The organism is [Clostridium] aminophilum (assembly GCF_900101295.1).
GTDB lineage: Bacteria > Bacillota > Clostridia > Lachnospirales > Lachnospiraceae > Clostridium_R > Clostridium_R aminophilum_A.
In genome coordinates this window covers 1-42,726 of sequence record NZ_FOIL01000028.1, presented here as the reverse complement: position 1 = coordinate 42,726, position 42,726 = coordinate 1, and the positions used below count along the sequence as shown (strand labels likewise).

Below are 42,726 nucleotides of genomic sequence, written 5' to 3'. Positions count from 1 at the left end.
GGCTTCGCCACAGAATCCGGGCAGTGTATTGGAAACAATGGAAAAAGGTGCGAACGAGGTACAAGATGCTGAGGGCGCTACACTTGCCAGAATGGAAGGTACATGAACTGGCTAACTGTAGAAAAGGCACATGGAGAGCGGCGATGATGCTAAACACAGCGCTTACCAAAACGATAATAGTGGTCAGACTCGGATATCCATCCTTATCAGCCCACTATCTAAAAGTTCGTGTAAACTATTGAACCGCCGTATACCGAACGGTACGTACGGTGGTGTGGAAGGGGAGTGTCAAATCTCCCCTATCCGATCCTCTGTCCGTGTATAATAGAGAGCAGAATGAGTTGATTATTTTGGGAGGAAGTGTCTATGTCTCTGAGATTCATCATCGGTGGTTCCGGATCCGGCAAAACGACAGAACTTTACCGCGATCTGATCCGTGAATCCATGGAAAATCCGGAACGCCGGTATTACGCGATCGTGCCGGAACAGTTCACCATGCAGACCCAGAAGGAGATCGTGGATCTTCATCCGAATCACGCGGTGATGAACATCGACATTCTGAGTTTTGAGCGGCTGGCATACCGTGTGTTTGAGGAACTTGCTGTCCGGCAGCTCGCCGTGCTGGATGATATGGGAAAGGCCATGGTCATCCGTAAGACGGCGGCCGGGGTGAGAGATGAACTTCGGGTATTCGGCCGGCATCTGGATAAGCCAGGCTTTATCGATGAGATCAAGAGCCAGCTCTCCGAGTTCTTCCAGTACGGGATCCGGGAAGAACAGCTTGTGGAGATGCGCGATACGGTGTCCAGCGATCTTCTCCGGGCAAAACTCTCCGATATGCTGACCGTGACGAAGGCATATCATGAATACACGAAAGATAAAATGGCGTCCAGAGAAGAGATTCCGGAGATTTTCTGCTCCTGTCTTCCTCAGTCGGAGCTTCTGCAGGATGCGGTTGTCACACTGGACGGATTCACCGGATTCACACCGGTCCAGTATCATATTCTCGAAATCCTCCTGAAAATGTGTGCGAAGGTGACGGTGACGGTAACCATGGATGCGGGGGCGAATCCCTACCGGGAGGGCGCACCGGAGGAACTGTTCCATCTGAGCCGCCGTACGGTGTGCCGGCTGATCGATATCGCCGCGGCGGAGGGAGTCCGGCGCGAGGAGGATCTTCTGCTGGGAGCAGGCGGTTATCCGCGGTTTCAGGACAGTCCGGAACTTCAGGCAATCGAGAGATCCGTTTTCCGGAGGTGTGATCCGGCTGTGGCTGAGACATCGCGTGCCGTCGGCAAATCATCGCAGAACGGATTGTTTCTTGTGCGTGCCGCAAACCCGATTCAGGAGGTCAGCCTGATCACGGCGGAAATCAGCCGGCTTGTGCGGACGAAATCCTATCGTTACCGTGACATCGCCGTGATCACCGGGGCACTGGACTCGTACCGAGGCATTCTGGAACATGCTTTTGCGGAGGAGAAGATTCCGTGCTTTATCGACAGCAAAAAGAGTATTATGGAGAACCCGGCGACCGAGCTGATCCGTGCGGCGCTGGAGGTCATTTCGTCTGATTTTTCTTATGAGTCGGTGTTCCGGTATCTGAAGACCGGTCTGGTTCTGCCGTTTCCGGATGGAAGAGGAGACGCCGGCGAAGGTTCCGGCCAGTCCCTGTCCTCGGATGGATATTCGGACGAGGAGTGGATCCGCTTTCTGGAAAATTATGTCGCAGCGCTTGGCATCCGGGGCTTTCGCCGCTGGAATTCCGAGTGGAAGAAAACGTATCCCGGCGCGGATCTGATCAATCTAAATTATCTGAATTATGTGAGGAAGGCGGTGCTGACGCCGTTCCTTTCGCTGAAAGAGGCATGGGGAAAACGCGGTGTGACCGTGACGGAGCGCACGGCGGCGCTGACCCGGTTTCTGGAAGAACTAAAACTGGAGGAAAAACTCCGGAAAAAGGCAGAGACGTTCGGCACACAGGGAAACGTGGAATTCGAGCGGGAATACAGTCAGGTTTACGGGCTGATCATCGATCTGTTTGACCGCACGGCGGCGCTTCTCGGAGACGAGAAGGTGAGCCGGGATGAATACAGAGACATTCTGGATGCCGGATTTGCGGAGATCAAAGTGGGTCTCATTCCGGCGGCGGTCGACCGCGTTGTGGTGGGCGACATCACCCGAACCCGTCTTGCGCATATAAAGGTTCTGTTCTTTGCGGGAGTCAACGACGGTATCGTGCCGGCAGTGTCCCCGGGAACCGGAATTCTCTCGGAGTCGGAGCGCCGGCTTCTCCGCCGACAGAATATTGAAATTGCGCCGACCGCAAGGGAGGACGGATTCCTCCAGCGGTTCTACCTTTATCTGGCTTTGACGAAAGCATCGGAGAAACTGTATGTGACATTCAGCACATCCGACACAGAGGGAAAAGTAATCCGGCCGTCAACGCTGATAGCGCAGCTTCGGAAAATGTTCCCGGAAAAGAAAATCGCCGATGCGGATCCGAAAAACCTCGCCGTCTGGTCGCGGGCCGAAGGCATGCGCCGGCTTGCGGGCGGACTCAGGGACGGAAGAGATGCTACGGGCGATGTGCTGGAACTCTACCGGAAATACCGGGGCGGAGAGCAGACGGGTACCGGCGCGGAGGTGAGCCGGCTTGTCGACGCGGCATTTCTGACTTACACGGATAAGGGGATCGGAAAGGCGGCGGCGCGCCTTCTGTACAGCCCGATTCTGCGCGGTTCCATCAGCAGACTGGAAAAGTATGATCAGTGTGCCTATGCGCATTTTCTGCAGTATGGGCTGAACCTTTCCGAGCGAAGAGTGTATCAGCTGAAGCAGACAGACATCGGTTCCCTGTTTCACGCTTCCATCGAACTCTATTTCCGGGCGCTGATGGAAGAAAAGCGGGCAGCCGCGGAGGTTACCGAATCCGAGCGGATCGAGCGGGTCCGCGATGCCGTCTCGAAGGCGGCGGGGGACTATGGAAACAGCATCATGGACTCGAGTGCGCGGAACCGGTATCTGATCCGGCGCATGACGCGGATTGCGGACCGGACGGCGTGGGCGCTCACCGAACAGATCCGAAGAGGGGATTTTGTGCCGGAGGCGCTGGAGATGGCATTCACTCCGCGGGAAGGTCTCGAGACGATGCGGATTGCCCTCGGAGGAGACGAGTTCCTTGACCTTCACGGGAGAATTGACCGTGTGGATCTGTGCGAAGACGAAAATGATCTGTATCTGAAGATTATTGATTACAAGACCGGTCAGGTGAAATTTGATCTGAGAAGCATTTATTACGGCCTCTCGCTGCAACTTCCGGTTTATATGGAGGCGGCGCTGGAGAAATACCGCAGCCGTTATCCGGGAAAATCGGTACATCCGGCCGGTATGTTTTATTACCGGATTCAGGATCCTCTGATTGACCGGAACAAAGCCGTGGAGGAGGAAACGCGGAAACGGGCGCTTCTGGAGAAACTGAAAATGAACGGTGCGGTCAATGCCGACGGCAATTCCGTGCGTCATCTGGATCACGGAATCGCGGCGGAGGGAACGGAAAACTACAATTCTCCGGTGATCTCGGCGGCGAGATCGAAGGACGGCGCCGCAAAAGGGGCGCTTGTGTTCGACGAGGATCATTTCCGTGCGCTGGGAAAGTACTGCGGATTCATCATGCAGGATGCGGGCCGGAAGATTCTGGAGGGATCGATCGAAATCAATCCGTATAAGGACGGGATGAAGAATGCCTGCGAATGGTGTCCGTACCATGCGGTCTGCGGCTTTGATGCGCAGATGGACGGGTTTTCCTTCCGGAAGCTTCCGCCGCTGAAGGCAGAGGATATCTGGCCGAGAATCGGAAAGAAGGCTGGGATTGCATTTGCCGGAGAAGACCGGAAGGATGAAGTACAGGCGGAAGGTTCCGCAGACCGGCAGGAAAAGAACGCGATGCGGAAGAAGAAAGACGGGCATGAGGTACCGGAAGCGGAAAATGACGGGAAAGATCATGTTTGGAAAAAGGCGGCAGGGAATGAGACGCCTGCGAATGGGATTGAGCCGAAATCCGCAGAGAGGGAGACAGAATAATGGGCGTGAATTGGACAGCCGACCAGAAGGCCGTGATCGACGCGAGAGGGTCAAATCTTCTTGTGTCCGCCGCGGCAGGAAGCGGAAAAACCGCTGTTCTGGTCGAGAGAATCATTCAGAGAATCACGGAAGGAGACCATCCGCTGGACATTGACCGTATGCTGGTGATGACATTTACCCACAGCGCGGCCGCGGAGATCCGTGAGCGAATAGCGGAGGCGATCGAAAAGAAAATCGAGGAGAACCCCGGAGACCGTCACCTGGAACAGCAGGCGGTTCTGGTTCAGTACGCCCAGATCACAACCATCGACAGTTTCTGTCTGTATCTGATTCATCAGTATTCGGACCGGCTGGATATCGATCCGGCATTCCGGATCGCGGATGAGGGGGAGACAGAGCTGATCCGGGCGGATGCGCTGGAAGAGGTGATTGAGGAGTGCTATGCGGAATGGGGCGAGCGCTTCATGGAATTTGCCGAGGCATTCACCACCGGGAATACGGATAAAGGGATCGAGGATACGATTCTGAATGTGTGGAAGTTTTCACAGAGCAATCCCTGGCCGGAGGACTGGCTGGAACGCTGCCGCGGGGAACTTGAGGCAGCAGGACCGGAAGAACTGGAACAGACGGACTGGATGAAGTTTCTGATGACCGATGTGAGAATCATGGTCCGGGAATGGATCAGCGTGTTGGAATATGCCCTCGAAGTGTGCGGGGAGCCGGACGGGCCGGAACCTTACGGAAAAACGATTAACGATGATCTTGAACATCTGAACGGGATTCTGAATGCGGAAGACTATGCGGCCATGTCGCGGGCGGTCGCTTTTCAGTATGCCAGACTGGCTCCGATCGGTAAAAAAATCAGAGATCAGATTGACCCCGAAAAGCAGGAGCAGGTAAAGAAGATCCGGGATGACTGCAAAAAAAAGACAAAGGCCCTGATCGAACAGTATTTTTCGTCCTCACCGGAGGAAATGTTCCACGATCTGGAAGCGGGCAAGGACAATATTCTGACGCTGCTGGATGCGGTCCGGGCGTTTTCCGAGCGGTATGCCGAGAAGAAGCGGGAGAAAAATGTTGTCGATTTCGGTGATCTGGAGCATTTTGCGCTGGAAATCCTCGGAAGCGGGGAAAATCGCACTCCCGGACCGGAAGCGGATGAGATGGCGCAGGAGTTTGATGAGATTCTCGTCGATGAGTATCAGGATTCCAATCTGGTTCAGGAGCAGCTGGTTCAGTTTCTCTCCAAAGAGCGCTTCGGTGAGCCGAATGTGGTTATGGTCGGCGACGTCAAGCAGAGCATTTACAAGTTCCGCCTGGCAAGACCGGAGCTCTTTATGGAAAAATACGATACATACGGCGAGAGCGGCGTGAACCGGAAGATTGAGCTGCACCAGAATTTCCGGAGCCGGAATGAGGTGCTGGATGCGACCAACGATATCTTTTGCAGGATTATGACGAAAGAGGTCGGCACCATCGAGTACAACGAGGCCGCGGCGCTTCATCCGGGGGCGGTTTTCGAGGAGAAGCCGGAACCGGATTCCCATTCTCTTTCTGCGGAGCTTCTGATCATGGAGACAGATCTGGAGAACCTGCCGGAGATGGCGGAAGCGGCGGCAGAAGCCGCAGCGGAAACGGATGAGGAAGAGGATGTGGATTACACATCCCGGGAACTGGAAGCCGGGATGATTGCCGGGAAAATCCGTGAACTCACCGATCCGGACAGCGGTCTTCGGATCTGGGATAAGAATGAAAAATGCTACCGCAGAGCTTCATACGGTGACATCGTGATTCTTTTGCGCGCGACAAGTTCCTGGGCGGAGGATTTTTCCGAGGTTCTGACGCAGCACGGGATTCCGGTTTCGGCGGAGCAAAAGACGGGGTACTTCGATACGACGGAGATCAGCACAGTGGTCAATCTTCTCCGGGTGATTGATAACCCGGTGCAGGATATTCCGCTGGCCAGCGTTCTTCGAGCACCGTTTTCCGGGATTACCGACACCGAGCTTGCTCTCATTGCGGCAGAAAACGGAAAGCGGACGGAAGGCGGAAACCGGGGAGAGGGACTGTACGGAGCCGTTCGATACTTTGCTGAAGTGTACGGACCGGGAGAGAGGGCAGACGGAATAATGCCGCAGGATGATTCCATAAAAATGACGTCCTTCGGGACGGAATACCGGACGGAATCCGGCATCATTCTTCCCAAAAAGACACTGCCGGAACAGATTTCCGGCATAAGTCCGAAGGACACCGCAGCAAAATTAAAGAAAATTCTGCAGCTTATTCAGGGCTTTCGGGAGATTGCTCCGCAGGTTTCGCTGGATGTTCTGCTTCATAAGATTTATGACGAGACCGGATTTTACCTCTATGCTGCGGCAATGCCGGGCGGAGAGGTGCGCCGCGCCAATCTGGATCTGCTGATTGAGAAGGCGAAGGCATATGAGTCCTCCAGCTACCGCGGTGTGTTTCATTTCATCCGCTACATCGAGAAACTCAAGGAGAGAGAGGTTGATTTCGGAGATGCGGGCGGTGCCGATGTCACGAACTGCGTCCGGATTATGACCATCCATAAGAGCAAGGGACTGGAGTTCCCGATCGTGTTTGTCTCAGGCCTCAGCAAGCATTTCAATCAGATGGATCTGAGAAAAAATATCCTCATCGACGCGGAGATGGGAATCGGAACCGATTACACGGACACGAAAAAAAGGATCAAGGGAAGCACACTCAAAAAGAATGTGATGAAGCGCTGGCAGCTGCAGGAGTCCCAGGGAGAGGAACTCCGTGTCCTGTACGTTGCGCTGACCCGCGCAAAGGAGAAACTCATTCTGACCGGCTCCATGAAAAACGCGCGGGAAAAAGCAGAGGAACTGATGAATACGAGATTCCGGGACGGAAAGGTTCCGGCTTCGAAACTGCTGGAAAAGAAAACGTATCTGGAGTGGATTCTGATGTCCTGTTCGGAGGGACATCCTCATCTGGAGATTTCATTTGATACGCCGCGCGGTCAGCTCATGCGGGAGATGGACGAACAGCGGGACCGGGGAGAAGACCGGAGATATCTGGAACAGCTTCCGGCTGACGGTATCTGGGATCCGGCATACCGGCGCCTTCTGGATCTTGCAGGACAGGCGGATTATCCGCACAGGGCGGACACCGTTCTGAATGCGAAGTACTCGGTATCCGAGCTGCGGCAGAAAGAAACGGAAGACGAGATCGTTCCGACCGTGCCTCAGTTTATGATGAGTGTGGAAGAAACCGGAGGGCCGGTGCGCGGTACCGCATATCACCGGGTGCTCAGCCTGATCCGTTTCGAAAATATTGAGACGGAAGAGGATGTGAAAACGGAAATCCGGAGAATTCTTGATGACGGACGGATCGCGGCAGAAGAGGCGGAGCTGGTGTCTGCAGGAGATATCCGGAAATTCATTTCCTCTCCGCTGGGACAGCGCGCGAAAAAAGCGGCGGAGAGCGGAAAACTCTTCCGGGAGCGTCAGTTTGTCATGGGCGTTCCGGCCCGGGAGATCGGTACCGGTGAATCGGACGAGAGGGTTCTGATTCAGGGTATCATCGATGCGTATTTTGAAGAAGAGGGCGAATGGGTTCTTCTGGATTACAAGACGGACCGGTCGTCGGACGCGGAAGCGCTGAAGGAACATTACCGCGCGCAGCTGGAACTGTATGAGCGGGCGCTGACCATGTCATCCGGGAAAAAAGTGAAGGAGAAATACCTCTATTCGTTCCGGTTCGGCATGCTCGCGATTTCATAAAATTGTAAATGAAATCCGAACGGATCATAAGGATTTCACGATATAATCGGCGCAGGGAGATGTCCGGGCGGCCGCTCCGGAATGGGATGCGGCCGCCGGGGGTGCGAAGGAATGGGATGCGGCGCCCGGACTGCGAAGGCTGAAAACGGATCGGATGAGGAGACGTATTATGAGAAAAAAACATGAAAAAACATTGAGGGCGGCGGTCTTCGCGGCTCTGGCACTCTCGCTTGCGGCAGCGGCGGGATGTGCGAAAAAAACACCGGACGCGCCGACTGCCGATGCGTCCGAGCAGACCATGTTTGAGGGGCAGGCCACCGTGCCGGCAGGATTTCGGATGGCGAATGACCTTTCGGCTGATGACTGCGCAAAGAATCTCGGATATCTTCCGCTGGTCAGTGAGTCAACCGGCGTGATTGCGGTCTGCAATCCGGACGGCACAGAGGTGCGGGAGGCGGAAGGACTGACCAATGCCGGAATGGCGACATTTTTCCGAGAGCATTTTTACTATGTAACGATGGATGCTGCGGGGCGGTCCGTGTGCTGCGCATATGATCCGAGTACGCTTGAAAAAACGGAGGTGTTCCACGCGGACCGTTTTCCGATTGTCCGCGCGGAGAAGGACGGATATGTCTACTATGCGCTGTGCGGTGAAGCGGCGGACGAAAAGGCCGTGAGATTTTACCGGGCGGCGGCAAACGGAACGGACAATGCCGACGGATTTCCGGTGGAGATCGGTTTTGCGGCGCAGGGTGCCGGCATGGCCGAAATGAAGCAGGATCTGACAGAATTCGTGATCGATGGCAATCTCTGCCGCTACTATACGGCCAAAGACGGCGGAATTTACGCCGCGGCGGCGAAGCTGACGGCGGAGGGGGCGAGAGCACCGGAACTCTCAGAGACCCCGGTGGAAACGTCCGTCATGAATGCGGTGGGAAAGATGAGCGCCGAGATCGGGGAAGCGCGCGCGGCGGATCCGATCGCCTATCAGGAGCAACTGAATCAGGCGATAAAGGAACAGGCGGCCGAAGGAGAGACCGATTCCGGTTCTTCATCGTCGGCAAACCCGGATGCGGCTCTGCTTCAATATTATATTGAAACGATTGAATTCAGCGGAGACGGTGACGCGGCAAAGAGCATGACGGAAACCATGCGGAATGTTCAGCGGGAGATTATCGCGGAGGCGAAGGAACAGGGAGAAGAGATGGCAAAGATGCCGGTTTCCTTCAGCCATCCGGCGGTGATTACCTGGCGGTTCAGCGGAACCCGGGGCGTCTCTCTGAACAGGGAAAAAATCCTCTGCGTGGAAGGTGACCGGTATGAGTGGAATGCGGAAATGGTTTCACGGAGAAAGCGGTATTTCACCTTTGACAGAGAAAACGGAAAACTCCTTTCACTGGCCGACATCACCGGAACCCCGGTGGAACAGATTCAGCAGATGGTCGGCGAGGCGTTCCGGAAGAAAGCGGAACAGTCCAATTTTGCCTATGAGTCACCGGAGGCTCTGGAGCATAGCGTGGCCGATTCGATCGGGCTGGATTCCCCCTTCTTTCTGACGGATCAGGGAATCGGGTTCTTCTTTGAACCGGGGAGAATTGCGGCGGAGTCGGAGGGATTTCCGGAGGTTGTGATTCCATATGATAACTTTGAGATGAAGTATGAGATAAAATAAGGGTTTTATTATTTTTACCATTTGTTTCATAAATAACATAGAATTCAGTATTATTGTTTTTCGGGTTTCGTCGATGATGTCAGTAGAAAAGCCATTATGCCTGTTATTTTTGTGTCATTTACCCAAGGAATAGGAGAATAGTTTATGGAAAGACAATCGACAAAACTGGGAATTCACTCATTGAAAGTGACAATCATTCTGATTCTTCTGGCGACAGCGCTCATTACCGGAATCGGAACGGCTTCATTTTCACTTTTCAGGACAATTCAGAACAACAAAGATCAATCTGCAGCTTATCGCAGCCGTCTGGAAAAGGATGTAGAGGAGAAGCTGAAACAGGAGACAGAGATTGCGCTCAGTGTGATCAACAGCGTCTATGAACAGCAGAAAGCCGGGCTTCTGAGCGAGTATGAGGCGAAGGAGCAGGCGGCGAATCTGGTGCGTCAGATGCGTTACAATAACGGCAGCGGCTATTTCTGGATCGATACATATGACGGCACAAATGTGGTTCTTCTGGGACGTGATACCGAGGGTAAATCCCGCTGGGATTCAACGGATCCGAACGGCGTCAAATTCATTCAGCTGATGATCCAGAACGGAAAGCAGGCAGAGGGCGGATTTACCGATCTTTCCTTTGCAAAGCCGAATGAGACCACTCCGCTTCCGAAGCGGAATTATACCAAGGCTTTCGAGCCGTATCAGTGGGTTGTCGGAACCGGCGTATGGATCGATGACATCGATGCGGATCAGGCGGCATACGATGAGAAGGCAAATGCGGCAATTAAGAGTATCATTGGAATTATGATTGTCTTCCTTATCATTCTGTTTGTTGTGCTGACGGTTATCTCCATGGCGATCGGCAACATGATCGTAAATCCGATTCAGAGAGTGACCGCGGCGGCAGAGCGGATCGCAGACGGCGATTTCAATGTCAGTCTGAAGGATAATTCCAAAAATGAGGTTGGCGTTCTTACGAAGGCATTCTCCAGAACATTGGAGCAGCTTCAGAATTATCAGGGTTATATTGATGAGATTTCCGAGGTGCTTTCCAAGATCGCGCACGGCAATCTGGATGTGGAACTGGAGAAGGAATATACCGGTCAGTTTGCAAAACTGAAGGATAATACCGATGAGCTTCTGGATAATCTGAACAATGTCATCGGAGCCATCCGTGAGTCGGCTCACATGGTAGACAGCGGCGCTTCCCAGGTATCGGACGGCGCACAGAATCTGGCTCAGGGTGCAACCGAGCAGGCAAGCTCTATTGAAGAACTTTCCGCAGAGGTAACGGATGTCAATGATGCAACCAGCCGGACGGCGGACAGCGCAAGAGAGGCTCGCAGCAGAGCGAAGACAGCAGAAAAGCAGATTCTTGTCAGCAATGAGCAGATGCAGGATCTCCGTGATGCAATGACGGAGATTACCGATAAATCCAGAAAGATCAACGGAATCATCAAGACGATCGATGACATCGCATTCCAGACCAACATTCTGGCACTTAACGCGGCGGTTGAGGCGGCACGTGCCGGTGAGGCAGGAAAGGGCTTTGCGGTTGTTGCAGGTGAGGTAAGAAATCTGGCCGGCAAATCTGCCGATGCGGCAGCGGATACGTCCAACCTGATCAATCAGACGATTGAGGCGGTGGAAAGAGGTTCCGAGATGACAGAAAAGACCGCACAGTATCTGATGGAGACCAAGGAAGCGACCGAGAAGGTTGTGGAACTGATCGAGGCAATCAGCGCGGCCAGCGACAAACAGCAGGAGTCCATCAATGGAATCAAGACCGGTATCGATCAGATCTCTTCCGTTGTACAGACGAATGCGGCGACCGCGGAGGAGAGTGCGGCAGCCAGCGAGCAGCTGACCAGACAGGCGCAGGCGCTGGATCAGGAAGTAAGCAAGTTCGCACTGAGATAAAAAACAGTGAGACGGATACCGGAACAGACCTGTTCCGGTATCCGGTGAGATATACGAAACTCTTCCGGATCAACATAAAATCTCAACATTTAAAACCCAAAAGAGACGAAAACCGTGTTCGGATTTCGTCTCTTTTTTGTGCGTGACAGGTGATGTCTCCGAAATCTCCTGTCACGCACAAAAACGCTCTGCGAGGATGCGCACGCGGACTTTGTTCTGCCGGTGAGCACAGGAACGGTTCAAGTCTGCAGAAACCATGTCAGTGCTCCGGCTGCGGCATATGAAAATGCCGCCAGCCGATTGCACGGCTGACGGCACAAATCATAGTATGATCGATAGTCCCTTTGACGGGCGGCAAATCACTTCCATCGTCTGCCCGCTTCGGGAAATTATCACTTTTCTTCGGGGGCTTCCTTGTCTGCTTCGTTATTCTGGCGAAGAGTGGAGATTCTCCGGATCATCTGATCGACAGAAGTGGCATTGGAAGAAATTGCCTCTCGATTGATCGCCTCAGCGTTCGACAACTCCTCACGGATGATGGAGACCTGCCGCGGAGCGTCAATCGCCAGACGCACACCATCCGCTGCTGATTCAACAACGGTGATACGAATATCTTTGCCAATCAGGATACTTTCATTCTTTTTGCGTCTTAAAATGAGCATTTTCTTATACCTCGAAGCCTTTCTGCGTTATTTGTTCTCCAGAAGAGCGGAGAAATCGCCGACACGGTGGCGGAACTCATACGGTGAGTCGCTCAGGATAACCTGCATGCCGGTGCGGGTTGCCGGGTTCAGGATGATCGGACATTTCAGATTGACGGTATTGTCCAGATAATCCTCATGAAGAACACAGATGACATAAAAGCTAAGCTCATTCTCGGAAGAAACCTGAAGATAGTTGAGTTCCTCGTGGCGAAGAACCGGTGCGTAATCCGGCTCAAGGACGAAGGGATTGATCACCACAAAGGCAATTTCCGGCATCTCAATCGACTGCAGAAGAAGGATGGAATTGTCTTCGCCTTCTTCCAGACACAGAGGAATGAAATGTTTGCACTCTGTGAATCCGAACAGGCCGTCCGGAAAACTCAGCACATCACTCTCTTCATATTCAACAGTTCCGTAGTCTCTGGTTTTAAGTGTAAGCATTCTGTGTACCTCGCATCATAAGCATTGAAAAATCAAACGTTACAAAGTTTCATTTATCAGCTTTTACTTTACAAAATCAAACAGAGAGTTCTGCATGATCTTGGAACCGACCTGCATGGCTGCGTTGTATGCATACTGGTCAGAGTACATTTTCGCAATGGCTTCGTACGGATCGATTCCCATACGATCGTCGTACTCGTCCTGATAGGTATCCATCTTCAGCTGCAGACGTTTCTGTGTGTTTTCCAGGAGGGCGTAGCGGACACCGGATTCGCGGTAGGTATTGCTGACACGGTTTTCGGATTCCTGCCATTTTCCGATGACATTGCCGAGAGCGTGATGCATATCGGTGCGCGCATCGTTGGAATCACCGTGTTCTTCCAGTTTGGCGCAATAGTCGGAAGTCGTGTAAACCGCCTTCGCCGTCAGGAAGACCGGAGAATCCATCAGATATTTGTCCAGGTTGTCATATGCGGCGTCCTGGAAGCCGGTGATGTGACCGGTGTCAGCGTCGATGTTTGCCAGCTTGCGCACCTGATTGGAGGTGATGCCGGTCAGCATGTTGAGACCGCCGCTGTTGGTGTCAAGGAGCGTATCGCGCACGCGAATGTCGCCGTAACCGAGATCCACGTGACCCTGTTCTGACATGGCACGGAGAATTGTGGTCATGGCGTCGCGGCCGGTGGCCTCTGAACCGTCCGCGTAGGTTACCTTGTATTCCAGACTGTAGATGTATCCGCCGTCGGTCTTCTCATATGCCGCATTATAGGCAGCTTCGTCCAGTACCATGCCGCCGTTTCCGTCCGAAATCATGTAGTCGTCTTTGTTGATATGATCCCCGCGAACCAACGTCATCTCCATCTTGGAAGCTGCGGTGTCGCCCGGGAAAATGTGGTTGAACGTAAATGTGTTTCCGGAAGCATCCAGCTGGAACGGATAGGTGGTCAGATCATTGCCGCCGAATACATAATAGTTCTCGTAGGTCGCGTTCATGTCGTTGACAATGGTCTGGGATCTCGTCTTGAACTCGTTGATGACCGTGTTGACGGCAGAGGGGTCCGTGTTGCCGGAATCGTTATTGATGAAGGAGAGCTTGGTGTTGATGTTGCGCATCTCCTCCTGAATCGCGCGGGCGCCGGATTCCTGCTGGTAAAGGCGGTTCTTTACGGATTCGGAGACCGTATCCTTTGCGTCCGCATCCATATACAGATTGTCGAGTTTCATGCCAGCATAGTAGGAGAGCGGATCGTCCTGGGCACTGGCAAATTTCTGACCGCTGGAAACCTGCTCCATGGAGTGATTGTACTCCGCTTTCAGTTTCTGAACGGTCTGAGCGTACTGTTTATAAAAAGTTCCGCTGGTAACTCTGATTCCCATAATTTAACCTCTTTTCGATTTAGCCTTTGATTGCAAGCAGAGTCTGGAGCATTTCATCCAGTGTGGTCATCAGCTTTGCGGCTGCATTGTAGGATGAAACGTAGGTCATCATGTTTGCGGCTTCCTCATCCATGCTGACACCGGAGATCTGATCTCTGGAAGAGGAGATCGCGTCCAGAACAGCCTGGTTTGTGGCGGTCGCGTTTGCATTGGCTCTTGCATCATTTGCCAGGGTGGTGGAAATGTTGTTCATGTAATCCGAATAGCACTTGCCCTGAAGAACGGAGTGCGGATCGGTCATGGACTGAAGAATATCCAGAATCGTGTCAGTGGTATTGTCACCCTGCGTTCCGATGTGGGTATATCCGTTGCTCCAGTTGTCGCTGACGGTAATGTTTTTCGCTGTGATGTTTCTGCCGGTCTGCCGGTCGGAACCGGAATCAGTGCCGCGGTTGACCAGAAGAAGATATTTGTTGACCACCGGATTGCCGCTTCCGTCGACCGCATTGTCATCACTCGCATCGACCGCTGCACTGGAGGAATTGCGGTAATTCGCAAGAGCCTGCGCGTCGCTCGGTCTCGTGTAGGAGTGATCCGCATTCTGCACGGCGTTGGTACCCTGATAGTTTGCAACATTCAGCTTCTCGGCAAAGGTATTTGCCAGAAGATCCAGACGCTTCATATAGTAATCATATCCGAAGTAAGTGCCTTCTTTCAGGCCGGTCGGATCTCTCAGCGGATCTCCGCCGTCTGCAAGCGCGTCAGCAGTCAGATTGCGGGCCTCGGCGAGCATATCCATGCTTGCCTGAAGGGAACCGGAATCGAGGCGCATCCGTACCGCTTCTCCCTTTTCGGAACTTCCGGAATCCGGAACCGCAGCCTTCTCGGCATCGGTCATATTGTTGAAGTGATGGTTCGACGCATTCTGGACGCCGGTGAAGCGAACTGCCGTATTCAGCGGATTGTCCTCGGTATAGGCATCGCTGGCAAGACCGACGCTTCCGTAGTTTTTACCGTCGGTTCCCTTCAGAGAACCGTTGACCAGCGTCATGTAGCGGGTTTCCTGTGTAACCGTTCCGTTCGAATCCGTAACCTGAGCGGTGTAGACCAGCTCGACACGGATGTCCTCCGGATAGTTGGACTTGCCGACGGTGCGTCCTTCCTTATCATAGGCAAGTCCGAGATTGCGTCCGTCCGGATACTGTGCCAGAAGCTCCGGATCGGTCGGAACCTCATCATGCTCATAGAAGGAGGAAACCCGGATCGGAATGATCTTGGAAAGCTCATCGAGCTTCACATTCCGCTGATCCATCATCTCCAGCGCACTGTTGTTCAGAATCTGGTTTTCTTTGATCTTGACGTTCAGATCACCGATTTCCTGAAGAAGACGATTGATATTCTGGATGGCGCCGTTCTCGCTGGTGCCGGTGCCGTCAATGCGGTGAAATTCGTTCGCTTCGGCGAGTTCGATCTCCCGTGCGGCGTTGTTCAGAAGATTGGTTGTGGCTTCTACGCTGGAACGAAGCTGCGCTTCATAGACAGAGTCATTGACCTTGGACGGATCCTGCATGCTGGTGAGAGCCGTCTGAATGCCGTCGAATGCTTTGCGGATACCATCCACGTTGGTCTCATCAAGCAGGGTCGCGATGGATTTCTCCGCTGTCGCAATACTGTTGTTGTACTCCGTGATGGCGTTTTGCGTGCGGTATTGTTTATCAAGGAACTGATCACGCATCTGGGTTACTCCGTCCATGGAGACACCGAAGCCTACGTTGATATCGTTCTCGTTCATGTAAAAGGAAGTCGGGTTTTCGTAGTTCAAGCTCGAAGTCTGCAGTTTCTGACGTGTATAACCGTCCACGTTCATGTTTGCAAGGTTCTGGCTTGTTACATCTAATTTCTTGGAATTCGACTGCATTGCACTCAGTGCAGAGGTGAATCCCGCAAAAGTGGCTCTGATCATGAAAAAACCCCCATTGTTGGAATCTCTTTTTCTACTGTATGTTTATCGACGTTAATTAGGAAAACATTAGAAAATAACGAAAAAACCGCCCGTAGGAAAGGGCGGTTCACGCGCGGAATACCGAATCATCCTGAAAAGACCCGAATCCGCTGAGTTATAACCTTTATCACCGGCAGCGCTGTCCGGCCGTTGCATGTCCCGAAGTGTTTTGACGAAAATATAATATCACAAAATGGACACACTGAATGAAAAAGGTATGTCGGTTTCTATGATTTTTCATGACATATTGTCACTGAAAGGGGCAGGGGGTCCTCTTTGAGTGAGTAAAATGTCATCCTGTAATGACATTATAACAGATGACAATCAAAAAAACAATCATAATTTTAAATTTTTTTGATTTGACACTGCAGGCAATCAAACCGGATGAATTCTTTGGCTCTGATGGAGTTTACAGGCTTTTTTGAGCGCAAAAAACAGACCGATCAACGAAGTGCTCAGTCTGATTGATTTTGGAACTTAAAAATGAGGCGCTTACGCCAGTGTGTTTGTGTGTATCCGATCCTGCTTAACCGGAGCGTCGGCGTTATGAAGCATCTCCTGAATCTCGCTCAGACGAACCTGCATAATACGGTCCGAGGATTCCTGAGATTTCTGCAGACGATCGAGAACATCGCTCAGATCGGAGAGAACCGGTGCAAGAAGCGCTTTCTCATCCGCATTCACAGAGGAAAGAATCTGCGAAGCGGTCTTTCCGGTATATCCGAGAGAAGAGGCCAGACGTGCACGCTTCATCTCCAGTCCGCGGAAGTTCATCAGCTGCGGCTGAGAATCCTTTACGAGACGATCCAGCGTCTCCGGATCCTTTTTGGAAGCAGCAGAAGAAAGTGCCTCTTCCAACTGGATCAGTTCAGAGGCACAACTGCACTGTTCTTTTAAGACATTACAGAATTCCTTCAGTAAACTCATATCACTCATTATTCGCCCTCAATATGTACGGCATGCGGTTTTGACCGGAATGCCGGAATCCTGCACAATCAGCCGAAATATCCGAGAAGTTTCTCGGCAATCCGTCTGCTGTCCGGCTCATACTGGCCGCTCTGATAGAGTTCTTTCAGTTCAGCAACGCGATCGGATGATACCGGACGGCTGATCTGCTCTTTAACCTGACGAACGAGGCCGTTTACGAAATCGCTGTCAGATGCTTTGGCTTTTTTGGAAATGGTAACAGTATCATATGCGCCGGAAACCGGAGTATCCTTCTCGCGAACGGTTTCGGATGCAGCTTTTGATACGGGTTTCAAAGTTACGGAATGACTGGCCGCTCTCGCGACCTGCGCTGTTCTTAAATTGATATCCATAGGATACCTCCCCCTGATAAGTAAAACACTCGAGACTGAAAAATTAGTCTCTGCATACTATCTATCGACTCATTTTACCACGATATAAGAATCATAAAAATAAATATTAAAAAATAACTGGGATTTTTCGAAAAAACATTACAAAGAAAAAATGACATTATATAATAGTATAAAATATCGACGTGGAAAAGCTAATAATTTCTCTAATAAATGTCGATAATAAAACAGATAAGACGAAATGTATCAGTTTACATTTTTTATGGAGTGGATATGCCGAACATCTTACAAGTGACCGAGCCTGGCGTCAGCAAAACGCAGCAGATAAAAAACGATCTTAATATCAAATCGCCTAACGTCATACTTCCGCAGGGGCCCGACGCGGTCACCGGCGTTGCCGGAAAGGAAAACGGAGCTCAAAACGGTGCTTCCGGCGGTGGAGTCGATTTTGCGAGCAATTACCAGAACTTCCTGACGAAACTGGGCGAGAGCGCGGAGATTTCGAAGCAGCTGGCCAATCTTCTGTTCGGAGCGGATACACAGCTTCAGGCATCGGAGATCACTCCGCAGTTTGCGGAGCTGATGGATACGCTCTATTCAGAGCTGACGATGAACAGCGCGGATGAGATTGCGAAATACATCGACGATCAGCAGAAGACGCAGGTGATGTTCAAGGGCGGTTTTTTTGATGCGATCCGGAAGATGATGAAAGACGATATGTCTCCGGTCATGCGAAGCAATATTCTGCGTTTTATTCAGCAGTACAGCAGTATGGCGGAAGGACCGCATCATCTGGAACAGATGAAGAATCTCGGTGAGGATATCCGCAATCTGATGCTTCCCTCTGTCCGCGGCGATCTGGAAGACGTTCTGGAACAGATGGACTGGGACGCACCGGCGGGCGATACGAAGAAGAATACGGAGATTCTGAACAGTCAGGTTATTCCGTTCCTGTCAAAATATATTTCCAGAACCCACAATTACGGACCGATCCGGACGGCAAGCGTTCTTTTTTCGCTCTATGCCGTGAAATACGAGAACGGAGACAGTGATGATCTGGACGCACTGTTCAAGAGACTGATGCGGTACGGTGATTTCGGACTGTTTTTTGAAGATGAGCCGGAGGCAGAATACGCAAAGCTAAAGGAAGAACTGCAGAAGCAGCAAGGACAGCCCATATCAAAACTGATCGCCGATGTCCTCGAGAGGGGTGCCAGAGGCGAGGGCGGAGCTGACAGCGCCGACCGTGCGCAGCAGGTTATGAAGCATCTTCTGATGAATCAGAGCGTCTATATGCCGCTGCTTCATATGCTGGTGCCGTTTCGATATCAGGATAAGAATGTCGTTTCTGAGATGTGGATTGATCCGGACGCGCACCGCGACAGGAATTCGGAAGGATCCGGAAAGAAGATATTTGTCAAATTCACCATCCAGAAAGTTGGAAGTTTTGAACTGGTTGCGTATATGGAAAAGGGCGCTCTCGATATGCAGCTCTTTGTTCCGGGCACACTGGAAGAACAGTACAGCAATGTCAACCGGCAGGTGAGTGAGATTGTCAAGAGAAACGGCCTGCGAATCAACAGTCTGCAGGTGGCGGAAAAAGTCAGAGATCTCAGAGTAGATCAGGTATTCCCGGAGATCCGGGAGAAAGAAAGAGGAATCAATGTCACAGTTTGAGTCGGTTCAGAAGCAGAGAGCCGCAGCGCTGAAATACGATCCGGAAAAAAACGGAGCACCGGTTATTGTCGCTTCCGGCATGGGATATACCGCGGAGCGGATCACCGAGGCCGCCATGCGCGCCGGCGTTCCGGTCTATGAAGACGATTCTCTTGCATCCCTTCTCACCCAGCTGAAGATGGGGGCTGAGATACCGCGAGAACTTTTCCAGGCGATCGTCGAGATCTATGTTTATTTTCTGGGCTTTGGAGCATCCAAAGACGCAAACGGGAATCCGGTCAAGGCAGAAACAGCTGAGAATGCGGAAAACGGCGGTGTTGCCGGTGAGAATGGTTTCGCTTCCGTCGGTACCGCTCTGGCAGAGGGACAGATCCTGGCAGAACAGGCGGCGGCAAAGGGCAATGAGCGGGCGATGCGGACCGGTGACAGGCCGGTCAATCCGGCAAAGAGCGGCCTTTCGTCGGAGGAAGCGGCGGTAGAGATCGCAGCAGCGGCCGCGGCATCCGTGATTCAGAAAGTGCCGGCAGAACGGAATGAGAAAAAAGAGAAGGAACCTTCGGAAGTGGCATGGAAGCCGCAGCGCTATCGCGCGGACGGCACGAAAGTGGAAGACGGAGGAAGATAATCGATGGGACTCATGGAATCCATTACGGAACTGAATAACACCGGAAAAGGAAGAAGTCTGGACACGAGGATTCTGAACGAGAATACCAGGGTGATCCGCAATACCGGCGGGGGGACCCGGAATGAAGCTGCGGTTTCGTCCGGAAGCTCGTCTGCGACCTTTCAGCAGATGGTCAGTGCGGTGAAGAAGACGGATTCCGCAACAAAGGCGGTGAAGACATCTCTTCCGCTGGAAGGACAGAAGAAGACATCGGGGACGTCAGCATCACAGAAACAATATCTTTCGGCCGGAACTTCCGTCCGAAAGAACAATTCTACCGGGCTTACCGGAACGATGACGCAGGATCTCTTCCGTTCGGCGAGCCATATTGACCGGACCACTTCGATGGATGAGATGTTCGAGCGCGCCGCATCCGCGACGGGACTTTCCACCAAGCTTCTGAAAGCGGTGGCGAATCAGGAATCCAGTTTCAATCCGACGGCAGTATCCAAGGCCGGCGCAATGGGCGTCATGCAGCTCATGCCGGCAACCGCGAGAAGCCTTGGCGTCCGGGACCCGTTTGATGCAGAACAGAATATCATGGGAGGAGCAAAGTATCTTGCACAGCAGCTTCAGCGATTCGGCGGAAACATTGAAAAGGCGCTTGCGGCCTATAATGCCGGACCGAATGCGGTGGAAAAATACAATGGAATTCCTCCATATAAAGAGACACAGAACTATGTCCGCACAATCATGTCCAAGCTGAACGGCGGCGAGATCTCTGCCGGATATGTGAAGGGATCGTCCTCATATTCCGCGGCGAGTGCCGATATGCTCGGCATCGGATCAAGCTTCGGTGATGTTCAGTCCATGCTGTTGTCCTCCGGACTCGGCGGAAATGATATCAATGCGTCGCTGATGTCTCTTTTTGCCATGTCAGCGCAGAACGGTACGGGGGACGGATCGACACAGAAACTGGATGCAAAAGCATATTCCAGTATGGTGGAGATTCTTCGAATGCAGATGCTGATGAAGGCAAGCGGAAGTATCGGCGATTTCGGAGACAGCGACAGTGGATTCAGTGCGATCTGAAATCACGGGATGCAGTAGGCGAATCGGGAAAAATCTGATATGATGGTGGGGAGATCCGACGGAATTCTACTGACATTCGAATGGTGGGGAAAAAAGGCTAAATATCGGTGCATTACCGAAGACAAGAAAGGCAGGACCGATCGATATGGGGTTTTTTAAGAAGTTTTTAAATGGGGCAACCGAGTACGAGGCAGACATCATGGAGGACGAGCCGGACGAGGAGCCGGAGGAAGACAGCAAGCTCACCCTGCAGTCCATATCGGGAAAGGTTATTGCGGAACTGGGGCGATCTGATCAGGTCGAATACCGCAACCGGAAAAATGAAGACGAAGTATCCATTCTTGTACGCAGGAAAGACGGGGAAAACATCAAACTGATCTCCTGTGGGATTCCCGACAGCGTATCGGATCAGAATGAACTGTTTCATATGATGAAGATGGTCACCGACGATATCGGAAGAGCCAGAAGAAACGGCGCGGAGACCATTAAGATTCCAACCAATGAATACGATCTGTATGCGTATATCCGAAACCGTCCGTCCATCGATGTTGATCTGGACAGTCTCGAGGAGTCGATTGGAACGGATACGAAATCCTCTGTTCTGTCGGATTTTAATTCCGATATGCACAGCGGAAAGAGAGTGGATATCTATTTCACCCTGAGTTCTATTTATAATGAAGAAGCGGTCCGCATTCTGCGTGACGCGTATGCAAAGTATAAGAACATTCATTTTAAAGAGATCCATCTGAAGGATAATAATTATGCCTTCTGGAACAATGCCGAGATCCAGAATCAGATCCGCCAGGATCCGAGCGCTGCGCTGATCGGTGTCGGCATCATTGGCGCAAAGCCGTCGCACTGTCTGGCTCTGATCAACGATGACCGGTCTTCTGTGATTCACAAGGCGTCGGTTCTGGCCAATCATCAGATGACGACGAGGGAGCAGCTTCTTGAGGCACAGTGGCTGGAGCATGCGGCCGGAGTAAACCGGGTCGGCAATAAGCGCCGCATGAGTCGGGATGTTATCCGCAAAGCGATCATCGAGCTGGCCATTGATGAGGCAAAATACCGTATGCCGCAGAGCAAGATCGATGTCTACGCGGATGCTGTCCGCGCGCTGCCGCAGCAGAATGCCGGAATCAATCTCCTGAAGGTTCCGTTTATGGATAAGACGCTTCTGAAAAACATGGTGCCGGAGATGGAAACCGGCATTGTCGTTGAGGTTGCGCAGAGGGATCTCTATTATTACGGAAAAGAACATGCGATTGAGATGCTGAAGCAGCAGTATCACTGGAAAGACGGAGAGAGCGGTGAAGCCATCTGTGACGTCGTCTTCCCGGAGAGACTTCGCGAATACGAACTTCAGGCGCTGGCCATCAGTCTCCGCCAGGAGTATGTCACCGAGATGAATGCGCTGCTTGCGAGCAACAAGAATCTGTCCGTTGCCAAGGCATACGGAAATGTGAAAGAACTCGTGAATAAGTACAGCACGAAGTCACTGCAGATGGAAGATCAGATCGCGCTTCTCGATCTCGTGGACAACCTGAAGAATGAGAATGCGAAGACGTCGATTGAGAATATCATCCGTGAGACATTGACCACAGAGTCCCCGTTCCGTTCCTTCGGAGAGCTGTTCCATAAGAGAGGAAGATAAGATTTCAAAAAGCTCACGAAAAAAAGCTTATATATATTTTCCAAGAGCCGATGATAATAAAGTAAAATAAAACAAGTATTACACCGCCGGGTTCCATGCTTTACGGGATCCGGGATCGGGACAGGGAGGTTCCGGTAGAAGGTAAATTTAGGAGGTAATCTATGGTTATTCAGCACAATATGGCAGCTACCAACTCTTACAGACAGCTCAACACCAACAACACTTCTCTGAACAAGAACCTTGAGAAGCTGTCTTCCGGTTTCCGTATCAACCGTGCAGCGGATGATGCAGCTGGCCTTGCTATTTCCGAGGCAATGAGATCCAAGATCAACGGCCTTGATCAGGCACAGGCAAACGCAAACGATGCAATCGGTCTGATCCAGACAGAGGAAGGTGCTCTTACTGAGACTCACAGCATGCTGCAGCGTATGACAACCCTTGCAACTCAGGCTGCAAACGGCACATACAACACAACATCCCGTGATTCCATCCAGAAGGAGCTTGATGAGCTCGGCAACGAGATCAACCGTATCGCAAACAACACCGATTACAATGATATCAAGCCGCTGGCACAGAGCCGTGAGGAAGGTCAGGTAGATTCCATGACCATGCAGATCGGTGCGACCAAGGGTGAGACACTGAAGCTGAAGGGTCAGGATATGACTGTATCCGGTATCTTCAAGGATCTTGACAAGATCAAGGTTGCAGACGACGGTACTGCAAACGCAGCAAAGGGTCAGATCTCTACCGCTTCTGCTCTTGCAAAGGTTAAGGAGATGGCAGGAACTTCCACCACTGCACAGAACAACGCAGTTGAGAAGATCCAGGTTAAGGCTCTCGAGAGCGCCGGCTATGTAAAGGTAACTGCAAACGTTTCCGGCATGGCTTCCGCAGGAACCTACGTTAAGGCAGAGAACCTGAATGCAGACGGTTCTGCAAGCACATCCACTTCGGTTACCCCGAAGACAGACGGTACTGCAGCAGCAGAGTTTGGTTCCAACACCGCTCTTAAGACCGCATACAACAGACAGCTTGACGCATACGACGGCGTTCGTGCAACTGATATGAGCGCGAAGGATAAGTATGACGGTGCAGAGTACCTGCAGATCGGTGCAGAGACCGATGCAGATCCGACCGAGAGAGCAAATCAGGTTGTAAGCAACATCCAGAAGGCAATCAACCACGTTTCTGACTACCGTGCAGAGCTCGGTGCAAAGCAGAACAGACTTGAGCACACCATCAACAACCTTGCAGTAACTTCTGAGAACACCACAGCTGCTGAGTCCAGAATCCGTGACACAGACATGGCGAAGGAGATCGCAGCTTACCAGAAGAACAACATCCTTTCCCAGGCTGCACAGTCCATGCTTTCTCAGGCAAACCAGTCCGGACAGGGCGTTCTCAGCCTTCTCAGATAATTTTCAGAGAAAACGCTGGAACACAATACGATTTTTCGGGGACGCATTCCATATGGGGTGCGCCCCTTTTTTTATAGGAAATTTCTCCGAAATTCCCTATGAAAAAAACGCTCCGCGGACTTTGTTCTTCTGTGAGTGAGATGGTTTTTCGGTTTTTTCTATGACATTATCATCTTACGATATTTATAAAAGCCGTCACCCTTTGATTTTTATGATGGTTAACTTATAATCAGCTTAAAAAATGTCGAAGATAATTAGAGGTCGATTTTCGTTATTATCGCAAAAAGGGGATGTTTCAATGGGAAGAAAACTGGCATTACGGCTTTCGCAGGTCATGATTACGAAAAATGAAGAAAAAAACATTGAGCGCGCTCTGACCTGGGGAAAAGATTTTTTATATGAGCAGATTGTCGTCGATACGGGAAGCACCGATCGGACGGTGGAGATTGCAAAGAAGATGGGGGCTACGGTCCTCCATTTTGATTGGATCAACGACTTTGCGGCGGCAAAGAATTTTGCCATAAAGCACGCTTCCGGTGACTGGATCGCGATCCTGGATGCGGATGAGTATTTCGATGAAGTGACGGCGAAACGGGTCATGGATGAAATCCGGCAGGCAGAGAAAATGAAGGTGAACTGCATTGTCGGCTATATTCTGAATCTGAACAGTGACGGAGGGATTCGGGAGGAGATTCCGCAGACCCGCCTGTTTAAAAACCACTGCGGCATCCGTTATGAAGGCGCAATTCATGAGCAGCTTCACTGTCCGGCCGGACTGAAGGGCTATTATCCGGAAGAACGTATGAATATCTTCCATACGGGATATATGGCGGAAGTGCTTCAGGAAAAAATCGATGCCAACCGTAACCTCGATATTATCAAAAAAACACTGGAAAAAGATCCGGACAATGCCGATATGTACGGTTACCTTGGCGACGAACTGATGATTCGGGGAAAGAAAGAAGAGGCGAGCGACGCCTACCGAAAATCCATTGAACTGTATGGAGAGCCGGTTCCGTTTGGCGACCGGCCGATATGGACCCTCGAAACGCTGATCGGAAACCTGATTGACAAGCGCGATTATGAGGAAGCGGAGAAGTATTATCATTTTGCAGTCAAAAACTGCCCTCGGGATGCAGATTTTGATTATCTTTTTGGGAAAGATTATTTCCGGAAATGCGAGTTTGACAAGGCGATTCCTTATCTCGAAAGGGTATTGAATCTTTTGAACGGAGATCAGAATGCGACGGGACGGGATGCCATATCACATCTTGAACTGGTCTATGAAATGCTTTCCTTCTCGTGCTTTAAGGCAGAGGGAAGAATGAAGGATGCGGTACGCTACGCGTCGATCCTTCTGCATGCAAACAAAAAGAAAGATAATGTGCTGTCCACATTCCTCATGTCGTTTTCTATGCTGGACGGAGACCGCAATGCGAATGCGGACGTGGCGATGCAGGGCGTTCAGAAGATTTACGATCTGAATGATGTGGATGACTGCGTGATCGTCTGCAAAGCAGCGGTTCGTGCAGAGTATAAAGAGTTCATTGCCCTTCTGGATCGGGTTATTTCTCCGGAAAATATGCGCAGGATGGCAGAGATTGTCGCCGAAGCTTCGGAATCATAACGGTTTTCAAACAGTGCGAGGTGCTGCGAATGAAGGTTGTTCTTTTGGCAGGCGGACGGGGAACCCGCATCATGGAGGAATCCGAGATGCGGCCGAAGCCGATGATTGAGATTGGCGGCATGCCGATTATCTGGCATATCATGAAAGAGTATTCCCACTATGGCTTCCATGACTTTGTGATCTGCGCGGGATATAAGCATTATATGATCAAAAAATGGTTTGCTGATTATGCGTTTTACACATCGGATATGCTGTTTGATTTTTCGGCGAACAGCAGAAACGGCGGTGAAAATGGAGTGAAAATCACCGCATTGGGCAAGCCGGAAGCCGGCATAGACAGCTGGACGGTATCCGGTGACAGTACGGGGGACAATCCCGGCAACAATCCGGAACAGTGGAGAGTCATGGTCATCAATACCGGTCAGGACACGAATACCGGCGGCCGAATCAAAAAAATACAACCTTACATCGGCAATGAGCCGTTTCTGATGACGTACGGGGACGGCGTCTGCGATGTCGATATTTCGGAAATTGTAAAATTCCATAAACAGCATGGAAAACTTGCCACCTTGACGTCCGTTGTCCGAAAGCAGTCCAAGGGAAGACTGGACGTCGGGATGGATAATACGGTGAAAGCGTTCCGGGAAAAAAACAGCAAAGACGATGAACTGATCAATGCCGGATATATGGTTCTGGAACCGGAAATCTTCGATTATCTTGACGATCATTCGGTATTTGAATCGGATGCGCTCTCAAAACTGGCAGACGAGGGGCAGCTCATGAGTTACCGGCACGAAGGTTTCTGGCAGTGCATGGATACCCTTCAGGAAAAAACGATGCTGGAATCTCTGATCCGGGAGGGGAATGCACCCTGGATAAAATGGGAATAGGATCCGCTGACGGGCATAGAAAAAGAACGGATGAATGACCGAAAAGGCATAAGCCCTGTATTATGGTTAAGAAGACAGTTTGATCGCAGACACAAAGAACTTTGGCAGAGAGAACGTGGAGAACGGGATGAAGCATATCCTTCATATAACGGCGCATCTTGGCGGCGGAGTCGGCAAGGCCATCAGCGGACTGATCAGGCATTGCCGCGATTACCGGAATTCCGTCATTATGCTGGAGGAACCGGCGGACAGACAGTGGTATGAGGAATGTGAGAAGGCCGGTGCCGGGATTTCCATTGCCCCGTCGGAGGAAGAACTGATCCGTGCGATTGAGAACGCGGATGCGGTGATTTTGGACTGGTGGGCCCACCCGCTGATGGTGGGGCTGCTTTCTTTGCTTGACCGGATTCCCGCTCGTTACGTCTTGTGGTCGCATATAAACGGCCTGTCTTTTCCGGTGCTGAAACCGGAATTTCTCGAAGAATTTGATTTTGTTTTGTTTACGTCGCCCTGTTCCTTTGAACGGGTGAAGGAAAATACCGGGATTGCGGGAGAACTCATGAAACGCACAGAATTGCTTTACGGGATGGGAGATTTCCAACCGCAGAGTGTTCCGCACAAAAAGGAGTATTCCTCCGGGAATCCCATTCGCATCGGATATATCGGAACGCTGGATTTTGCCAAGATGAGTCCGGATTATCCGGATGTCTGCGAGCTTATCCATGAGTTAATCCCCAATGCGAAGTTTCATCTTTTCGGAAAATATACGGAGGATTTTGAACGGGAGTTCTTTTCCAAAAAGGAGATCCGGAAATATGTGACGCTGGAAGGATTTGCGTCGGATCCCGGAGAGTGGTATCCCACCTTTGACCTTTTTCTCTATCTTCTGACGAAAAATAATTATGCGACGACAGAAAACGCCATTCTTGAAGCGATGGCCGCGGGACTTCCGGTTGTCGTATATGATAATCCGCCGGAAAAGGCGATCATCAAAGACGGAGTGACGGGGATTGTGGCGGGATCCGGGAACGAAGCCGCGGATGCGGTAAAGCGGCTTTTCCTTCATGCGGAAGAGCGGAAACGGATCGGAACGGCCGCCAGAGAATATGTCATTGAGAATTATCGCGCAGACGTCAATGCAAAGCGGTTTCGGGATGCAATCGAGAGGACTGTGAAACGGCCGAAACGGCTGCATCATTTTGCGGATATCGTCGGCAGAAGTCTGTGGGAACGTTTTCTTTATATCTGCGGCGAAGACCGGCAGAATGCAGAAGTGCTCGCGGCGGGAAAGAGCGGATCGGTACCGGATTGTTTTAAAAGCGGGAGCAAGAGTTCACCGGCTCATTTTCTGAAGTACTATGATGACCGTAATCTGACCGCATTGGCAGAAAGAATATGTGCAGAGGAACGCAACGGATCGGAGACCGGAATGAAGATAACGGAGACAAAGATAAAAGGATGTTTTGTCATAGAGAGAGATGTCTTTCAGGATGAGCGGGGGTATTTTTCCAGAGCGTTTGACAAAAAGACACTGGAGGAAGCCGGGATGTGTGCGGACTTTGTGCAGTCCAGCATTTCACAGAATCTCAGAAAACACACGCTCCGGGGACTTCATTCTCTGAAAGCGCCGTACTGCGAGGATAAGCTTGTGATGTGCACGAGGGGAAGACTTCGGGATGTCTGTGTGGATGTGAGACCGGAGTCGCCGACGTACAGGCAGTATGTCTGTTTGGAACTGAGTGAGGAGAACCGGCGGGCCTTTTATATCCCGAAGGGATGCGCGCATGGCTTTCTGACCCTGGAGGATGATACGCAGATTCTGTACTATATGACGCATGAATTCGTCCCGGACAGTGAGATGAATTATCGGTTTGACGATCCGGCATTCCATATTGACTGGGGAGAGGACCTTTCAAATATTACGATTTCTGAAAAAGACAGAAATTATCAATGGATGGAGTGACAGGCCGAAGGATCGGGAGAGAGAGGAAAACGATGATAGCAGTAGTTACCGGGGCGTCCGGTTATCTTGGATTTCATCTGGTATCGGAGCTTCTTGCGGCGGGACACACGGTTTATGCGGTATGCAACCGGTCGCGAGGATTTCTTGATCAAATAGAGGACAAATGCGGTCTCACGGTGATGGAGGCGGAGATACCGAAGCTGGAAGAAAAGATGAATGGAGTGGTTCCGGATGTCTTTTATCATCTGGCCTGGCAGGGAGCCCTCGGTGAACAGCGGGCGGATGCGTCTCTTCAGATCAGCAATGAGATTCTTGCCATCGAAGCGATGAAGGTGTGCAGCAGAATGGGATGCCCCAAAATCATTTTTACCGGGACCGTATATGAAAAACTGGCGGAAGAGATGCTGGCGGCACACGGTTTTTCCGGAAATTCCTTTTACTGTATCGCGAAAAAACATGCTCATGACATGATACGGCAGTTATCGAAAAAATTGGATCTGAGATGTATCTGGGTGCAGTTTTGTCATCCGGTAGGGAAATTCATGAATCAGAATCAGCTCTTTCCCTATGCGGTCAATGCGTTTCGGAACAACCAACCCGCGGAGTTTGGCAGCTGCAGAAACTATTTTGACATTGTCTCCGTAAGGTATCTGTCCAGAGGTCTGCGGACTCTCGGAGAAAAGGATGTCCCGCAGAAGACGTACTATATCGGCAGCGGCAGGGCAAGAATCTTAAGAGAGTATCTGCAGACGGCGGCAGAACATTTTGAATACAGACTGCCGATCGGATTTGACATTCGCCCGGAGGATGGGCTGACACTTCGGGAGGAATGGCTGGATTCATCGGAGTTTGAGCGGGATACCGGAATGAGGTGTGAAGAAAGCTTTGAAGAGCTGTTGGATGCTTTTGCAGATGCCGGCAAAGGTTGGAATTAAGAAAAAGATCGTGAGGATATCATTCGGCATGCATGAGAAAGCAGGGATTTCCGGCTGAATGTAAGGGTAGTATGGGAGGAATCCGGTCGTGATAATAGAAGGCAAACAATATGATGATAACCGCCAGAAGCTGTCGGATGTGCTGCCGATCGCCTCGCCCTATGTTGTGGAAATATTTCCGTGGGATGTTTGCAATTTCAAGTGCTTTTACTGTGTTCAGTCTCAGGGGGCGGTAGACAGGACCAGACTTGCACTGGACAGTTTTCGGAAAATTATTGATGATCTGGCAGGGTTAGGCCATTATAAGCAGATCTATCTGTGCGGCTCCGGTGAGCCGCTGCTGCATCCGGATATCGTAAAAATGGTGTCCTATGTCAGCAATGCAAAGATAGCGGACAGTGTCGATATCGTCTCAAACGGAAGTCTTTTGAACAAGGAGTTATCCGACAGTTTGCTGGATGCCGGACTTGACAGACTCCGCATTTCTCTGCAGGGAATTACGGATGAAGATTATCAGAAATCCTGCGGGGTTAAGCTCAGCGTGGACTCCCTGATTGAGAATATCCGGTATTTCCGAAGACGGAGAGATCAGGGACATTATCCATGCAAGGTTCAGATTAAGATCATGGAGGAAATGATCCGCGGCCGGGAAGCGTTATTCTATGAACGGTTTACTGATACCGCGGACGACATCAGACTGGAACATTTGAGTCCGTATAATGCTCTGGAAAACGAGAATCTGGATGACTACCAGTCGTCCAAGTACGGAATGGATCTGGGCCGGATGGAAATATGCCCGATGGCATTTTACAGAATGCACATTAAAGCGAACGGGGATGTGTTCCCCTGCTGCACATCGACATATTATGACGATTGTCTTGGAAATGCGATCGATGACGATATCCGGACGATATGGCACGGAGAAAAACATAAAAAACTGCTTCTCCAGCTGTTGAAAAAGGAGAAGGTTACCGATATCAGACACTGCAACGGATGTCATGATTTCAAGTATTTAAGTACACCTGCGGATTGCCTCGATAACCATATTGATAAACTGATCGAAAAGTATGAGCAATTATCGATGAGATAAGACAGGAAGCCCGGGACTGCTCCAAAAAACGGAAGGAGAGAGAAGGGAAGGCCCCTTCGAAGATTCGCTATGAAGGCAAAATTCAAACCAAGGATCGATAAAGAAAACAGAACAAAGCTTGAAACCGTAATTCCCCTGAGAACACCGTTTATTGTCAACATCGATCCCTCTGATGCATGTAATTTTCAGTGCAAATTCTGTCCTACCGGAGACCGGGAGCTGATGCGGAGAACGGAGGGACGAAGCCTCCGGCTGATGGATTTTGATCTATACAAAAAAATCATCGATGATATCGGCGAGTTTGAAGATAAGGTGAAAGTCATCCGGCTGTACAAGGACGGGGAACCTCTCCTGAATCCTCATTTTGCGGATATGGTCCGGTATGCAAAGCAAAGCGGATGCTGTGAGAGAGTGGATACAACGACGAATGCCTCGCTGCTGACAAGAGAAAAAAGTGATCAGATTATAGCCGCCGGGCTCGACCGGATCAATATCTCCATCGAGGGCGTTCATGAACGCCATTATGAAGAGTTTTCGGGATACAAAATCAATTATCGGGAATTGGTTGATAATATCCGGTATTTCTACGAGCACAAGACGAATACGGAAATGATCGTAAAGACCAATGGAGACGTGCTGACCGGGGAAGAACGAAAGCAGTTTTTGGAGACCTTCGGCGATATCACGGACGGCATCTTTATTGAGAGCATTATGGACTGCTGGCCCACATTCGAGCAGACAAAGGTTCAAATCAATGAAACGAGAGGAATATACGGACAGGAAATCAGAGAAGTAAGCGTCTGTCCGTATGTGTTTTACTCCATTGCGGTGAATTCGGACGGGACGGCAAGTCTCTGTTTTTTGGACTGGTCGAGAAAACTGGTGATCGGGGACTGCAGAAAAGAAAAAATCAGAGATATCTGGTTGGGAGATGCGCTGAAGGAGTATCAGCTGATGTTCTTAAAAGGCGAGAGAAAGACACATCCGATCTGCGCGGAGTGCGGTCAGCTCAGACAGGGCCAGCCGGATGACATTGACCGTTTTTCGGATGAACTGATCAGGCGGATTGAGGGGACATCATTATGAAGGCGAAGGTTCAGACGAGACTGGCAAAGGACAGACCTGATTTAGGGGACAGACTTCCCCTCAATACCCCGTTGGTATTGGTATTGGATCCCAGCAGCATATGCAATCTGCGGTGCGGATTTTGTCCGACGGGAGATGAGAAACTGATCGGGCAATGCTCCAACCGTTCCCAGAAGATCATGAGCCTGGACCTGTTTCAACGCATCATGAACGATGCGGAGAACGGATTTGACGGCAAAATCCGGGTTCTGAGATTATACAAAGAGGGGGAACCTCTTGTGAATCCGGGTTTTGAAGACATGGTCCGTTATGCGAAAAAGAATAATCAAAAGATCGGGCGCATTGACACGACAACAAACGGATTGCTTCTGAATCCGGAACGAAACCGGAAGCTGATTGAAGCCGGGATCGATCAGATCAATATCTCCGTGAATGGCGTCAGCGCGGAACAGTACCGGAAATATACCCGAAAGAGTGTGGATTTTGACCGGTACGTTTCGAATATCAAAGATCTGTATGCCAATCGGGGAAACTGTGAGATCTACATCAAAGCAATTAAAGACAATCTGACGGAGGAAGAGCAGAAAAGATTCTTTGATATCTTCGGCGAATGTGCGGATCGGATTTTTCTGGAACGGATTGCGGAACCATGGCCGCACTTTAAGTCGGAATTTATTCCGGAAGAAGTCACCTGGGGGAATTATGATCAGGCCGGCGATTTCAAGACGGTGTGCCCGTATCTGTTTTACACGATGGTGGTCAATTCAGACGGGACGGTGTCCTCGTGCATTGGCGACTGGAAACATGAGCAGATTTTGGGAAACTGTGCAGAGGAGTCCGTCGCAGCGATATGGAATGGAGAAAAATGTCGTAAAATGTGGGTGGACCACCTGAGGGGAGAACGGGGAAAGTATCCTATGTGCAGCGCCTGCAACGTGATAACCTATGGGTGCTACGATAACATTGACATGTATGCGGACAGGATTCTGGAGAAACTGAAAGCATGATCGGAGTCCGGAAGAGAGGATTAAAGTGAACGTTCTTTTTATCGGCGGAAATGGAAATATCAGTTGGTGGTGTGTTCAGGAAGCATTGGAAGCGGGATGGGAAGTGTATGAACTCAACCGCGGACAGACCAGAAAAACACGAAGAGCAGTTCAGCCGCAGGTTCATCAGATTATCGCAGATATCCACGATACCGATGCTTCGGAGAAAGCGCTGGGAGATCTGACTTTTGACTGTGTCTGTGATTTCATCTGTTTCAACGGAGAACAGGCAAGAGAGCGCATCGGACTGTTCAAAGACCGGACCAGCCAGTATATTGTCATATCATCTGAGGCGGTTTATCAGAGAAAAAGCGAATACCTTCCGTTTACGGAAACAACGCCGAAGTATGAACCGGACATAAGCGATGGATATATCAGCGGAAAGCTGGAAGTTGAGAAGGTTTTTCAGGATGAATTCACGGGATCGGGGTTTCCGGTGACGATCGTCCGGCCTGGTTTTACCTATGATACGATCATACAGGTCCCGGTCGGCCAGAACTGTTTTACCGCTCCGCAGTTGTTTCGGGAGGGGTATCCGCTGCTCATGCCGGGAGATGGTGAAAATCTCGTGGCACCCCTGCACTCCAAAGATTTTGCCCGGGCATTTTGGAGACTGATCGGGAACCGGGAGACGATCGGTGAGTCCTATCACATCGTAGCCGATAAGCTGATCACCTGGAACGAGATGGCAAGGGAGATCCTGAAGGCTCTCGGGACGGACGACAAGAATATTCTGCATATTTCCAGAGAGAATGCCCTGCGATGGAATTCTCTCGGCAGCGAAGTGCTGAACCGGCAGCATATGTGGCATTACATCTTTGACAACTCCAAAATCCGGGAAATCGCACCGGACTGGAAACAGGAGATACCGTTTTCCGAAGGAATCCGCATGACGGTGGACTGGCTCATGGAGAATGAGGTGAGAAGACGGATTAACCCGAACTGTAAAGAAGCATTGCTGCGGATTTATCGGGAAGCCGGGGTGGCAGATGAGAACGGAGAGGCATTATGAGATGTCCGATTTGCGGGAAAAGCGAAAGCAGACGAATATACAGACTGTGTGATAATCTGAAAATACTTGGCAAAACGTTCTCCGATGAACCGGCATATCTGGTTTCCTGCGATTCATGCGGAATGGTCTATATGGAAACCGCTGCGAGTCAGGAAGATTTTCTGGACTATTATAAAAACGGTGCAGTGGCAGCAAAGTATTGTGATCTGTTCGGCGCGGAGAACACCGAAAACTATTACCGGCATATTTTGGACATTCTGGAGCGTTACATGACTCCGGACTCCAGAATACTGGATGTTGCGGGGGCATGGGGAGAACTTGAGAAATACCTCTGCGATCACGGTTATCCAAATGTGACGAATGTGGATCCGAACGAGGATTGCGCAGCGGAATCGATACAGAAGGGAATCCGGACGGTGGTCTGCAGTTCGTCGGATATGGCGCAGATGATCTCTGAAAAGTATGACATGATCATTCTGAACCATGCCCTGGAACATATTGTGGATGTGGAAGCTCTGATGCGCGGAGTGGAGCAGCTCCTTTCCGAACGCGGAACGGTCTTTATTGAGGTTCCGGATGCGGAGGGATACGAAACGGAAGAGATGGCTCCGTATAATTTTCTCACCTATGAGCATGTGCTTCATTTTTCAGAGAATGATCTTAAAAACCTTGCGGCCCGGTATGGATATGAGATCAGGGAGATGAAGAAGTACTACAAAGAAATCAGTTCCTATCCTTCGATCTATGCCGTGCTCCGGAAATGCAGCACGGTGAAAAGAACGATCCGGTATTCCGACTCCTCCCGAAAGAGTGTGGAGAGGTATCTGGCGAAGAGCAGAGCGGCACTGGATGGATTGATAAAACCGCTGGAAAAGAGTCAGGAGGAAGTGACTCTCTGGGGAATCGGTGCATCTACCACCATTTTGCTGGATGCATTTCAGAACTGCAATGTTGCGGCTCTGATTGACAAAAATCCGAATCGGCAGGGACTGGTGTTTCATATCGGCGACAGAAGACTGACGATAGAAGAACCGAAAACGGAGATTCGGGGAACGATTGTTGTTCTGTCGATTCCTTATGCGGACTCGATCCGCCGGCAGATCAGGAATATGGGAATCAGGAATACGGTTGTAACGCTTCATTCAATAGAAAAGGAGTAGATGGCGGATGGGAGAGTTTATTGAGATTAATACATCAAAATTAAAAGTCGGAGATGCAGATGCCACCCTCTGCGGAGAGCGGGAACGGATTGCGGCTCTCTCCATAAAAAATGAGCCGAGTGAGGTGACGATTCTGCTGTTGGCCTATAACAGACTGGACAAAACAAAAAGATGCGTGGAAAGTCTCCTGAAGTACACCGACAATGTTGATTTTGATCTCTGGCTGATTGACAATGGTTCAACCGATGGGACATTGGAATACTTCCGGTCAGTCCCGTATGCGAAAAAAAGTATTCTTCATATCACAGAAAACAAGGGGGCGTCGCTGCCGTACCAGTTTCTCAATATTGGAATGTTTTCCAAGTATGTGGTTCCGTTGGCGAATGACCTGGTTCTGACCAAAAACTGGTTAAAGAATCTTCTTGCCGTTGCAAAGTCCGATCCGAGAATCGGTATGGTCAATCCCCTGAGCTCCAATGTGTCGAATTATCAGGATCCCCATCTGCAGTTCGCCAATGAGGAAGAAATGCAGAAGAAAGCGGCGGAGTTCAATGTTTCGGATCCGAAGAAATGGTATGAGCGTCTTCGGCTGGTTACGCTGGGTGTTCTCTATACGAAGGAATGTCTGCTTGCGATCGGCTTCCCCCACATTGATGTCGGATTTGCGCACAATTTTGCGGATGATGATCTGGCTTTCCGGGTTCGCCGTGCCGGATACAAGGCGATTCTGGCGGGAGATACCTGGATCCATCATGATGATGTGAAGATCTTTCATACTCAGGAAGAGGCTGCGCATTTGGAACAGGATCTTCAGATCGGAAGACAGAATTTCAAAGAGAAATATAACGGAATTGATGCCTGGGATGACGTCAATAATTTTATCAATGAGTATATCCGGGAACTCAGGCCGGTGGGTGACAGCGGAAAAGAAAAACTTCTCGGAATCAATGTGAGATGCGGCACGCCGATTCTTGAAATCAAAAATAACCTGAAACAATTCAATGTGTTTGACACTGAGTGTTATGCACATACATCCGACAGCAAGTATTATCTGGACCTTCAGACGATCTGCGGGACAGATCATGTGACCGCAGGTCCGGTGGGGGATTTTTCCCGATACTATGGACAGGAAGTATTCGATCACATTGTGATCGGAGATCCGATCAACCGGTTTGAGGACTATATCCGGATTATTGAGGATGCGTATCGGTGTCTGAAACCGGGCGGACAGATTTTTCTCCGGGTGTACAATACCCAGAATGTTTTTGACCTGATGGTGTGTCTTGGACAGTACCATGTGCAGAATCCGGAGCACGCATACAATATTTCGATTGATGAATTGGCGGATGTGCTCGCCTCCAAGAAGATTTCGAGTCATTACATTATCGCGAAGCAATTCGGGAAGGTAGGACAGGCGGATAAACTGGAGGAACTGGCAGGACAGCTCATTCAGGCGTTGGACGTCGGTGATAAGGACACCTGCCTGTACCGGCTCTTTGCGCAGTATTATTACATTGTATTGACGAAATAAAAGCTGGTTTATGCAGAAAAAGAGGAGAGAACTATGAAGTATGCGTCATCGGCGTATTTTGAAGGACTTGGCGATGTGGTTGTTCAGTATACATTTGACAACTGGGATTATGTCTATCTGAAAGCCATGCACCGTAAGATCGCGGAACACGGCGTCCGGAATCTGTTTGTCGGATCGTCCCATGCGATGAACGGCATCATTGAACGGGATCTGGACGGCGGAACAGAGGACAATGTCAATCTGTCCATCTCGTCACAGGACATTTTCTATGATTATCAGCACATCAAAAAGGCGATTGAAGAGGCGAAGCAGGCCGGAAGACCGATCAAAAACTGCATTATCAATTTCGGATATTATATGATGTATCAGGATCTTTCCCGGTCAACGACGATGAATTACCTGATCCATCGGGTGTATCATCCGCTGTTCGGTGACAGCGGATGCCACCACTGGGAAAAGAAAGAACCCTATGACCGGCTGGCGGCGATGGATTATGACCGGGAGCGATTCCCGGAGGATGTGATCCGGCCGTTATGTGAGTACTGGAGTGAGCAGTTTGCGCTGGAACAGTCGTCCTATTACGGCCCCGTGATTACCCGGGAAAAGATCAATATCATGGGATTGAAGAAGATCATCTGGAATGAGTACCCGGAGGAGGCAAAGAGAGAGTATGCCCGCTACCGCACGGATGATCACAATTCCCTTGGAAAATACACGGAATCCCATGAAGAGAATATTAAGTGGATCCATGAGATGGTCAAGACCCTGGCGGACCATAAGATTAAACCGATTTTCCTGATCACGCCTTTTGCCGATCTGTATAAAGAGTATATCAATCCGGAGTATAAGAAGGATATCTATCGTGTCCTGAATGATCTGCCGTATCCGGTAGAGTTTTTTGATATGAATGATCTTCCGGAAGATGTTTTCACTGACAGGGATTTCATGGATACGGATCACCTGAATCTGGATGGTGCGCATAAGGCTTCGGCGATTGTGAATGCGCTGCTGAAGGATATCGGCTGAACGGATTCCGGCGGGACACCTTGTGATCCTGTTCCGGAAATCAGAAAGAAAAGAGAAGAGAAACTTATGACAGTACAGGAATACTATGAGGCCCTTCTCCCGGAAGTGCTGGAGGGAGAGGCCCGGGGAGATTTTGAGGGCGCGGCGGACACCGCAGAACGATATAAATATGAGCATCTTCAGGCCGTTTTCATGAACCTGGATAAAATCGAAAACGGGGATGCACTGTATAAGAAGATGTATCAGACCGCGATGGAGACCTGCGGGAAACATCTGAGAGAGAAGTTTGCCCGGCACGAAGTGATCAATGTTGCGTTTATGTCCTATTCGGCAGCGCAGTGGCCGGCAGAATTGCTGTATCGGGATATGGAGAAGGATCCGAGATTCAATCCGTATATCATCGTATCGCCGCTGATGAATCGGGATGAGAAAAACCGGGTGTCCGGATACAATCAGACGCTGCTCTGGTATTACAACAATGGATATAAGGTGTTTGGCGGCGTAGGGAACACGTATCTTTCCTTTGAAGAACTGGGGGGAATACCGGATATCGTCATTCATCTTTCTTCCTGGTATGAGTGTCTTCCGGAGCAGCAGGAGTATCTGAGACTTCCGTGGAAGTGCGCGAATATCTATATTCCGTATGGAATTGAAGTCGGAGATAACTGGAATCATACGTATGCTATCGACAATGTGTTTAACAAAGACATCATGAATATGCTTTGGCGTCTGTATACGGATTCAAAGATCACGCTGCAGAGTTATGAGAAATACGGCCTGATTCAGGGAGTCAACGTCCGGTATTCCGGTTATCTCAAAATGGATGAGCTGGTAAAGCCCAGAACATTTACAAAACAGGAGATTGCGGAATTGTGGAAGTGCCCCGGCGATATATCCAAATACCGGAAAATCATCATTGCGCCGCATTATTCCATCGGGAATGAGGGAGAGTTTATCTCATCCACATTTCGGCAGAATGTCTGGTTCTGGCTGTATCTGGCGGAAAAATACCGGGATTCGGTGAGCTTTCTTTTTAAGCCGCATCCGAATCTTCGCGGGGCGGCCGTGCAGTACGGACTGTTTTCTTCGTATGAAGAGTATGACCGTTATTTTGCGGCATGGAACGAGCTCCCGAATGCAAGAGCGATCGATGAATCCAAGTACATTGACTATTTTCTTACATCCGATGCGATGATTATGGATTCCAGTTCGTTCATCGGAGAGTATCTGTATGTCCAAAAACCGGTGCTTTACCTGACCCGTCCGGAACAGGGATTTACGGATCTGGGGGAGGCCATTGTCCGGACCTATTACCGGACTCCAGGATGGAACCTCATGGAAATCGAGGAATTCATTGAGGATGTTGTGATTGGCGGAAGAGATCCGATGAAACCGGAACGGGAAGCCGTGTTTGAAGAGTATCTGGATTACTATCGCCTGAACCGAAAACTGTCACATGAGATAATCTTTCACGATATTGTCTCTGCGATGGAATCTTAAGACCGGATCAAAGAAGAACGGCTGATACCGGAGAAACAGATTCGTCTGAGACGACGGGATGCGGCGGATTTCGTTTAAAGAGAAGAGAAAAAAGGAAAGAGAAAAGTAAAGAGAAACACATAAGAAAAGATAAAAAAAAAGATAAATAGAGAAGAACCGACAGATTGAGAAGAAAAGAAACGACAAATAGAGAAGAAAAGAGGAGACAATGTTATCGCTGGAACGAAGTATTGAATTGATGAAGGAAATCATCGCCGGTTCCGACCGGGGAGACTTCAATCACGGATCGGACATTCCGGATTATTACACCTATGAGCATCTGGCCGCGCTGTTTCAACTGAGAGATCAGCTGGACGGCGGTGCGGATCTCTATCGGCAGCTGTATCACCTCGCCATGGCGAGCGGTGAATCCCACATTCAGGCGAAGGCGGCAGCAGGTGAGGTGATTCAGGTCGCATTTATGTCCTATTCTGCCGCACAGTGGCCGGCAGAAAAGCTTTATCGCGATCTGGAACAGGATGAACGGTTCCATCCCTATATCATTGTTTCCCCGTTGGTGGATCGGGATGCCATGAGCAGCGTGACGGGATATAATCAGACGTTATCCTGGTATCGGGAAAACGGATATGAGGTCAGAGGCGGCCTTTCGGACCGGGTTCTCGGCTGGGATGACCTCGGCGGCGTGCCGGATATGGTGGTTCATCTCTCATCCTGGTACGAATGCATTCCGAATGAGCAGCAGTTTCTTCTTCTTCCCTGGAGATGTCTGAATCTTTATGTGCCTTATGGAATGCTTCTGGGCGACAACCAGGATCATACTTATGCCAAAGACCACGTCTTTAACAAAGATTTTGTAAATATGATGTGGCGGGTTTACACCGATTCTCTGATCGGCAGACAGCAATATGAAACCTACAGTGTTCTGCAGGGGGAGAATGCGGTCTTTTCGGGATATCTCAAAATGGATGAGTTTCTGGATCAGAGTGAGCTCAGTGAGGAGCAGAAGACAGCGCTTTGGAGCTATCCGTCCGGAGCGGACCGGAAGAAATACAGGAAGGTGATCATTGCCCCGCATTATGGGATTCTTCCGTCCGGAGCGGTGATCTCATCGACGTTTCAGGACAATTACACATTCTGGATTTACCTTGCGAAGAAATATCAGGATTCGGTGACGTTTCTCTTTAAGCCGCATCCGAATCTCCGGAGTACAGCGGTAGAGGCCGGAATTTTCAAGTCGAATGAAGAATACGATAAATATCTGGAGCTTTGGAACAGCCTTCCGAATGCAAAAGCGATCACGGAATCCAGCTATATCGATTATTTCCGGTCTTCGGATGCGATGATCATGGATTCCAATTCGTTCATTGGTGAGTATCTGTATGTTCAGAAGCCCCTGCTGTTTCTGACCAGACCGGAGCAGACCTTTAACGCAGTCGGCGAAAAGCTGGTGGAGGCCCATTACCGGACTCCGGGCAGCCGATATTCTGAAATTGAGGAATTCCTGAATAAGGTTGTTCTGAACGGCGAAGACAGCATGAAGGCCCGGAGAAGAGAAATTTTTGAAACGTATCTGGATTATCGAAAGCAGACCGGCCGGTATGCGCATGAAATCATTTATGCGGAGCTACGGACACTGATCGGGGGATGAGAGATTTTCCGGAAGGTCTCAGAAATGCAGGGATCGGAAATTACAGAGGAGACAGCATTATGAAAAAGGACATGGTGATCGGAGTTCTCGGAGGAATGGGAACGTATGCGACAATTCATCTTTTTGAGCAGTATGCGGAACTGTTTCCCGCGGAGAAAGAGTGGGAGCGGCCGCGCATCCTCATCGACAACCGGTGCACGATGCCGAGCCGGGTCCGCGCCTTCCTTTTTCACGAAAAGGTGGAGCAGCTCCGGGAGGAAATGACGGACTCGCTGATTCATCTGAGTGAGGCCGGGGCAAACCGGATTCTTCTGGCCTGCAACACGTCTCACCTGTTTCTACCGGATATTTGTGAAAAACATCCGGAACTGCGGGAGAAAATCGTTCATATTGTCGAGTGCTGCTGCGAGCGGATGAAAGCGGATGGAATCCAGGAGACCTATCTTCTCGGCTCGGAAGGAACCATCGATTCCGGAATCTATCAGGAAATACTGAAAAAACAGGGAATTGGATGCAGCTGTCCGGGAGAAGAGGAGTACGGAATGCTTCGGGACTGCATTGAGGCGGTGAAGCAGAAAAAATATTCCGATGACATAAAGAAAACTTTTCTGAATCTGATCAACCGTACCGATGCATGCATCCTCGGATGCACGGAACTGCCGATCCTGTATGAAATGTATCGGGACGAGGTTACATGCAGGAGCGTTTATGATCCGCTTCTTGAGGGCCTTCGCAGGATCAAAGAGGAGTATGAGAATGGCTAAAATACTGACGTTTGGAGTATATGACTATTTCCATCTGGGGCATCTTCGCCTGTTTGAGCAGTGCAGGAAGTATGCGGATTATGTGATCGTTGCAGTGCAGAACGGAGAGTATATCAAGGCGTTCAAGCCGGAAGCGGATGTCCTGTATTCGACGGAGGAGAGAGTGGAGATGATCTCGGCACTTCGCATTGTGGATGAGGTCGTTGTCTACAACACCGTGTGCCCGGCCGAGCTGGAAAAGATCGATTTCGATATTCTGGCACTGGGAGAAGACCATGTGGGAAAGCGGTTTGACGAGATCACCGTCTGGTGCGATGCACACGGAAAAAAGGTTGTACGGCTGAAGCGAACGCCGGGGATCGCGTCATCGCAGATCAAGAAGGAACTGAAGGGATAAGGCCGGCACGCAGCCATTTCGTAATTCGATTACATTCCGCAAAAAAAATTACAGATCATACCGTGAAGTTCGCGATATTTCAATATGTATTATGGAGTTTTGGCATTCACGCAGTAATCTATCCTGTGTTTTTTCCAAAAGATGAAAAGCGAAATGCATGGTTTGATTTTGGCATGAGAAAAACGTTTTTTTATAGGCGTATTATGATATAATATGTCTATAAAGAAGCGGAGGTGATTTTGATGTATGCATTACAAGAAACAATTCGCCCATCAGCGGATCTCAGAAACCATTATAACGAAGTATCAAAACAGTGCCGTGAGAATAATGAGGCTGTAATTATCACTGTGAATGGAAGAGGTGATACCGTTTCTCTTGGCTATGAAGAATACAAGCGGATGAAGGCCAGAATAGAACTGTTAGAGATTTTGGCAGAAGCCGATGAGGATGTTAAGTGCGGAAGAGTTGCTCCGATTAAGGATACATTCGATGATTTACGAAGGATGCTTAAGGAGGGCCAGGCTTGAAGTATAGAGTTGAAAGAACAGATACTGCCGATTCCCTCATTCGTAAAATTGTTCTTTTTATAGCGGAGAGCTTTGGAAATGATGTGGCACTTGAGAAACTGGACTATTTGGAAAAATCTATTATGAATCTGGGAGATAATCCATACGTCGGTGTTGAACCAAGATACAATGTATTAAAGCGCCAGGGATATTTGGTACTTATATTAGAAAAGGATCTTGTCTTTTATAAGGTTGATGACGATAAAAAGGTTGTAACGGTATATGCCGTGGTAGACCAGAGACAGGAATATTTGAGTATTATTCGAGGTCTTTAACACGCCGTGAGCAAGAAATCCCCCACCTCTATAGGTGGCGGGATGAATTGCTCACGGCGTTTCTTGACTTTTGTATCTGATGATATTATAATCTAATTATAAATCAGTCGTATGTATAATAAAGGTTATAAATATTGTGAAATTAGATAATAATAATCATTCAGTGTTCATGCTGCATTATCACCTTATCATGTGCGTAAAGTACCGCAACAAGGTGATAGATGACAAAATCTCAATCCGTCTCAAAGAAATATTCGAGAAGATTGCTCCTACATATAACATTACGTTAGAAGAATGGAATCACGACATTGACCATGTTCACATCCTGTTCCGAGGACAGCCTAACACAGAGATAAGTAAATTTATCAATGCGTATAAATCTGCAAGCAGCAGACTTATCAAGAAAGAGTTTCCTCAGATACGTAAATCTCTTTGGAAAGAGATGTTCTGGTCACAGAGTTTTTGTCTGCTGACCACAGGCGGTGCTAC

Annotated in this window: 32 protein-coding genes and 1 pseudogene; 27 read left to right on the top strand and 6 right to left on the bottom strand. The window is 50.0% G+C overall.

Features of this window, described 5'->3' with window-relative positions; all coding sequences use genetic code 11:
• Positions 1–366 precede the first annotated feature (366 nt).
• The 4 genes from BMW41_RS08655 (at position 367) to BMW41_RS08640 (ending at position 11,436) form a co-directional block, all read left to right on the top strand.
• Positions 367–4,080 carry a PD-(D/E)XK nuclease family protein gene (locus BMW41_RS08655; RefSeq protein ID WP_074649752.1) on the top strand — a complete coding sequence of 1,238 codons (3,714 nt, stop codon included), beginning with the start codon at positions 367–369 and terminating at the stop codon, positions 4,078–4,080.
• The gene (locus BMW41_RS08650) at positions 4,080–7,847 is read left to right on the top strand and encodes a UvrD-helicase domain-containing protein (protein ID WP_074649751.1); all 3,768 of its coding nucleotides are present in this window, start codon (positions 4,080–4,082) and stop codon (positions 7,845–7,847) included. Before BMW41_RS08655 ends, BMW41_RS08650 begins: the two co-directional genes overlap by 1 nt.
• A 169-nt stretch (positions 7,848–8,016) precedes the next feature.
• The gene (locus BMW41_RS08645; RefSeq protein ID WP_074649750.1) at positions 8,017–9,519 is read left to right on the top strand and encodes an RsiV family protein; all 1,503 of its coding nucleotides are present in this window, start codon (positions 8,017–8,019) and stop codon (positions 9,517–9,519) included.
• Between the two features lie 144 nt (positions 9,520–9,663).
• Positions 9,664–11,436, top strand: coding sequence for a methyl-accepting chemotaxis protein (locus BMW41_RS08640; RefSeq protein WP_074649749.1), 1,773 nt, complete (start codon positions 9,664–9,666; stop codon positions 11,434–11,436).
• Positions 11,437–11,828: 392 nt separating this feature from the next.
• Here BMW41_RS08640 and BMW41_RS08635 read toward each other — a convergent pair whose 3' ends face one another.
• The 6 genes from BMW41_RS08635 to flgM form a co-directional block, all read right to left on the bottom strand.
• Entirely contained in the window at positions 11,829–12,098 is a 270-nt protein-coding gene (locus BMW41_RS08635) for a carbon storage regulator (protein ID WP_074649748.1), read from the bottom strand.
• A gap of 27 nt (positions 12,099–12,125) precedes the next feature.
• Complete coding sequence (gene fliW, locus BMW41_RS08630) at positions 12,126–12,581, bottom strand: flagellar assembly protein FliW (RefSeq protein WP_074649747.1); 456 nt, start codon at positions 12,579–12,581, stop codon at positions 12,126–12,128.
• 63 nt (positions 12,582–12,644) lie between these two features.
• The gene (locus BMW41_RS08625; RefSeq protein ID WP_083378860.1) at positions 12,645–13,958 is read right to left on the bottom strand and encodes a flagellin N-terminal helical domain-containing protein; all 1,314 of its coding nucleotides are present in this window, start codon (positions 13,956–13,958) and stop codon (positions 12,645–12,647) included.
• A 19-nt stretch (positions 13,959–13,977) separates the two neighbouring features.
• Positions 13,978–15,921 (bottom strand): flagellar hook-associated protein FlgK, encoded by a 1,944-nt coding sequence (locus BMW41_RS08620; RefSeq protein WP_074649746.1) that lies wholly within the window; start codon positions 15,919–15,921, stop codon positions 13,978–13,980.
• A 531-nt stretch (positions 15,922–16,452) separates the two neighbouring features.
• Positions 16,453–16,896 (bottom strand): flagellar export chaperone FlgN, encoded by a 444-nt coding sequence (gene flgN, locus BMW41_RS08615; protein ID WP_074649745.1) that lies wholly within the window; start codon positions 16,894–16,896, stop codon positions 16,453–16,455.
• A 59-nt stretch (positions 16,897–16,955) separates the two neighbouring features.
• Positions 16,956–17,279, bottom strand: a complete 324-nt coding sequence (gene flgM / locus BMW41_RS08610) for a flagellar biosynthesis anti-sigma factor FlgM (protein ID WP_074649744.1) — start codon at positions 17,277–17,279, stop codon at positions 16,956–16,958.
• Positions 17,280–17,549: 270 nt separating this feature from the next.
• On the opposite strand from flgM, the gene BMW41_RS08605 reads away from it, so the two are divergent.
• The 23 genes and pseudogenes from BMW41_RS08605 to tnpA form a co-directional block, all read left to right on the top strand.
• Positions 17,550–18,953, top strand: coding sequence for a hypothetical protein (locus BMW41_RS08605; protein WP_074649743.1), 1,404 nt, complete (start codon positions 17,550–17,552; stop codon positions 18,951–18,953).
• Positions 18,940–19,224: pseudogene (locus tag BMW41_RS15325) on the top strand (EscU/YscU/HrcU family type III secretion system export apparatus switch protein); the annotation flags it as partial. The gene BMW41_RS08605 and the pseudogene BMW41_RS15325, both read left to right, overlap by 14 nt.
• A 357-nt stretch (positions 19,225–19,581) precedes the next feature.
• Positions 19,582–20,649 carry a lytic transglycosylase domain-containing protein gene (locus BMW41_RS08595; protein WP_083378858.1) on the top strand — a complete coding sequence of 356 codons (1,068 nt, stop codon included), beginning with the start codon at positions 19,582–19,584 and terminating at the stop codon, positions 20,647–20,649.
• A gap of 145 nt (positions 20,650–20,794) precedes the next feature.
• Entirely contained in the window at positions 20,795–22,303 is a 1,509-nt protein-coding gene (locus BMW41_RS08590) for a hypothetical protein (RefSeq protein ID WP_074649742.1), read from the top strand.
• A gap of 161 nt (positions 22,304–22,464) precedes the next feature.
• Entirely contained in the window at positions 22,465–23,721 is a 1,257-nt protein-coding gene (locus BMW41_RS08585; protein ID WP_074649741.1) for a flagellin N-terminal helical domain-containing protein, read from the top strand.
• 298 nt (positions 23,722–24,019) lie between these two features.
• Entirely contained in the window at positions 24,020–25,348 is a 1,329-nt protein-coding gene (locus BMW41_RS08580) for a glycosyltransferase family 2 protein (RefSeq protein WP_074649740.1), read from the top strand.
• A 29-nt stretch (positions 25,349–25,377) separates the two neighbouring features.
• Positions 25,378–26,238 carry a glucose-1-phosphate cytidylyltransferase gene (locus BMW41_RS08575; protein WP_074649739.1) on the top strand — a complete coding sequence of 287 codons (861 nt, stop codon included), beginning with the start codon at positions 25,378–25,380 and terminating at the stop codon, positions 26,236–26,238.
• 79 nt (positions 26,239–26,317) lie between these two features.
• Complete coding sequence (gene rfbC / locus BMW41_RS14170; protein WP_083378856.1) at positions 26,318–28,201, top strand: dTDP-4-dehydrorhamnose 3,5-epimerase; 1,884 nt, start codon at positions 26,318–26,320, stop codon at positions 28,199–28,201.
• A gap of 32 nt (positions 28,202–28,233) precedes the next feature.
• Positions 28,234–29,136 (top strand): NAD-dependent epimerase/dehydratase family protein, encoded by a 903-nt coding sequence (locus BMW41_RS08560; protein ID WP_074649738.1) that lies wholly within the window; start codon positions 28,234–28,236, stop codon positions 29,134–29,136.
• Between the two features lie 88 nt (positions 29,137–29,224).
• The gene (locus BMW41_RS08555; RefSeq protein ID WP_074649737.1) at positions 29,225–30,226 is read left to right on the top strand and encodes a radical SAM/SPASM domain-containing protein; all 1,002 of its coding nucleotides are present in this window, start codon (positions 29,225–29,227) and stop codon (positions 30,224–30,226) included.
• A 69-nt stretch (positions 30,227–30,295) separates the two neighbouring features.
• On the top strand, positions 30,296–31,312 hold the full coding sequence (locus tag BMW41_RS08550; protein WP_074649736.1) for a radical SAM/SPASM domain-containing protein: 1,017 nt from the start codon (positions 30,296–30,298) through the stop codon (positions 31,310–31,312).
• A complete protein-coding gene (locus BMW41_RS08545; RefSeq protein WP_074649735.1) occupies positions 31,309–32,319 on the top strand; it encodes a radical SAM/SPASM domain-containing protein in 1,011 nt (336 codons plus the stop codon). Before BMW41_RS08550 ends, BMW41_RS08545 begins: the two co-directional genes overlap by 4 nt.
• Before the next feature lie 25 nt (positions 32,320–32,344).
• Positions 32,345–33,370: an NAD-dependent epimerase/dehydratase family protein gene (locus BMW41_RS08540; protein WP_074649734.1), complete on the top strand. Its 1,026-nt coding sequence runs from the start codon at positions 32,345–32,347 to the stop codon at positions 33,368–33,370.
• Positions 33,367–34,530, top strand: a complete 1,164-nt coding sequence (locus BMW41_RS08535) for a class I SAM-dependent methyltransferase (RefSeq protein WP_074649733.1) — start codon at positions 33,367–33,369, stop codon at positions 34,528–34,530. Before BMW41_RS08540 ends, BMW41_RS08535 begins: the two co-directional genes overlap by 4 nt.
• 7 nt (positions 34,531–34,537) lie before the next feature.
• Positions 34,538–36,061, top strand: a complete 1,524-nt coding sequence (locus BMW41_RS08530) for a glycosyltransferase (protein ID WP_074649732.1) — start codon at positions 34,538–34,540, stop codon at positions 36,059–36,061.
• A 33-nt stretch (positions 36,062–36,094) separates the two neighbouring features.
• On the top strand, positions 36,095–37,087 hold the full coding sequence (locus tag BMW41_RS08525) for a hypothetical protein (protein ID WP_074649731.1): 993 nt from the start codon (positions 36,095–36,097) through the stop codon (positions 37,085–37,087).
• A gap of 66 nt (positions 37,088–37,153) precedes the next feature.
• Positions 37,154–38,587: a CDP-glycerol glycerophosphotransferase family protein gene (locus BMW41_RS08520; RefSeq protein WP_074649730.1), complete on the top strand. Its 1,434-nt coding sequence runs from the start codon at positions 37,154–37,156 to the stop codon at positions 38,585–38,587.
• A gap of 208 nt (positions 38,588–38,795) precedes the next feature.
• Positions 38,796–40,235, top strand: coding sequence for a CDP-glycerol glycerophosphotransferase family protein (locus tag BMW41_RS08515; RefSeq protein WP_074649729.1), 1,440 nt, complete (start codon positions 38,796–38,798; stop codon positions 40,233–40,235).
• A 59-nt stretch (positions 40,236–40,294) separates the two neighbouring features.
• Complete coding sequence (locus BMW41_RS08510) at positions 40,295–40,999, top strand: aspartate/glutamate racemase family protein (RefSeq protein ID WP_177171204.1); 705 nt, start codon at positions 40,295–40,297, stop codon at positions 40,997–40,999.
• Positions 40,992–41,396, top strand: coding sequence for an FAD synthase family protein (locus BMW41_RS08505; protein WP_074649727.1), 405 nt, complete (start codon positions 40,992–40,994; stop codon positions 41,394–41,396). The genes BMW41_RS08510 and BMW41_RS08505 overlap by 8 nt, the downstream gene beginning before the upstream one ends.
• Positions 41,397–41,638: 242 nt before the next feature.
• Positions 41,639–41,923, top strand: a complete 285-nt coding sequence (locus tag BMW41_RS08500) for a type II toxin-antitoxin system Phd/YefM family antitoxin (protein ID WP_074649726.1) — start codon at positions 41,639–41,641, stop codon at positions 41,921–41,923.
• Positions 41,920–42,237: a type II toxin-antitoxin system RelE/ParE family toxin gene (locus BMW41_RS08495; protein ID WP_074649725.1), complete on the top strand. Its 318-nt coding sequence runs from the start codon at positions 41,920–41,922 to the stop codon at positions 42,235–42,237. Before BMW41_RS08500 ends, BMW41_RS08495 begins: the two co-directional genes overlap by 4 nt.
• A 136-nt stretch (positions 42,238–42,373) precedes the next feature.
• Positions 42,374–42,726, top strand: a 353-nt coding sequence (tnpA, locus tag BMW41_RS08490; RefSeq protein WP_083378853.1) for an IS200/IS605 family transposase, incomplete at its 3' end; no start/stop codon positions are given.

Coding starts and splice junctions, on each gene's coding strand:
- BMW41_RS08650 (WP_074649751.1), top strand. CDS start 4,080: ATGGGCGTGAATTGGACAGCCGACCAGAAGGCCGTGATCGACGCGAGA.
- BMW41_RS08560 (WP_074649738.1), top strand. CDS start 28,234: ATGATAGCAGTAGTTACCGGGGCGTCCGGTTATCTTGGATTTCATCTG.
- BMW41_RS08605 (WP_074649743.1), top strand. CDS start 17,550: ATGCCGAACATCTTACAAGTGACCGAGCCTGGCGTCAGCAAAACGCAG.
- BMW41_RS08510 (WP_177171204.1), top strand. CDS start 40,295: ATGAAAAAGGACATGGTGATCGGAGTTCTCGGAGGAATGGGAACGTAT.
- flgN (WP_074649745.1), bottom strand. CDS start 16,896: ATGAGTGATATGAGTTTACTGAAGGAATTCTGTAATGTCTTAAAAGAA.
- BMW41_RS08520 (WP_074649730.1), top strand. CDS start 37,154: ATGACAGTACAGGAATACTATGAGGCCCTTCTCCCGGAAGTGCTGGAG.
- BMW41_RS08590 (WP_074649742.1), top strand. CDS start 20,795: ATGGGGTTTTTTAAGAAGTTTTTAAATGGGGCAACCGAGTACGAGGCA.
- BMW41_RS08640 (WP_074649749.1), top strand. CDS start 9,664: ATGGAAAGACAATCGACAAAACTGGGAATTCACTCATTGAAAGTGACA.
- BMW41_RS08645 (WP_074649750.1), top strand. CDS start 8,017: ATGAGAAAAAAACATGAAAAAACATTGAGGGCGGCGGTCTTCGCGGCT.
- BMW41_RS08585 (WP_074649741.1), top strand. CDS start 22,465: ATGGTTATTCAGCACAATATGGCAGCTACCAACTCTTACAGACAGCTC.
- BMW41_RS08595 (WP_083378858.1), top strand. CDS start 19,582: ATGGGACTCATGGAATCCATTACGGAACTGAATAACACCGGAAAAGGA.
- flgM (WP_074649744.1), bottom strand. CDS start 17,279: ATGGATATCAATTTAAGAACAGCGCAGGTCGCGAGAGCGGCCAGTCAT.
- BMW41_RS08515 (WP_074649729.1), top strand. CDS start 38,796: ATGTTATCGCTGGAACGAAGTATTGAATTGATGAAGGAAATCATCGCC.
- BMW41_RS08530 (WP_074649732.1), top strand. CDS start 34,538: ATGGGAGAGTTTATTGAGATTAATACATCAAAATTAAAAGTCGGAGAT.
- fliW (WP_074649747.1), bottom strand. CDS start 12,581: ATGCTTACACTTAAAACCAGAGACTACGGAACTGTTGAATATGAAGAG.
- BMW41_RS08655 (WP_074649752.1), top strand. CDS start 367: ATGTCTCTGAGATTCATCATCGGTGGTTCCGGATCCGGCAAAACGACA.
- BMW41_RS08505 (WP_074649727.1), top strand. CDS start 40,992: ATGGCTAAAATACTGACGTTTGGAGTATATGACTATTTCCATCTGGGG.
- BMW41_RS08500 (WP_074649726.1), top strand. CDS start 41,639: ATGTATGCATTACAAGAAACAATTCGCCCATCAGCGGATCTCAGAAAC.
- BMW41_RS08580 (WP_074649740.1), top strand. CDS start 24,020: ATGGGAAGAAAACTGGCATTACGGCTTTCGCAGGTCATGATTACGAAA.
- BMW41_RS08625 (WP_083378860.1), bottom strand. CDS start 13,958: ATGGGAATCAGAGTTACCAGCGGAACTTTTTATAAACAGTACGCTCAG.
- BMW41_RS08550 (WP_074649736.1), top strand. CDS start 30,296: ATGAAGGCAAAATTCAAACCAAGGATCGATAAAGAAAACAGAACAAAG.
- BMW41_RS08635 (WP_074649748.1), bottom strand. CDS start 12,098: ATGCTCATTTTAAGACGCAAAAAGAATGAAAGTATCCTGATTGGCAAA.
- BMW41_RS08535 (WP_074649733.1), top strand. CDS start 33,367: ATGAGATGTCCGATTTGCGGGAAAAGCGAAAGCAGACGAATATACAGA.
- BMW41_RS08575 (WP_074649739.1), top strand. CDS start 25,378: ATGAAGGTTGTTCTTTTGGCAGGCGGACGGGGAACCCGCATCATGGAG.
- BMW41_RS08525 (WP_074649731.1), top strand. CDS start 36,095: ATGAAGTATGCGTCATCGGCGTATTTTGAAGGACTTGGCGATGTGGTT.
- BMW41_RS08545 (WP_074649735.1), top strand. CDS start 31,309: ATGAAGGCGAAGGTTCAGACGAGACTGGCAAAGGACAGACCTGATTTA.
- BMW41_RS08620 (WP_074649746.1), bottom strand. CDS start 15,921: ATGATCAGAGCCACTTTTGCGGGATTCACCTCTGCACTGAGTGCAATG.